The following is a 47108-nucleotide window of genomic DNA, read 5'->3' as shown; positions in this document are numbered from 1 at the left end:
TCTCGCCGGACCCGATATGCAGGCTCACGTCGTTCAGGCCGACGTTGCAGCCGGTTTGCGCGAGCACTTCGGCCTTGCCTTTGCCGCTTCTTAGCAGGTCGAGCACGCGCGCGTGACCGCTTTCGTGGCCGAAGAGCTTGTAGACGTGCTTGACTTCGATCGCTGCCATAAGGAACTCCTTTGCTTCCGATTGCTTGCGGCGTAATGACGTAGGGGCCGCTTTTCTGCCTGACTGCTTGCCACCCGCTTATTTCGCGGGTTTCGTCGTGTAGCCGCTCGTCGCTTCCGTATCGGCGCCTTCTTCGCTGCTTGCCGAGGTCTCGGCCGCATCGATGTTCGCGCCGGCCGCCGCGTTGTGATACGGCACGCGCGAGGCCGCTTTCGAGCGCTTCTTCATCGCAAGCAAACGGCGCGTGCGACGGTCCTGGCCGTAGCCCTGGCTGATGCGGTCGATGACGATCGCGAGAATTACGATTGCGATGCCGGCCTGCATGCCCTTGCCGACGTCGAGCGTTTGAATGCCAGCGAGCACGTCTTCACCGAGCCCGCGCGCACCGATCATCGATGCGATCACGACCATCGACAACGCCATCATCGTCGTCTGATTGATACCGGCCATGATGCTTGGCCGCGCCAGCGGCATTTGCACATTGATCAGCAATTGCCAGCGTGTCGTGCCGAACGCGCGAGCCGCCTCGACGACTTCGGCGTCCACGTGCCGGATGCCGAGATCGGTCAAGCGGATCAAAGGCGGCAGGGCATAGATGATCGTCGCGAAGATCGCCGGCACTTTGCCGAGGCCGAACAACATCAGCACCGGAATCAAGTACACGAAGCTCGGCAGCGTCTGCATGATGTCGAGGATCGGCAGCAGGATGCGCCTGAGCCACGCGCTGCGCGACGTCAGAATGCCGAGCGGCACGCCGAGCGCGACCGACAGCACGGTCGCCACCAGCATGATCGCGAGCGTCTGCATCAGCTTTTCCCACAGCCCGAAGCAGCCGATCACGTAGAGCAGCAGCACGAAAAACGCGGCGATGCCGATGCGCCGCGTCGCATTCCATGCGAGCAGCCCGACCGCGATCAGGATCAGCCACGGCGGCACGGAGCGCAGCGCCATTTCGATCGGCACCAGCAGGTAGCGCAGGATCGTGACGCTGAAGTTGTGGAAGCTGTCTCCGTACGCCGAGACGAACGACTGCACTTTGTCGTTCACCCAGTCGGCAATCGACAGGTGAAGAAAGATCGAATTCATGGTGTTACCTCCCGGACACGCAGGCCTGCCCCATCAATGCGATGGACGGCAGGCCCGCGCCGATGCTCAACGGCTGCTCGATGCCAACTCGCTTACGACGAACTGGCGAGCCCAGCCTGCACCTTCTGGGCGACGTCGGCCGGCACCCACTGCTTCCACATCTCAGGGTGATCCTTCAGGAACTGGCGCGCCATCGTCGGGCCGTCGATCTTCTTGCTGGTCATTTCGAGGATGGTCTTGTTGAGGAAGTCCATCGAGAAGCTGACCTTCGAGTAGGCCGTCATCAGTTCCGGCTCGGCTTGATAGAACGGCGTCGACACACCGACCTTCAAGTGCGAGACCAGGTAGGACGACGCGCATTGCGACGCGCTATTGTCCGCGCGCAGCGTTTCCCAGCACTTCTGGTCAAACGGCGGCATCTTCAACTGCACGAACTTGTACTTCGCCATCAGCGCGGCCGGCTCCCAGTAGTAGAAGACGATCGGCTTGCCGCGCTCGTAAGCCGACGCGATCGCCGCGTCGAGCGCCGCGCCCGTGCCGGGGCGGAAGTCGGTGTAGCTGTCGTCGAGCTTGAGCACCTTCAAGAGACGCGTGTTCACGCGCTCGCAATCCCAGCCGGACGGGCAGTTCAGGAAACGGCCCTTGCCCGGTTCTTCGTCATCGGGGAAGACGTCCTTGTATTTCGGCAGATCGGACACCGACGCGAGGTTCGCCGCGACCGGCTTGATGTTGCGCGCAGGGTCACCCTTGATCACGTACTCGGGCACGAACCAGCCTTCGTTCGTGCCGCCGGGCAGCGTATCGCCGAGCAGCTTCACGTTGCCGTCCTTGACGGCCTTCGAGATGATTTCGGAACGGCCGGTCCACTGTTCGGCCCACACTTGGAGATCGTTGCGCGCGAGCGCGGTTTCAGTGGCCGCGGTGCTGCCCGGCACGGTGTCGGTCTTGCAGCCGTAGCCCTTTTCGGTGATGAAGCGCAGCACTTCCGTCGTGAACGAGCCGCTTTCCCACGTGACGCCCGCAAAGCGCACCGGCTTGCCGGCCGAGCACCACGTACCGGCGTGCGCGACGGCGGGCATCAATGCGCCCGCTGCCAGCGCGATGCACGATGCGCGCATCCATTGTTTGATTTGCATGCTTGTCTCCTGGTGGTGTGTTTATACGGGGGGCGCCTTTTCAGGCGTAGGTGCTGCGCTTGGCGAGCGTGGCGTCGAGCGCGGCTTCGTCGATCGCCAGGCCCAATCCTGGTGCATCCGACAAATTCAGCCACCCTTCGCGGTCGATGTCGATAGGGTCTTTCAACATGAAGTCGCGGCGCTCGATCGACCATTCGGGCGGGTCATACGGAAACTCGATGAACGGCGCGGACGCGGCGCCCGCCGTCAGATGCAGGTTGGCGGCAAGGCCGATGCCGTTGCCCCAGGTGTGCGGCGTGAACACCTTGCCGTGCGATTCCACGGCCTGCGCGAGCTTGCGCAGGCCTTCCATGCCGAGCGTGCAGGCGACGTCCGGTTGCACGACGTCGAGACATTCGCGCGCAAGCAGCTGGTCGAACTCGTAACGTTCGCGCGTGAGCTCGCCGCCCGCGATGCGCACCGGCGTTTGCTGGCGCAGCTTCGCGTAGCCGTCGTAGTCGCCGCGGTGCAGCGGCTCCTCCATCCAGTAGACGTTTTGCTTTTCGAGTTCGCGGGCGACGGCGAGCGCTTCGTCGACGGTCCACGGCGCCTTGGTGTCCCACGGCATGCGCCAGCCCTGGTTGCAGTCGACCATCAGCTCGAGCTTGTCGCCGACGGCGTCGCGCACGGCGGCGAGCGTGTCGAGATCGTCGGCAAGGCGCGTGCGGCCGAAGCGGATCTTGAGCGCCGGAAAGCCGCGTTCGATCACGTGGCGCGCCATCTTCGCCATGTCGTCGGGGTGGCGGTGCACGCCGCTCGACGCATACGCGCGCACGCGATTCGCGCGGCCGCCCATCATCTTCCAGCACGGCTCGCCACGAATCTTGCCGGCGAGGTCCCACAGCGCGATATCGAGCGGCCAGGGGCGGCCCGCATGAAAACCGATGTTGTCGAGCACGGCGCTGTGGCGGGGGAGATCGAGCGGATCGGCGCCGATGAACAACTGCTCGTAGTCGGCGAAGCCGTACATCGCGTCGCCGGAGCCGATGCCGACATGGCCAGCGTCGTCGTGGACGCGCACGATCGTGGCGGGAAATTTGCGGCGCGGCTGGCTATCCCAGGACGCCGGGAACGGCGGGTCGAGTTCGAGCTGGTGGTGCGTGATGTCGATCCGGGTGATGCGGGGGGTGTCCGTCATCTCTGCCTGTCTCCAAGGCGGGAAGTCGTCGGGCGACGCTTCAATATGTGTATTGAGTGCATCCTATGAGGGCTAAAGCCGCAACTCAATCGCGTCAATCGAAGTAAATGACTGCATTCATTCCGGCCAGGGGCACGCGCATAATGCGTCAATACATAAGGAGCTGCCCATGGCAATGAACACGTGGCTGCCGAAACTGGAGACAGGAAGCGACCCTAAATATCAGGTGATCGCGCGTGCGTTTGCACAGGCCATCCTCAACGGCCAGTTACCCGCCGGCGAAAAGCTGCCGCCGCACCGGTCGCTCGCGAGCGAGTTGCGCGTGACGACCGGCACGATCAGTCGGGCCTACGCCGAGCTGGAGCGGCAGGGCCTCGCGAATGCGCGCGTCGGCGACGGCACCTATGTCGCGCAGGCCCGCGCGAGAGAGGCGTCGGCTGCCGCGGCGCCGTCTGTGGCGCGCGGCTCGGCGCCTGCGTCGTCGGCGCTGATCGATCTCGGACAAAACGTGCCGCAACCGACTGCAGAAGCGCAGGTGCTCGTTACGGCCTTGCGCGAGATCGCGGGCGACGAGGCGCTCGCCTCCGAATTGCTGCAATACGTGCCCGAGGCCGGACTCATGCGCCATCGCGAGGCGGGCGCAACGCTGCTAGCGCGCGCCGGCATGGCGGCCGCGAACCCCGCGCGCGTGCTGGTCACGCAGGGCGCGCAGCACGCGTTGGCATCGGTGCTGCGTGCGGTGACGCGCCCCGGCGACACCGTGCTCGCCGAGATCGTCAGCTACCCCGGCATCATCGGACTAGCGCGGCAGTTGCGGCTGCATCTCGTCGGCGTCGAGGTCGATCACGAAGGGATCGTGCCCGCCGCGCTCGACCTCGCGTGCAAGTCGCTGCATCCGCGCGCGATCTTCTGCGTGCCGACGATCCACAATCCGACCACCGCGACGATGTCGGCCGAGCGGCGCGATGCGGTCGCGTCGATCCTCAGCCACTACGGCGTGCTGCTGATCGAGGACATCGTCCCGGCCATGCTTCTCGAAGCGCCGCCCGCGCCGATCTCGGCGCGATTGCCCGAACAGTCGTTTCTGATCACGGGGCTCGCGAAATCAGTGGCGCCGGGCTTGCGCGTGGGCTACGTGCAGGCGCCGCAGGCGTGGTGCTCGAAGATCGCCGCCGTGCTGCGCAGCGACTGCTGGATGACGGCGCCGCTGCTCGCCGAGATTGCGGCGCGCTGGATCGGCAACGGCGAGATCGAGCGGCTCGACGGCCTGCAGCGCGCGTACATCGAGACGCAGCAGACGGTCGCGCGCGAGGTGCTCGCGGGTGTTCCCTATCGGTGCGCGGAGACGAGTTCGCATCTGTGGTTGCCGTTGCCCGAGCCGTGGCGCGCGGCCGAATTCGCCGCGGCGTTGCGGCAGGAGGGCGTGCTCGTGAAGACGGCCGACAGCTTCGTCATCGGCCGCAATGCGGCGCCGCATGCGGTGCGGATCTGCATGACGGGGGCGCGTTCGATCGCGGCGCTCACGCGCGGGCTGTCGATCATTCGCGCGACGCTCGAGCATGGGCTCGAAGGCGAAGTGGCAGCGCCTTATACGCCCTGACGGCGCGAGCGGGCGGATGTTTCACTGGCCGCCGGGAATACGAAGCCGGTCAGTTGCGTACTCCACAATAAGCCGGGTGCGATCGCGGCTGATCCGCAACATCCGTCTAGGCCACTTGTGCGGGGCGGGGCGCGTATCACATAATCCGAGCCTCATCGTCGCCCGTCGACATTGACTCCCGTTGTCCCTTAGTTGACCCTTAGCGCTCGCCGCCAGCATGTTCCGCCGCCGTCTGCAGAAGATCGGAAGCCTCCTCGGATTGCTCGCAATCCTGATGAGCACGCTCGCGCCGACGGTGTCGCAGGCGCTGGCTTCGCGCGATCGCGTCGATCTCGCGCTCGCCGCGTATTGCACGGCGCAACCAGCATCGGGTGATACCGGCGACGGCCAGTCGCCCGACTCGCATGCGCTGCTGCATTGGCAAGCCTGCGCATATTGCGGCTTGCTGGCTCACGTGCCGGTGCTGCCGGGCGTGGCCGCCACGTTCTCACCCACGCTCACCGCTACGCGCGCGCCGGTCTTTTCCCAGCGCGAGGAAGTGCGCGCCGCGCCTCTCTTCACGGCCGCCCAGCCGCGCGCGCCGCCCGTGCGTTCCTGATTCGAATCTATCCAATTCACCGATAAATCTCGCAACGCCTGATGGCGTTGCGGTATCGTCGCGCGAGTGAGCGGCGATACGTCATATGGTTCGAAAGGAACATCATGCGCACGTTTCTCAAACGGAGGCCGGCGCGTCTCTCCACGGCCGTCTGCTCGGCCGTCGGCGCGGCGGCCTGCCTCGCGGGTTCGCCCGCGGCCGACGCTCATGCGGTCGTCGGCGACCGGGTCTTTCCCGCGACGATGGCCGTCGACGATCCTGGCGTCGGCGACGAATTCAACCTGCAGTACGGCCATATCAAGGCGCCCGGCGACAGTGGCGACGTCAACGTCAACACCGTTTCGTACGAGTGGGACAAGCTGATCACGAAGAACCTCGCGTTCAGCATCGCGAGCAACTACACGAGCCAGAACTCGCCAGACGGGAGCGCGAAAGGCTGGGATGATTTCACGCTCGGCGCGAAATATCTCGTCTACGCGAATGCACGGCACGAGTTCATGGCGTCGGTCGGGCTCCTCGCAACTCTCGGCGGCACCGGGTCGAAAGCGATCGGAAGTTCGTTTTCGACATTCACCCCGACCGTTTATTTCGGCAAGGGCTTCGGCGACCTGCCGGCGTCGCTTGGCTACCTGCGGCCGCTCGCCATCACCGGCACGATCGGCCCGAACTTGACGACCGCGTCGTCGGACCAGGGACCGAACTCGCTTGGCTGGGGCTTGACGCTGCAATACAGCATCCCGTACCTGCAGCAGCAGGTGAAGGATCTCGGGCTACCGCAGCCGCTCGCCAATCTGATCCCGGTCGTCGAATTTCCGATGAGCACCTGCACGGCAGGCGCGTGCGCCGGACAGACGACGGGCACGATCAACCCAGGGCTGATTTGGCTGAACCGCTATGGCCAATTCGGCGTGGAAGCACAGATTCCCGTCAATAGCAGGACCGGCACGCACACGGGTATCTTGGTGCAAGCCCATATCTATTTCGACGACATCCTCCCCAACTCCGTGGGCAAACCGCTCTTCTGACCATGAAAACGTCTCTGATCTCGCTTTCGATGCGCGGCGCGGCCGCCGCGCTCACATTGACGCTCGCGCAGTTCGCGTTCGCGCATGCCTATCCGACCAAGCAAGTGCCGGGCGCCGGCGCGACCGTCACGACTTCGCAGAAAGACGTCGCGATCGACTTCGACGATGGCCTCGAGCCTGCATTCAGCTCGATCTCGGTGACGGATGCGTCGGGCAAGTCGGTCGCGAACGGCAAGTCCGTGGTCGACGCGTCGAACAAGAAGCACATGTCGGTTGCGCTCAATGCGTTGACGCCGGGCGTCTATACGGTGGCCTGGGTCGCTGTCGCCGACGACGGGCATCGCACGCAAGGGCACTACACGTTCACGGTGAAGTAAAGCTCTGGCGCGGCCTGGCGGTCAGAAACCCGCCAGGCCGCGCCCTCATGGAAATCCCGTACGCAAGGTACCTCTTCGTGAAAGCATGAAGAAGGGTTCGCGTCTCTAGAATCACGCCATCGATATAGATAGCCGGCATTGGGCCGGCTCCCGACAATAACGGAGACAATCGATGCGACCCACCATCCGCGCGTTTCGCCATATCGCTCTCGCTTCCAGCCTGTTGTTCGGCATTGCATCGCAACACGCGATGGCCGACGACGCGGGGAAGATCACGATCATGGTGGGCGGAATCACCAAGCTGATTTATCTGCCGGCACGCTTGACCGAGCAACTCGGCTATTTCAAGGATGAAGGGCTCGACGTCGAACTGCTGTCGCAGCCGGCCGGCGTCGACGCCGAGAACGAACTGCTCGCGGGCGCCGTCCAGGGCGTCGTCGGCTTCTACGATCACACCATCGATCTGCAAACCAAGGGCAAGGAAGTCAAGGCGATCGTCGTGTTCGGGCAGGTGCCGGGCGAAGTCGAGATGGTGTCGACGAAATCGGCCGACGCGATCAAGTCGATGGCCGACGTCAAAGGCAAGACGCTCGGCGTGACGGGCCTCGGCTCGTCGACGAGCTTCCTCACGCAATACCTCGCTGGCCAGCACGGCATCCAGTCGACCGAATACACGATGCTGCCCGTCGGCGCCGACGCGAGCTTCATCGCCGCGATCAAGCAAAACCGCATCGACGCGGGCATGACCACCGAGCCGACCGTTTCCGCACTGCAGAAATCGGGCGACGCGAAGGTGCTCGTCGACATGCGCTCGGTCGAAGGCACGAAGGCCGCGCTCGGCGGCACCTACCCGGCGTCGAGCCTTTACGTGCAAGCGGCGTGGGCCGACTCGCACAAGGCGGAAGCCGCCAAGCTCGCGCACGCGTTCGTGCGCACGATGCAGTTCATCCACACGCACAGCGCGGAAGAAATCGCGGCGAAGATGCCCGACGACTACCAGAAGGACAAAACGCTCTACGTGAGCGCGCTGAAGGCGTCGCTGCCGATGTACACGGCGGACGGCAAGATGCCGGCCGACGGCCCGGCCACGGTGTTGAAGGTGCTGTCCGCGTTCAACCCGTCGGTCAAGGGCAAGCACGTGGACCTGTCGAAGACCTACACGAACGAATTCGTCAGCGCCAAATAAATCGGCTGCAGCCGATCGCGTTGATGCGTCAGGCACTGCCTGAATTCATTGCGCCTCCGGAGCCGCTTCGCGCGGCCCCGGTTTAATCCAGGAATGTCTCCGATGAGCCCAGTTCTATCCAAAGACGCACCGGTTATCGAATTCCGGTCCGTGTCGTGCCGTTTCATCTCTCCCGACGGCAAGGCCACCGTCGCACTGCGCGATTTCAGCATGTCGGTTGCGCAGGGCGAATTCATCGCAATCGTCGGCCCCACGGGTTGCGGCAAGTCCACCACGCTCAGCATGATCACGGGGCTCTTGAAGCCTACGGCCGGCGAGGTGCGCGTGATGGGCGCGCCGGTCAACGGCATCGATCCGCGCATCGGCTTCGTGTTTCAGGCGGACGCGGTGTTCCCGTGGCGCTCGGTGCTCGACAACGTCGCGGCGGGCCCGTTGTTTCGGGGCCGCTCGAAATCGGCGGCCTACGACGAGGCGAACCAGTGGCTGCGCCGCGTCGGTCTCGAGAAGTTCGGCAAGCACTATCCGCATCAGCTGTCGGGCGGCATGAGAAAGCGTGTCGCGCTCGCGCAGACCTTCATCAACAAGCCGGAAATCCTGCTGATGGACGAGCCGTTCTCCGCGCTCGACATGCAGACCCGCACGCTCATGCAGGACGAGCTGCTGCAGTTGTGGTCGGCGAACGCGGGCTCGGTGGTGTTCGTCACGCACGATCTCGAAGAAGCGATCGCGCTCGCCGATCGCGTGTTCGTGCTGACCGCGCGCCCGGCGACGCTCAAGAAGGTGTACGAGATCGACTTGCCGCGTCCGCGTGTGACGTCGGAAATTCGCTACGACCCGCGCTTTATCGAAATTTCGCGCGACATCTGGCACGACTTGCGCGAGGAAGTACAAATTGCTTAACACGCCCGCACAACGGAATACACTCATGGCATCTCGTGATAGCTCAATGAAGATGGAGTTCGACGGCGAATCGGCCGCCAAGATCGAACAGGCCGCTCAACGCAAGATTCGGCAGCGCCACGCGTTGATCATCGGTTTGCGGCTCCTCGTGCTCGTGGTCGTGCTCGGCGGCTGGGAACTCTCCGGGCGCCAAAAATGGATCGACCCGTTCTTTTTCTCGATGCCTTCGCTGATCTTCCTGCAGATCGTCGACTGGTTCCAGAACGGCACATCGCAGGGGCCGCTGCTCGTGCAGGTGTGGGTCACGCTCGAAGAAACCTTGCTCGGCTTCTTTATCGGCTCGATCGCCGGCATCGTGTGCGGCGTCGTGCTGGGCCGCAATAAGCTGCTCGCCGATGTGTTCGACATTTACATCAAGATCGCCAACTCGATTCCGCGCGTGGTGCTCGGCTCGGTGTTCGTGATTGCGCTGGGCCTCGGCATGGCCTCCAAGGTCGCGCTCGCAGTGGTCATGGTATTTTTCGTCGTATTCGGCAATGCCTTCCAAGGTGTGCGCGAAGCGGACCGCTATATGATCGCGAACGCGCAGATCCTCGGCGCCTCGAAGCGCCAGTTGACGACCTACGTGGTGATTCCGTCGGCGCTGTCGTGGATTCTCGCGAGCCTGCACGTGAGCTTCGGTTTTGCGCTGGTCGGTGCGGTGGTCGGCGAATTCCTCGGCTCGAAGCAAGGTATCGGCTTGCTGATTTCGACCGCGCAGGGGGCATTCAACGCGAGCGGCGTGTTCGCGGCGATGATCGTGCTCGCAGTGGTCGCGCTCGCTACGGACTATCTGCTCACCACATTGGAAAAGCGCTTGCTGAAGTGGAGGCCCGCCGCATTCTGAGGCTCATCAGTCAAAGACAACCGTCCTTGCCGGCACAGGCAAGGACGGTGTCGTGTTTTGCCGGTCGGCTTATTCGCTGGATTAGTTGCCCGATTAACGCTTCGGCCGGATCACGTTGGAGAGTGTGCGATGTTGCTTAGCTTGCGTGCGCGTCTGCTGTTGTGGCTGCTGCTGCCGCTCGCGCTCTTTGTCTTCGTGACGGGCAGGATGTCGTATGACGCGGCGCGCCAGACCGCCGACCTGCTGCAAGACAACGCATTGCTGTCTTCGGCGCGCACCATCATCGAAGACGTCGATTGGGAGAACGGTGCGCTGACCGCGAATATCCCGCCCGCCGCGCTCGAGATCTTCGAGTCGCCGTATCAGGATCAGGTGTTCTATAAGGTGATCGTGGGGCGCGACCGGCTGCTCGGCGGCAGTCCCGATCTCGCGCTGCCTGCGGGCCACGCCAGGTTTCCGGTGTTCTACAACACCACGCTCGGCGAGTTGCCGATTCGCGCGGTCGCCTACGAGCGGCAACTGTACGACTCGGGCAGGGCCGAGCAGGTCACCGTGATCGTCGGCAAGACGCAGGCGTCGCGGCAGGCGATGATCGAAGATTTGTGGCGTCCTCAGCTGGTTCGGCAGTGGTTGATGCTGGCGTTGGTGGTGGTGCTCGTGCCGTTCGGCCTGACGATGGAATTGCGGCCGCTGATGAAGCTCAAGGACGACGTCGCCGACCGCGAGCCAATGGAGCTCGAACCGATCCGCGTGCATCATTTGCCGTCGGAGCTGCGGCCGATCGTCGATGCGATCAACCAATGCATCGCGCGCCTGAAACTGCATACGACGACGCAGCGCCAATTCATCGCCGACGCGGCACACCAATTGCGCACGCCGTTGACATTGCTCGACACGCAGGTGCAATGCGCGAGCCAATGCGATCTGCGCGATCCGGCGTTGACAGAAGCGTTGACGGGCATTCGCCGCACGAGCCAGAAGATGGCGGATATGACAAGTCAATTGCTGCTGCTTGCGCAGGCCGAGTCGGTGTCGTTGCCGCGCATGCAGGCGAGGGTGGATCTCGCGGCGGTAGTGTCGTCGGTGCTGGAGGAGCTGGTGGTGGCCGCGCAGCAGCGGCAAATCGATCTCGGCGCCGAGCTCGACGACGGCCTCTACGTGGCGGGCAGCGAAAGCCTGCTCGCGGCGCTCGTGTCGAATCTGGTCGACAACGCCATCCGCTATACGCACGAAGGGGGGAGCGTGACCGCGCTGTGCCGGCGTGACGGCGGCGAGGTGGTGCTGCAGGTGGTGGACAACGGCCCCGGCATTCCGGCCGAAGCGCGCGCGCATGTGTTCGAGCGTTTCTACCGTGTGTCGAGCGATGTCGAAGGTTCGGGGCTGGGGCTTGCGATCGTGCATCAGATTGCGCTCTCGCACGGCGGCACGGTTACCATGACGCCTGGAGCGGGGCGGATCGGGCTCGTCATGACGGTCCGCTTGCCTGCATGGAGGACTGAGGAAAAGGTATGAAGCTGTTGCTCGTCGAAGACAACGTCGAACTTTCGCATTGGATCGTCAACCTGCTGCGCGCGGAGAATTTCGCCGTCGATTGTGTTCCCGACGGCGAATCCGCGGACTCGGTGCTGACGACCCAACGCTATGACGTCGTGCTGCTCGACATGCGTTTGCCGCGCATGAGCGGCAAGGACGTGCTCGCGCGGCTGCGCCGCCGGCGCGACAACGTGCCGGTGCTGATGCTGACCGCGCACGGCTCGATCGACGACAAGGTCGATTGCTTCAGCGCGGGCGCGGACGACTACGTCGTCAAGCCCTTCGACGGCCGCGAGCTGGTGGCGCGCATCAAGGCGCTGATCCGCCGGCAGTTGAGCGACCGATCGGGCTGGCTCATGTGCGGCGATCTGCAATACATCTCCGACACGCGCGAGTTCCGCCACAACGACGTGCCGCTGAATCTGCGCCGCCGCGAGCACGCGATCCTGGAGACGCTGATGCTGCGGCAGGGCAAGACCGTTTCGAAGACGACGCTGATGGATAGCGTCTACGGCCTCGACGACGAGCCGAGCGCGGACGCCATCGACATCTACATCCATCGATTGCGCAAGCATCTCGCGAGCTCGAGCGCGCAGATCATGACGCTGCGGGGCCTTGGCTACATCCTTCGAACGAAGGATGCGTCTTAAGCGTATGCAGGATTTCATATCCTGTATCAGTGATATCACTAAGTTGTGCGAATCAGACGCGAAAGGAGCGTGAAGGATTGAGGTAACTAGGATTCGTCTCATCCGTTGTTCGTCGTGGCGACCGGGCAACCGGCAGGCAGTAACCGGCAGCGGACAAATCAGAAATTCAACGCAGCAATCTGAGGAGACAATCTTGAAGCAAAAGTACCTCGCGTTCGCCGTCGCAGCCGGCGCCGTGGCAGCGTCCAGCGCGCACGCGCAATCCAGCGTCCAGCTTTACGGCCTCATCGACCTGAGCGTGCCCACGTATCAATCCCACGCCGACGCGAACGGCAATCACGTGATCGGCATGGGCCTTGGCGGCGAGCCGTGGTTCAGCGGCAGCCGCTGGGGCTTGAAGGGCGCCGAAGACATCGGTGCCGGCACGAAGATCATCTTCCGCTTGGAAAGCGAATACCGCGTGAGCGACGGCAACATGGAAGACCCGAACCAGATCTTCGACCGTGACGCCTGGGTAGGCATCCAGAACGACACGATCGGCAAGTTCACGGCGGGCTTCCAGAACACGATCGCGCGCGATGCAGCCGCGATCTACGGCGACCCGTACGGCACTGCGCAGCTCACGACCGAAGAAGGCGGCTGGACCAACGCCAACAACTTCAAGCAGATGATCTTCTACGCAGCGAGCGCCACGGGCACCCGCTACGAGAACGGCCTCGCGTGGAAGAAGCTGTTCAACAACGGCCTCTTCGCGAGCGCGGGCTACGCGTTCGGCAACTCGACGAGCTTCGGCAACAACGCCAACTACCAGTTCGCCCTTGGCTACGACGGCGGCCCGTTCAACGCGTCGACGTTCTACAACCACGTGAACCGCGACGGCTTCACGAACCAGACGTACTCGGTCGGCGGCAACTATACGTTCGGCATCTTGCGCGCGAACGCGGGCTACTTCCGCTATTGGGGCAACCAGGGCGCGCTCGGCCAGCGTCAGGACAACTCGTGGACGGTGTCGTTCAAGCTCTCGCCGAAGGGCGCGCTCGACTACGAGCTCGGCTATCAGCAGATGCGCGTGCATAACGCTGCCTACAACAGCAGCGGCGATATCGCGAACGCGAACATCGGCGCGTTCGATCCGACGCAAGGCACGCACAACGGCTACAAGGAAACGCTGTACGGCTCGATCTTCTATCACCTGTCGAAGCGCACGGAAGTCTATCTGGCTGCCGACTATATGAAGCTGCACGGCGGCTACACGGTGGGCAGCACGTTCGGTGCGACCAACCAGCTCGAGGCGACCACGGGCATCCGTACGCGCTTCTGATCCGAGGCTCATCTCCTCGCAGTACCCCCTCCTCATCAAAGGGGCTCCGAATTGCGGCGGCGGACTTGTCCGCTCGCCGCTTTTTTCTGGTCGACGCAACTCGTGTCCTAGAGGGCAACCATGTTCAGGAACGCTACCGTCCGCGTGGCGCTGACGATGACGATCGCCGGCTTCACGGCGGCGCTGATGCTCGTGATCGCGGCATCGATTGCCGGCTTGCAAAGCGCCAATCACGCGCTCGAAAGGATGTACACCGAAGAGACCGCCGCGCTGCGCCATCTCGCGGCAAGCAGCGAAGCGCTGCAGCAAGTGCGGGTTGATCTAGGCGCGTACGAAATGCTGGTCGCGCAGGGTAAGCCGACGGCGCCCGTGCTCGCGCGCGTGCATGCCGAATTGACCGACAGCAATCGTGAGCTTGCCGGCTACACGGCGCAGCAACGGTCGAGCGAGACGGAGAAGGCGCTCGCCGATACGCTGCGAGCGAAGCGCGACCGTCTATTGAAAGAGGTGCTGACGCCTGAGATCGCGGCACTCGACCAAGACGACTTCATGACCTTCCGCACGACGGAGCGGCAAGCGCCGGACGCCGTGTTCGCCGATTTCAAGCAGGCGTCGCTCGCGCTCGAAGACTTTCAGGTGCAGCATCAAAAGGCGCGCTTCGAAGCGGCGCAGCAGAATTTCACGCGGCTGCTTTGGCTTTTTGCGGCCATCGGCTGCGCGGCCATCGCGCTGGGTCTCTTTGCGCGTTACGTGTTGACGGCGTCGATCGTTCAGCCGATCAATGCGGCGATTCATCACTTCGAGCGCATCGCCGCGGGCGATCTCACGGCTTCCATCGATGCACAGCGTTCGAACGAAATGGGCCGGCTCTTGGCCGCGCTTGCACGCATGCAGGCCGGCCTCGCCGCCGCGGTGGCGCAGGTGCGTCATGGCACGGCGGCGATCACGCACGGCGTGCGGGAAATCGCGAGCGGCAATGCCGATTTGTCGACGCGCACCGAACAGCAGGCGGCGACGCTCGAGGAAACCGCCTCCAGCATGGAAGAGCTGACCGCGACGGTCAGGCAGAACGCCGATAACGCCCGGCACGCGAGCGCGCTGGCCGAGAACGCCGCGCAGATCGCAGCGCGCGGCGGCGACGTGGTCGGCCAGGTCGTCGAGGTGATCGCGGATATGTCGTCCGGTTCGAGCCGCATCGTCGACATCATCGGCGCGATCGAAGGCATCGCGTTCCAAACCAACATCCTCGCGCTGAACGCGGCCGTCGAGGCGGCGCGCGCGGGCGAGGAGGGGCGCGGTTTCGCCGTGGTCGCGGGCGAGGTGCGTGCGCTCGCGCAGCGTTCGGCCGCGGCGGCGAAGGAAATCCGCGAGCTGATCGGGGATTCCGTCGCGAAGGTGCGAAACGGCACCGAACTCGCGGCGCGCGCTGGCGCGACGATGGCGGAAATCGTCAGCGCCGCGCGCAGCGTGACGGGCATCGTCAGCGAAATCAGCGTCGCGTCCGAGGAGCAGTCGCGCGGCATCGACCAGATCAACCGCGCGGTCTCGCAGATGGATAACGCGACTCAGCAGAACGCGGCGCTCGTCGAAGAGGCGGCTGCGGCGGCCGCGTCGCTCGACGAACAGGCGCGTGCGCTCGACGATGCGGTGGCGGTGTTCCGGCTGCACGAGCCAGATGGTGCTTTGGCGACCGCCGACGCACTCGTGAACGGGCACGGCGCAACGCTGGACCCATCGGCCGCCTACGCATGACGCAAGCCCACGACAGCGTCGAGTCGTTCTTGATCAAGGGCATCACGCATCACGGCAAGACGTTTCGTCCCGGCGATTGGGGCGAGCGTCTGATGGGCGTGATCACGCTTTACGTCGGCGAGCGGCGGCCTGGGACGCACGTGGCGTCGACGCGCCTTGCAATGCCGGTCGTCGAGGGCGGCGTCAAATGTCTGATCGTTTCGGGCGAGCTGCGGCGCGCCTGCCCCGATGCGTTCGATTTCGTCATCCGCTTTGCGCGCGATAACGAGCTGCCGGTCGAGGTGCGTATCGAGTCGCGTGGCGACGCCGGGCAGAGCGGGAAGGCGCAGAGCACCTGACGCGGCGAGCCGTCCGCGCGCAACCGATGCCCGTTCTCGGCTGTCAAAACCAGTAGCCTGGCTTTGCGACGAGGAGGCGTGCAATGGACAAGCTAACAGTCCTCTGCTGGCTATGCACCGTCCTGTGCCTTTGCGCACTGACGAGCGTCGCGGGATGCGACGCGTTGAGCGGACCGCCCGCCCTCGAGTGGCCGGGGCCGCACGCGCCGTATCCGTTCCCGGACGACGTTCCGCATCGCACCTCGTAAGCCGCCGCGAGCGCTGGACGGCGCGAAGCGGTTAGCTTCAGCCGACGTCCGCACAGGTGATGTTCGGCGCCGTGTAGGGCGTCGGATAGTCGGATGTCGGGCCGCTCAGGAGGCGCAGGCGCTGCGTCGCGAGGACGTCGGCTTTCGTTTGCTGGCGGCGGGTGAGGGCCGCGGGGGTGTCGCCGCTCGGCAGCGGCTCGTTGACGGCGCATTGCAGCGTCTTGCCGGCAAGCTGAACGGTCGTCTGATAGGCGTAGGCGGGTTGCGCGGCCATCGTGTCGGCTGCCCAGAAAGCGGCGACGCCCAGCAGTGCGCAAGTGAGGTTTCGAATCTTCATGACGTGCTCCTTATGAATCGTCTCCGCTATTTGACAGCGGCGGACGGGTTAGAGATATGGCGCATCCTGAAACTCTCTTTTTCCGGAAATGCGCTGTTTCGTGGGTAAACACAGATTCATGAGGGCGTATTCCCGGGGCGTGTGCTGAGGGAAATTGAATGACGTCGATCGGAGGGAATCGACCGCGCTGAAGCGTTTTGGGGCCGAGAAAGGCGGAAAGGGGGCGGAACGCAGAGTCGAAAAGCAAAAACCCGCGAAGCTTTGCGCTATCGCGGGTCGGTGGGTGTTGATGTGTTTGGTGCGAGGGCGTTTGCCTCGGCCTGGTAGTCGGGGCTCCGGGGTGCCCGAATCGACAGTTCAGAGCCAGCAAGGGAGCCTATCTTGACTGCCGGGAACGATACTTGCACGATCTTCAAGTTACGCCCCCGCTTGGCCACAGATGTGGAAACGATCCTGCTGGTTGATGATGACGCGAGAATCCTTGCACCCCTGCAGTTGCTGCTGGAAGCGGAAGGCTACCGTGTCCTTCTTGCCCTGGATGGGGAGGCGGCTGTCAACGTGACGGATATTGAACATCCCGATCTGATCGTTACCGACTGGATGATGCCGGTGCTCGACGGCGTCGCCTTCTGCCGACGTCTTAAGGAAAACACGGCCACTGCTCGCATTCCCGTCGTAATGCTCACGGCTGCGGTGCCGCCAGCGTCGGCGGAAGCCCTCTGGAACGCGCTGCTGAGCAAGCCGGCACCGATAACGCACCTTGTCGATGTGATCCGTGACTTGCTGAGACTCACAGGCGGAGGGGAACCCCTTTGAACGCACCGCTGTCCGTGCTCCAAAAGCCTGCGAATGGATCGAGATGGTGGCGCAGATCGGGCGGATCCGGGAAGTGATCGATGCGTCTCAGGAGGCGTTCGCGAGGGGCGTAACCATAGAGGTTGATTTGCCGCTCAGGATGAGGCTGCCATAGCCATGCCCGCGTAGTTGATCCTTCGAAGAGGTACGTACCTCCAGCCACGCCGCCATCGACGATTTGTCTGACTGCACGCCTTCGCACACAGACCTCGTTTCGAATAGGCCGCTGGCCTCGGCTGTGGCGATCACTGAGGAATAGAGTTCTATTTCCTGAAGTATGAATGCGAGCAAATGCGCTAATTCGCGAAGCACGTCATCCTCGGGCGGGTCTTCCAGGCGTTGGCTCGTCGAAAAATCGCTTCGCTGCGGTTCCTGCACTTCGGAATTTTCCTCGATCCGCCCAAGACACTCGGCGAGCAGACGTTGATGTTCAAGCGTCTGCTCCAGAAAAGCTTCTATCGCGGCAGATATTTGTCCGCACTGGGGGTGACGTTCGAGAAACGCTATGAGTAACGCCGCTGCGCCTTGTTCGCCCGTATAGGCGTTGCGCAACAGACAAAGCAACTCCTGTCGTTCTGTGCTCACGATGAATCGCCGTATCGTAAATGCGATGAGAAGAAAAAATCATCGTCATGGTGATAAAGAAGGATAACGAAGGAATTCATATAACTTCCTTAACGAGGCTGATCGTTTTCTGTTCGGGCAATGGGTAAGAGGATCGAAATTCGAAGTCAGCCAATGCTGCGGTAATAGCGCCGGACCGACTGGCGGCAATCCAAGAACTTTGCCCACAGAATTCACGGTAGGCACCGCGCAGGGCACGGTCAAGGCAATTCTCGTAACACTTTTTCAGCCGGGGACTCCAGCTTGCCGCATCGACTGCGGTGATGCACCGTATCGTTCACCGTCCGCAAGGAACACGCACGTTGGTGCAGTCAGAGAGCGGCTAGTAACCGGAGTTGATGTTCGCTTTCGGCCCCGCGAACCAGTGCGTAGGCCCGAATCTCCATGCGCTCAAGGAGCGAAATGGATTCCGATCCGGAAAAGTCGTTCCACGCGTCGTCCGCGATCGAGGTCGGCGCGCCCCGGGCTCTCGCGAACGTTCGAAGGAGAAGGCTTGCCTCTCGACGCAGGACATAACGGTCAGCGTTCAGAACATACGGCGGACAGCCATTGCGTAAAACGAGGTAGTACGGAAGCACATTGCGATCACTTTGCATGTAGGCGAGACCAGTTCGGAAGAATGCGTGCGTTCGGTTTCTCGCATCGCCGTGGCCGACCGATGCGTTTGACCGATCGAAGAATTGCGCCGAAGGATGCTCTCCGCCAGCAGTCTTTTCACATGTCGATGACCGAAGCGCCGCTCACCTTTCCATCGATGATGTCCATTCCTTGCTGCCGGGCGGCACGCCTTGCCATACCGAAGTCGGAAAATGTATGCGCTTGGTTCAGCCTGAAAACGCGGCTTGCGGCGGAGGTTGCTATCGCGCCCGGACGACATATCCGTACCGCAATGTCATATCCTTCGGCATAACGGGAATGTCCGTCAAAGCGATTGAATTTGCGGGCGAAGACGAGGGGATGAAGTTCGTACCCCTTGTAGAGAAGAAGCGGGTGTGTCGACATGATTTTCACTCCACAGGGGACGACTCACTATACCCGGGAACGAGCAACGTAGGGCGGCGCCGAGACTGTTACCAGAATTAAATTGACCGTAGGTGCCCTCGCGCGTATGTTGAATTGCGAGGTCTGCAGAGCGGATCGCTGTCCGCACATGACGACGGTTATCAGCCTCGTTCCTTCTCCACTGTACGTGGCGACCTCTTCAAGAACATCCACCGACAACCACGCCTGCTTGCCGCGCTATGAGGCGGCTCCAAGATGCCGGCTTCGTCGCACAAGCGACCGATGCGGCCCTTATGATGACGCGAACGTAAGGCGAGGCTCGCGATTCCATCGGACATCGAGATCACGGTCACATCAGGAGTGTCTATGAATTCTTACGTGACCGAGCCAGATCACGGAACTGGAATGAGCGAGGATGCACTTGAATTCCATCGCAGTTCTAACGGTGATAGATGGCTTCTGTGCCACGGCGCGCACAAAGCTACTGTCGTGCGCCACGTGCCGAACGCGGCGTCGGCGGGCATCGTATCGGAACTTGCGGTCGCGGCGTTTCTCTCGTCCGAGAGGTGCGGACCCGAGCACAATGCCTTGGTTGACCTGCTCTCTGAACTAATTTCGCCTAGCGGGGACCCTGTGCGGCCACACGGCGCGCCTGAGGAGTCTCGGCTACGCACTGCGCGGCTTCTGGAGTCCCATCCCCCAGAGGCAGCGGACGCGCTGCTTCTCGCCGTGACGCGCGTATGTACGTTTGTGCAGGGACGTCGGTTGACCAATGCGAGCGGCTTTTTTTTCCAGCAGGGGGAGCGCCTGTTTCTCGTCACCAGCCGGCACGTCATGATTGACGAGTCGGGTGAGCATTTCCCCGATCGGCTGGAGATCGAGTTTCATGTCGACGCGGAGAACCTGGCCGCCGCCACGTGGATGGCCGTTCCGTTATACGCCGCAGGGAGGGCTCTCTGGCGTCAGGGAATGGATGATGGTGGCGAGGTCGATGTCGCCGTAGTGGAGCTCGATAGGGCTGCGTTGCCGCCGGGCGCGATATTTCACGCATTCGGCCCCGGTCATCTGCCGCGTCCGGGGGATGCGATGCCGATTGGGGCGTCCCTGCTGATCGTCGGTTTTCCGCTTGGATTCCACGATTCGCTGCACCATTTGCCCGTCGTTCGGCAAGGCGTGCTGGCGTCGGCATTTGGCCTGCGTTTTCAGGGGAAGGGCTGTTTCGTCACGGACGCACGAACCCACCGCGGCACCAGCGGAGCGCCGGTTGTTCTGAGAGCACCATCTGAAGGTAGGATGCCTGATGAACTGCCGTGGCTGCTTTTGGGTGTCCATTCTTCGAGCATCGATATGAGCGGCAGGGATGTGCATCTGGATGAGTCGCTCGGACTGAACAGCGCATGGTATGCGGATATTCTGATGGTCTTGACGGCTCACTAGCTGCACATCTTGCGTCTCCGATTGCATCGGATGATGAGCGAAATTTGATTGGGCATTCGACAGGCGCGTCGGTGTGCCCGCGCGACAGCTTCCGGTCAGTACTGCTTTTTCGGCGGCAACGAGCGTCTAATCTGTTTTCGCAATCGAGACACAGCTGCTGCTTTTTTCCGCTTGCGCTTCGCAGTCGGTGTTTCATAAGCCATCCTGGCCCGTAGTTCCTTTATCAGGCCAGTGTTCTCGATCGAACGTCGGAAGCGGCGCAATGCAACTTCCAACGGTTCGTTCAGCTTGGGGGTTACGGTAGTCAATTCTTTTCCTGGTTGTGAGTTTGCGAATTCCCGATCGAAGAGCCTGAAACACAGCGGTCTGCGAGCGGCCACTATACGCGTGATGCCCCGCTGGGTAACGACATTTCTCCATCAACAATGGACGAGAGGCGGTGGAGTACCGCATCCATTTCAATTCCACTGGTAACCACGCAAATTCCTCTCGCCAGTCAATATCGCGGTTATGCGGTTCGGCCGTCTGCTCACCGTCTGGTCAACCAAAGCGCGTGTCCAGCCACTCCTGCCCCCAGTTTTTCGCATAGGCTATTGCGTCCTCGCGGACGTCAAAACCCTCCAGATCCCCACTCAGATGAATGTCGTACTCGCTGCCATCCGCACGGCTGGTGCTGATGCGGGCATGGGCGATGTACTCGTCGTCGGCCCTGCGTGGCGTGGGGTCGATGACGAATCGGGTTGAATTGAATTGCATTTTCTTTCCTTGCTGGGTTGCCGCGCGGCCATGATCGTTGCGGAGCGTCTTGTGGATGGGAAGAGCCGCGTCACGCGTTCAGAAGGGCCATGATTTGGCCGGCCTGACGGTCCGACTCACAGCTCGCCATGCCGTCCTTGCGTAGCAGTGCGCGAATTGACACGAACATCAGATAGGCATCCGAATCGACCTCGTGACGACCGTCGCGGATGACGTCCTCCAGCTCGGCAGGTGCCCCCAAGGGCAGAAACCTGTCGACAATGCCGGAACCATCGCGTCGAATCCACTTCAACAGGTCGCTCGTATCCATATCAAACCTCCAATGTTGCCTGCGTGCCCGATCGCAAACGCGTGCCGATCGGGTCCGGCGTGGAGCGAGCCGCGAATCACAACTCCAGATCGAGAACGTTTGTGTCCTGAGAGCAGGTGTCGATGAGGTGTTCCGCATAAGCAGTCGATGCGCGCCGCGCGTCGCCGGCGTTTTGGAAGGGCTTGGCCATCGCAAGCCTGAATACTCGGCTGCGCGGCATCTCCTCCGAGCTTCCGGGCTGCTGTATGCGCACGGCAGCGTCGAACCCTTCGTCGTAGTTACGCCCGCGCCCTGGCTCGGTGGCACGATGCGGATAGACCAGTGGATACACTTCCAGTCCACGGTAGAGACGGAAACCTGTTGTCATGGGAAACCTTTAAGACCGCATCACTACGCGGCGGAACGGAGAAGGAGCGCGAGCGACTGAAATTAGTCGCCACACGATCGGCCGAGTTGTTCGGCCTGCGATGAAAGTGAGCGGCCCGATTCCGTTGGGAAGGGCGACGGGGGAGGCGCCGGGAGCGGTCGTGGGACTGTCAACGATTTGATGCTACGCCCATTGCCGGATTTGTACAGAGAAAGTTTTCTGACTCCAGCATCGGTCGCGAAGCGGCGAAGTGAATCGACCGCGGGCATGCGCATCGTGTCATGACGCAGGCGGGGCCGCAGCCGACGTTCGCATGCCGCCGCGTAAAGACGCAAAATTAACGACGGCGAAACGCGGCTCTTTGCGTTGCGCCACTGGCCCGTTCGTCCTTGTGTCGAAAGTTGATTCTTCCTTTCGTCAAGTCATACACCGAGAGTTCCAGCGTTACCCGATCACCGGCGAGGATACGAATGTGATTCTTGCGTATGCGGCCGGATGCGTATGCCCCTACCACCACGCCATTGTCGAGCGTGACGCGGTAGCGGCTGTCCGGCAGCACTTCGTCAACGATACCGTCGAGTTCCAGCAGTTCTTCCTTTGCCATTCAAGGTTCCTAATTAATTGGCGGGGCATCGGCGCGCGATGCATCGCTGAGGGAGAAGCCGCGAGCGTCGATTGGCTCACGCCCGCTCGATCGTGGGAAGCACGGGGTTTGGTGGGTAGCCCCGCGTCTTGGAAGTCATGGGCCACACCCTGTCCGGGCGGCGAGTCATGCACGCGAGGGGACTGGGTAAGACACGGCGGTCCGCAATCCTGGTCCGATGGGCGTCGGGGCGTGCAGTGCAACGGGAGCTTCTATCGCCGGCCTTACTGGGCGATCAGTCAAAGGATGATTCGCGGTGAACCAGCGCGCGTCTTGCCGGCGCCGTGCGAAGAGGAGTAGACCCTGTATTGTAACCGAAGGCTGGCATCTTCACAGGAACTGCCGACGGGGCCAGAACGATGGGCTGTTGTCGGTCAGTTCTCGCGCGTAGGGGGCTGCGGATTGTTTGCTGGGTTCGTGTCGTATTTCGATATCCCTTTGATGCGCAGTTCGTCCACGAGAATTGAGAGGCCAGCCTCCAGAGCGTCTGCAACTTCTTTCGAGTACACCTCCTGGCCGCGCACGTACACCGTGTAGACCTGAAGGTGTTTTGCCTTCTTCAAGGGGTCCTCGATCGTCGTTTTTGTCCACTGATAGAGCGGATAAAGGTGGACGCCCTTTTCTTCCGCCTCAGTCACGTAGTCGAAAAACGCGTCGAACTGACACGTCAGCGTCGCCCCAAATTTCGCGAGAACATTGTTGAGGGATTTCAGCGCCTCATTTGATGGCTCTCGCCGCACCATCATTGCGAAGTCGTCACTGAACCGGATTCGCACCTGCCATTGCCATAAAGCGTTCATGAGTCTCCATCACTGCGCTAGGTTCGCCGTATCAGGTTGAGTGCCGGGTCGAGTGTTGCCCGCGAATCTCACGGGACCTTGGTGCGCTTCGTCATATTGTCCGCCGGCAGCATGCCCGGCAATGCCTCTACAAAGAAGTCCGCCTGTAGTGCGGCCCCAGCCTGCACGTCATACTGAGCGAAGTCCCGAACGCCTGCCGCCAACAGCACTTCGTCGTCTAGAAAGAAATTTCCCGAACACTCCCTGGATGGGCGCGTCAAGATATAGCGGGCCGCGTCGGCGACTATCTCCGGCGTGCGGCACGCAGCAATCATGGCCGCGCCGCCAATTTCGTTTTTCACGGCAGCCGTCGCAATCGCGGTTCTTGGCCACAGCGAATTCACAGCGACGCCACGGTCCTTGAATTCGCCAGCCAGCGCCAAAGTGAACAGGCTCATCGTATATTTAGCGATGGTGTATGCCGGAAAATCCTTGAACCACTTCGGGTCCGTGACCAGCGGTGGCGACAGCGTGAGGATGTGTGGATTCGGCGCATTGAGAAGGTGAGGCAGGCAGGCCTGTGCGCAGACAAACGTGCCTCTGCCGTTGACCCCGTGCATGAGGTCGTATCGCTTAACGGGCGTATCCAGCGTTCCGGTCAATCGAATGGCGCTGGCATTGTTCACAAGGATGTCGATACCGCCAAACGCCTCTACAGTTTTGGCAACTGCGTCCTTTACGCGTTCCTCGTCGCGTATGTCGACGACAAGTGGAAGCGCCTTGCCGCCAGCAGCTTCCACGGCAGCGGCTGCCGTATGAATCGTACCTTCAAGCCTCGGGTCCGGGTCCGCCGTCTTCGCTGCAATCACGACGTTCGCGCCGTCACGTGCCGCTCTTAACGCGATGGCAAGTCCGATACCGCGACTGCCCCCTGACATGAATAGGGTCTTGCCGGCAAGGCTCATGGTCGTCTCCTGGTAACACGCGTCAGCATACGCGTTTGCGACAAAGGGGCGGCTTCGGTTGTCTCTCTTGAATCATCAGCTTTCGTGCGCGTGTCGCTGCGCAGATAGATGAGCAGATTGCAGTTGCAGCTCTCAACAGCGCCCTTTTATGTGGCGGGTAAAAGCGACTGGGCCTGCTGAAGAAGCGCGTGCGACGCGGCAAACTCGCTACGTCCAGCCATAGTCAGTGCGGCTTCACCGGTGCGCGCGAAAAGCTCGTCGTCGGACGTCTCGACTGCATTCAAACCGAGCCCAAGTTGGTCGAATCGGCGGAAGAACGCGAGCATTTGGAACGCATCGAACCGCCAGTCTTGGGGACCGCTTTTAGCTAGTATCTCGGCGGCTGCTGACAATTGCCGGGTGGCTGCGAGGAATTCGGAGCGCTCCACGATGATCTCCTCATAAGCCGGTCGTTGGAACCGACATTAGCCTTTACGGCCGTTCGTCGGTCTCGGGCATTTAGGACAGGACCTCATGCTCGAGCTGGTCCATCGTCACATGGCGAACATCGGTTCCTTTGACAATATAGACGACGAACTCAGCAATATTGGTTGCGTGGTCCCCGATGCGCTCGATGGCTTTCGCGATGAACATGTACTCCAGGCCATTCGAAATGACCCGGGGGTCATCCGTCATCTTCGTGACGAGCTTGCGCGTGAACGCTCGAAACTCGTTATCGATGGCTGCGTCATCTCGGACAATCTGCGCAGCGGCGATGGTATCCATACGCGCGAAGGCATCGAGCGCTCTGCGCAGAATGTTCAAGGCCATCTCTCCAGAAGACCTGATTTCGGCAATACCGATGGCCGGCGCCCCGCCGTTCTCGTGAATGCGCCGTAAGCGCTTTGCAACTTTCCGCGCTTCATCACCGGCACGTTCGAGGTTGGTGATGCACTTCGAGATGGCCAAGAGGAGTCGAAGATCGCGAGCCGCAGGCTGTCGGCGTGCGATGACGTTACTCACCTCCTCGTCGATTTCGAGCTCCATCCGATTGACGCGCTGCTCGCTCGCACGGACCGCGCTGACGGTTGCCGAATCAAACGCGTTGAGCAACTCGAGCGCGAGTGCAATCTGTGATTCCACAAGTCCGCCCATCTCGAGCAGCCTCGTCGATACGAGACTGAGGTCGGCATCAAAACCGCTGGAAAGATGTTTTTCTGACATGGATCCCGCTCCCCGTAACTTCGCGGTCAGGCAGCCACCCTTTAGGGTCAATTCGGCGCCTTGCTCCCATGATTGTCGAGCCTTGTTTTTCTCGTATGGGAGTCAACCGTATATACGGTTTTATCGTACGCCCGCCATTAAACACTTGCAACGAGGCGGTTCGCGCATTCCTTACCGGGGATCGGCGAGCGGCATCGAGGTCTCTCCGAGCGGAGGGGGGCGAAGCAGACCAGCGACCACCATAAATGTCGCCCGATACCAACGGCTGTCCACGAATCGAGCAAGATCGCCAAGAAAAGAAAAACCCCGTAAGACCTTGGTCTTACGGGGTTTCCTGGAATACTTCGGCTCATGCCGGAACAACTGTTGGTGCCCAGGGCCGGAATCGAACCGGCACGCCTTGCGGCGGGGGATTTTGAGTCCCCTGCGTCTACCAATTTCACCACCTGGGCTTATCTCGATCGTCACGCGTACGGTCGCGCATGACGGAAGACAGCGATTATGGCGGAAAACAGCGAAACGAGCAAGTTTACCGGTTTCACCCCCTCCAGCACGGGGCCGAAGGGCGTTCTGGCTTACTGGCTCAAGTAGACAAACTTCCCGTTCTTGATGACGCCCATCACGCTAGAGCGCTGATCGAGCCCGACGTGGTCCTTCGCGCTCGTATTGACGACGCCGTTCGGCACCACGAGCTCATGTGCGTTCTCGAGTTCCCGGCGCAACGCGACGCGAAACTCGGGCGTGCCGGGCTGCGCGGTTTTCAGCGCCCGGGCGACGGCGTCCTGAAGCCGCGGATAGACGCCCGCGGCATCCCCGGCGAACTGCGTCACGGTGCCCGGCCCGTACTTCGCCTCGTAGGCATCGACGAATGCGAGCGCCGCCTTCTTCGCCGGATGATCGGCCGGCAGCGTGCGCGCGACCACGACCGGCTGCGTCGGAAACAGCGTCCCTTCGACATCCTTGCCGCCCAGCTTGATGAACTCGGGCGTCGCGATGCCGTGCGTCTGATATATCGGCCCCTTGAAGCCGCGCTCGACGAGCGTGCGCTGCGGCAGCACAGTCGGCGTGCCCGCGCCCGCGATCAGGATTGCGTCGGGCTTCGCCGCCATCAGCTTGAGCACCTGGCCGGTCACGCTCGTATCGGTGCGATTGAAGCGCTCGGTCCCGACGATCTTGATGTGCCGCAACTCTGCGAACTTCGAAAACTCGTTGAGCCAGCTATCGCCATAGCTGTCGGCAAAACCGATGAAGCCCACCGTCTTCACGTTGTGGTTCGACATGTAGCGCGTCATCACATCGGCCATCGCGCTGTCGGTCTGCGCCATCTTGAACGCCCACACGCGCTTGCCTTCCTGCGGCTCCACCACCGACGCCGAGCCGATCAGCGTGATCATCGGCGTCTGGTATTCGGAGACCGGATCGAGCGCCGCGAGTGCCGCCGGCGTGACGTTGGGCCCGACGATCACGTCGACCTTGTCCTCAGCCACGAACTTGCGGATGTTGCGCACGGCGGCGCCCGGGTCCGAGCCGTCGTCGAGGATGAGGTACTGCGCGTTCTGGCCGGCGATCGTCTTCGGCCACATCAGCATCGCGTTCTTGCTCGTGATGCCGATCGTGGCGGCGGGGCCGGTGGTGGACAGGTCGATGCCGACTTTGATATCGGCGTGGGCGGCAGCGCTCAGTGCGAGCGCGGCCAGCGCGAGCGCACAGCGCATTTTCTTGGACAACGTCATCTGGGTCCCCGGTGTGGAATTAAAGCTCGTAACTTTCGTGCTCGCCCTTCAACGCTTGCTCGATCAACTTGCGATTGAGCGTCGGCGACAGCAGCTCGACGAGCGTATACACATAGCTGCGCAAATACGCACCCTGTTTGAGGGCGACGCGCGTCACGTTGCTGCCGAACAGGTGGCCGACCGGCATCGCCCGCAGGTGCCGGTCGCGCTCGGCGTTGAACGCGATGTCGGCCATGATGCCGACGCCGAGCCCGAGCTCGACGTAAGTCTTGATGACGTCGGCATCGATCGCTTCGAGCACGATGTCCGGCACGAGGCCGCGCAGTTGAAACGCGTGATTGATCTTCGTGCGGCCGGCAAACGCGTTGTCGTACGTAATCAGCGGATATTGCGCGAGATCGTTCAGCGACAGTGTCTTGCGCTCGAGCAGCGGGTGGTCGGCGGGCATGACCGCCACGTGGTGCCATTGGAAGCAGGGCAGCGACACCAACTCTTTGTAGCCCGCAATCGCCTCGGTCGCGATCGCGAGGTCGGCCTGGTCGTGCATCACCATTTCGGCGACCTGGGTCGGGCTGCCTTGCAGAATTGAAAGGTGGACCTTTGGGAAGCGCTTCTTGAACTCGGCGATCGCGGCAGGCAGCGAGTAGCGAGCCTGCGTGTGGGTTGCGGCGATCACGAGATTGCCCTGGTCCTGCGCGGCGAAATCCTTGCCGACGCGTTTCAGGCTCTCAACCTCCTGAAGAATGCGCTCGACCGACGCCAGGATGATCCGCCCCGGCTCCGTCAGCGAGCGCACGCGCTTGCCGTGCCGCGTGAAGATTTCGACGCCCAGCTCGTCCTCCAGCTCGATGATCGCCTTTGAAACCCCCGGCTGCGACGTATACAGGGCCTTGGCCGCTTCAGTCAGATTGAAGTTCTGGCGGACGGCCTCGCGGACGAAGCGAAACTGGTGCAGGTTCATTTATAACCCTTCCGCATATGCAAACAAGTTTTTAGTCGTTTGAAATATAAGGCCAGTTTATTACGATCACCGCAGGTTTTTCAATATCGATATCTGTATTTGTCATTAGCAAATGAGCAGACGGTCTAAACGACCGGCGCTTTTGCGAATCGACAAGCTGTTTCGGACGCTGCGTGGCTAGGACGCAGCGTGGCACATAGACACTGGGGTCCCCGAATGTACCAATACGATCAGTACGACCAGACACTCGTCGACGAGCGCGTCGCGCAGTACCGCGACCAGGTTCGACGCCGCCTGTCGGGCGAATTGAGCGAGGAAGAGTTCCGTCCGCTGCGCCTGCAAAACGGCTTGTACATGCAGCGCCACGCGTACATGCACCGCATCGCGATTCCTTACGGCAACCTGCGCAGCGACCAGTTGCGCATGCTGGCCCGCATCGCACGTGAGCATGACCGCGGCTACGGCCATTTCTCGACGCGCACGAACATCCAGTACAACTGGATCAAGCTCGAGGAAACGCCGGAACTGCTCGCGAAGCTGGCGTCGGTGCAGATGCACGGCATCCAGACGTCGGGCAACGACATCCGCAACATCACGGCCGACCAGTTCGCCGGCGTCGCACCCGACGAAATCGTCGATCCGCGCCCGTGGGCCGAGATTCTGCGCCAATGGTCGACGTTCCACCCCGAATTCAACTGGCTGCCGCGCAAGTTCAAGATCGCGGTGTCGGGCACGAAGGAAGACCGCGTCGCGGTGCAGATCCACGATTTGGGCGTCTATCTGTCGAAGAACGAAGCGGGCGAAGTCGTCTGCGCGATTCTCGCGGGCGGCGGCCTGGGTCGTACGCCGGTCATCGGCTCGGTGATCCGCGAAAACCTGCCGTGGCAGCACCTGCTCACGTATTGCGAAGCCGTGCTGCGCGTGTATAACCGCTTCGGCCGCCGCGACAACATGTACAAGGCGCGCATCAAGATTCTCGTGAAGGCGCTTGGGGCCGAGAAGTTCGCGCAGCAAGTCGAAGAGGAGTGGCAGCACCTGAAGGACGGCCCGTCGACGCTCACGCAGGAAGAGTACGACCGCGTCGCGCAATACTTCCAGCCGCCGCAATACGAGAAGCTGTCGGATACCGACGCCTCGTTCGAGAAGCATCTGCTCGAAAGCAAGCCGTTCGCGCGCTGGATCGAGCGCAACCTGCATCCGCACAAGGTGCCGGGCTACGCGGCGGTGACGCTGTCGCTGAAGCCGGCCGTGGGCGCGCCTGGCGACGCCACCGACGTCCAAATGGAAGCCGTGGCCGACTGGGCGGACCAGTACTCGCTTGGCGAAATCCGCGTGTCGCACGAGCAGAACCTGATTCTCGCGAACGTGAAGAAGCGCGACCTGTTCGCCTTGTGGGAAGAAGCGAAGAAGCAAGGGTTCGCGACGCCGAACATCGGCCTTCTGACGGACATCATCGCGTGCCCGGGCGGTGACTTCTGCTCGCTGGCGAATGCGAAGTCGCTGCCGATCGCGCAGGCGATCCAGGACCGCTTCAGCGATCTCGACTACGTGTACGACCTCGGCGACCTGTCGCTGAACATCTCGGGTTGCATCAACTCGTGCGGCCACCACCACGTCGGCAACATCGGCATTCTCGGTGTCGACAAGGACGGCTCCGAGTGGTACCAGGTGACGCTCGGCGGCGAGCAGGGCACGGGCGCCACGGGCGCGCATCTCGGCCGCGTGATCGGCCCGTCGTTCTCGGCTGAGGAAATGCCGGACGTGCTGTCGAAGGTGATCGATACCTTCGTCGAGAACCGCATCGACAGCGAGCGCTTCATCGACACGTACAACCGCATCGGCGTCGCACCGTTCAAGGAACGCGTGTACGCATCGCGTCAACCGGCGCACGCTTGACGCGCGACTGAGCTAAGGATTTTGCAGATGACTTCGATTATCAAGAACCGCTCGGTTGTCAGCGACGACTGGACCGTTGTGCGTGCAGCCGAAGATGGCGCGCTGCCCGGCGTGGACGCGCTGCCGGCCGGCAAGGTGCTCGTGCCGCTCGCCTTGTGGCAAGCCGCGCGCGACACGCTGGTCGCGACCAAGAGCAAGGCTGAGCTTGGCGTCTGGCTCGCCCCGGACAGCGAACCGGCCGACATCGTCGCCGATTTCGACAAAATCACGTTGATCGGCGTCGATTTCCCGGTGTTCCGCGACGGCCGCGGCTACAGCACGGCGTACTTGCTGCGCAAGCGCTACGGCTGGACGGGCGAGCTGCGCGCGATCGGCGACGTGGCGCGCGACCACCTGCACCACCTCGCGCGCTGCGGTTTCGACGCGTTCGCCGTGCGCGCCGACAAGGACATCCACGACGCGCTGCGAGCTTTCACGGAGTTTTCGGTGCTCTATCAGGGTGCTGTCGACGATCCGAATCCGCTGTTCCGCCGCCGTGCGGCTGCAGCGGCTGCGCAAAAGGCTTCCGCATGAGCACTGCGAATACGTCCGTCGTGATCGACGACGCACTCGCCGCGAAGATCGAGCGCTTGAACGCCCTGATCGATGCGATCGGCGCGCGTCACGCCAAGGTCAAGCTGGCGAGCAGCCTCGCGGCGGAAGACATGCTGCTCACGCATGCGATCCTGTCGCGCGGCGCCAAGATCGGCATCTTTTCGCTCAACACAGGACGTTTGCATGCCGATACCCTAGGCATGATCGATCGCGTGCGCGAGCGCTATGGCTACGAGATCGAACAATTCCACCCGCAGGCGGATGCAGTCGATCAATACGTCGCGGAGCACGGTCTGAACGCGTTCTACGAGAGCGTCGATCTGCGCAAGCGCTGCTGCGAGATCCGCAAGGTGGAGCCGCTCAACCGCGCGCTCGCTGACGTGGAAGCCTGGGTGACGGGCCAGCGCCGCGAACAATCGGTAACGCGAGCCGAGCTGCACGAGGAGGAAAAGGACGCTGCCCGTGAAATCGCCAAATACAATCCTTTGGCGGATTGGACCGAGGCGGACGTGTGGGCGTACTTGAAGGCGTTCGACGTGCCGGTCAATCCGCTGCATGCGCGCGGCTATCCGAGCATCGGCTGCGAGCCTTGTACGCGTGCAATCCGCCCCGGCGAAGACAGCCGGGCCGGCCGCTGGTGGTGGGAGTCGCGTGACACGAAGGAATGCGGCTTGCACATCACGACGATTCCGATCGTCCCAGCCGCCGAGAACGCAACCGCCCGATAAGCATCATCCGACGAATACTGCCGCAGCGCCGAGCCCGCCGGGCGACGCCGTTTGCGACGTGACGCTGAGAAGGACCCAGAACATGAGCACCACGCTCGAACCCACTACCGCCCCGCAACCGCTCTCCATCACGGGCAATCGGATGGATCACCTCGACTGGCTCGAAGCGGAATCGATCTACATCCTGCGCGAACTGGTCGCCGAATGCAGCAAGCCTGCGCTGCTGTTCTCGGGCGGCAAGGATTCGGTTGTCGTGCTGCATCTCGCGTTGAAGGCGTTCGGCCTCGGCGCGAACCGCAAGACTTCGCTGCCGTTCCCGCTCGTGCACATCGACACGGGCCACAACTACGGCGAAGTGATCGACTTTCGCGATCGCCGCGCGGCCGAGATCGGCGCTGAGCTGGTGGTCGGCCACGTCGAAGATTCGATCAAGCGCGGCACGGTGCGCCTGCGCCGCGAGACCGATTCGCGCAACGCCGCGCAAGCGGTCACGCTGCTCGAAACGATCGAAGCGCACGGCTACACCGCGATGATCGGCGGCGCGCGCCGCGACGAAGAAAAGGCCCGCGCGAAGGAGCGCATCTTCTCGTTCCGCGACGAATTCGGCCAATGGGACCCGAAGGCGCAGCGGCCCGAACTGTGGAGCCTCTATAACGCGCGTCTGCACAACGGCGAGCACCTGCGCGTGTTCCCGATCTCGAACTGGACCGAACTCGACGTGTGGCAGTACATCGCGCGCGAAGGGCTCGAATTGCCGTCGATCTACTACGCGCACCACCGCGAGATCGTGCGCCGCAATGGGCTGCTGGTGCCGGTGACGCCGCTCACGCCGATGCGCGAAGGCGAGACGAGCGAAACGGCGCTGGTGCGTTTCCGCACCGTCGGCGACATCAGCTGCACGTGCCCGGTCGAAAGCGACGCGGACGACGTCGAGAAGATCATCGCCGAGACGGCCGTGACCGAAATCACGGAGCGCGGCGCGACGCGGATGGACGATCAGACCTCCGAAGCCGCGATGGAACAGCGCAAGAAGCAAGGGTATTTCTAAGCACACGAACGAGGGCAGGACAATCATGAGCATTCATCAAACGGAAGACCTCGGCGTGTTGCGCTTCATCACCGCAGGCAGCGTCGACGACGGCAAGAGCACGCTGATCGGGCGCTTGCTGTACGACAGCAAGGCTGTGTTGTCGGATCAGTTGTCGGCGCTCTCGCGCGCCAAGAACAAGCGCACGGCCGGCGACGAAATCGACCTGTCGCTCTTGACCGACGGCCTCGAAGCCGAGCGCGAGCAAGGCATCACGATCGACGTCGCGTACCGCTACTTCGCCACCGCCAAGCGCAAGTTCATCATCGCCGATACGCCGGGCCACGAGCAGTACACGCGCAACATGGTGACGGGCGCGTCGACGGCGCACGCGGCGATCATCCTGGTCGACGCCACGCGCGTCACGTTCGAGAACGGCGCCGCCGTGCTGCTGCCGCAGACCAAGCGCCACAGCGCGATCGTCAAGCTGCTCGGCTTGCAGCACGTGATCGTCGCGATCAACAAGATGGACCTCGTCGAGTTCAGCGAAACGCGCTTCAACGAGATCCGCGATGCGTACGTCGAATTGGCGCGCCAGCTGGGTCTCACGGGCGTGCGCTTCGTGCCGGTGTCGGCATTGAAGGGCGACAACATCGTGGCGGCGAGCGAGCGCATGCCGTGGTACGCGGGCGAGCCGCTGCTCGACGTGCTCGAGGCGCTGCCGGTCGAGCCGGCCGCAAGCCACACGCTGCGCTTCCCGGTGCAGTGGGTCGCGCGCCAGGACGGCAGCCAGGCCGACGACTTCCGTGGCTACATGGGCCGCGTCGAAGCGGGTGAAGTGAAGGTGGGCGACACCATTGTCGTGCTGCCGGCCAACCGCGAAGCGACGGTCGAGGAAATCATCGCGCCGGTGCCGGGCGGCACTGCGCAAGTCGATCGCGCGTTCGCGGGCCAGACGGTGACGATTCGCCTGACGCAAGACGTCGACGTCTCGCGCGGCGATACCTTCGTGCTGCCCGAGCACGCGCCGCAACCGGCGAAGAAGCTCGACGCGGACCTCTGCTGGTTCGACGAGGAGCCGCTCTCGACGCAGCGCAAGTACCTGCTCAAGCAAACGACGACCACCGTGTTCGCGCGGATCGGCGCGATCAAGGAAGTGCTCGACGTGCATACGCTCTCGCACACGGGCGACGCGCACAACCTCAAGATGAACGACATCGGCCGCGTCGCGCTGACGCTGCAAAAGCCGATCGTCTGCGATGCGTACGACGCGCATCCGGGAACGGGCGCGTTCGTGCTGATCGACGAGGCGACGCACCATACCGTGGCGGCAGGCATGATTCGCGCGTATTCCGCGTGAAGCGAAGCGATCGATCGATTTGGCACACATTGGCAAACGTCGGCACAATTCGGGTTTAGACCGTAGACCAACGGGACGAATGCAAATGGGCAAGGTGTATCTGATCGGAGCGGGGCCGGGCGCGGCGGATCTCATTACCGTGCGCGGCGCGCGCCTTCTGGCGCAGGCGGAGGTGGTGCTGCACGACGCGCTGGTCGAGCCCGAGATGCTCGGCTACGCGCCGCACGCGCGCAAGATCGCGGTCGGCAAGCGCTGCGGCCAGCGTTCGACCGCGCAGCAATTCATCAACAAGCAGATCGTCGATGCCGCGCGCGAGCACGCGGTGGTGGTGCGCCTGAAGGGCGGCGACCCGATGCTGTTCGGCCGCGCGGACGAAGAGATGCGGGCGCTCGAAGAGGCCGGCATCGAATACGAAATCGTGCCGGGCATCACGGCGGCGCTCGCGAGCGCGGCGGCGCTCAAGCGGTCGCTCACGCTGCGCGGCGTGTCTCGCAGCGTGGCGCTCGCCACGCATAGTCGTGCGGCCGACTCCGAAGCGATTCGCGAGCAGGTGAACGCCGATTCGCTGGTCTTCTACATGGGCCGCGACAGTGCGCCCGATATCGCGCAGCAGCTGATCGACGCGGGCCGCGCGGGCTCGACGCCGGTCGCGATCGTCGAGGCGTGCAGCACGCCGCGCGAACGCACGCTGACGCTCACGCTCGAAGCGCTTGCGATGGGCGAGGCGCAGTTGTGGCTCGATCCGGCGCAGCCGAGCTTGCTGATGATAGGCGAGGCATTTGCCGAGCGCGCTAGTGCAAGTGCCGGCAAGAAGGAAGATGAGGGGCGTGCGGGGATGCTGCACGCGGCCTGAGCGAACGCTGTCATGAAGATCGGGTGATGTCTGCCGCAGCGCAACGGGCGGCAGACGCGCCTAGCCTGCGTTCCCCGCTTCCCGCAGGCAATACAGGACGATAGCGTCGAGTACGGCGTCGTCTTCACCCACCGCCACTGCGCAACGAATCTCCACCCCCGGATGTGCCGCCCGGCACACGTCGATCACGCTCGGCAGATCGCGCCGGACATGCCCTCCTTGACCGAAGAACACCGGCACGACCGTAATCTCGACGCAGCCGCCTGCAACCTGTTCGGCAATCGCCGTGGGCAAGTCCGGCGTCATCAGTTCGAGAAACGCAAGCGACACCGGCCCGGCCGTGGCTCCGCGCGCCGCGCGCAGCTTGCCAGCGAGTCGCTCGAACGGCTCGGCCCAGCGCGCATCGCGCGCGCCGTGGCCAAAGAGGATGATGCCGTGCGTATCGGTCATGCGAGCCTCACATCGTCGCCGGAGGAAGGCGCTAGTGCCGGTCCACCCACTTCAGGCCGACGAGTCCCAGCACGAGATAAATGAGTCCTGGCGTCGCCGCCGTAATCGGCGCGGGCCAGGTATTCAACGTGCCGATGTGCGAGAAGAGCGTGTTGAACAACTGGAAGCTCATGCCGAGCATGATGCCGCCGAACACCTTCACGCCGACCACGCCCGCGCGCGTATGGAGATACGCGAACGGCAGCGACAGCACCAGCATCACGAGCACCGCGAACGGGTAGAGAAGCTTCTTCCAGAGTGCGATGTCATAGCGCTGCGTATCCTGATGGTTCTCCGTCAAGTGCTGGATGTAGCGGAACAGATTGAACATCGACATCCGATCCGGCGACACCAGCAGCACCGACAGAATCTGCGGCGTCAGCTCGGAGCGCAGCGAGTACTCAGGCACGACGATCTGATTCGCGCGATAGACGGGATTGAGCGCATCGGCTGGCTTGCCGTTCGCCGGCGCGATATCGGTCAACTGCGTATCGGTCACGCCGGTGAGCAGCCAATGCCCCGGCGACTGATAGCGGCCCGTTTCTGCGATCCGCACGTTCGACAGCCGGAACTTCGAATCGAACTCGTAGATGCGCACATTACTGATCGTCGAATCGGGCATCAGCTTGCCGACGTTGACGAAGCGCGTGACCTGCTCGCCGTCCTCGCGCTTGGTGAGCGTGTCTTTCACCCAGACGCCCGATTCGAAGTTGGTCGACACCGCCGAGCCGAGCGCTTCGAGCCGCACGCGCTCGGAAAGCTGATCGGTGTAAGGGCCGACCACTTCACCGATGAAGTAGGTGACCGCGACGAGCGGAATGCCGATCTTCAAGAGCGAGCGCAGCGCCTGACCCGTCGAGAGCCCCGAGACGCGGAAGATCGTGTATTCCGAGTTCGCGGCCATCTGCGCGAATACGTAGATCGAGCTGATCAGCGCCGCGACCGGGATGATTTCGTAGAAGCGCGACGGCGTCTGCAAGCCGACGCGCAGCACCGCGTAACCGAACTTGTAGTTGCCCTGGCCGACCGTGTTCAGCTCGTTGATCAGGTCGAAGAAGAAGAACAGGCCCGAGAACGCGAACAGAATGAAGACGAACGCGAGATAGACCTGGCGCGCGAAGTACTTTTCGTAGATACGCATGCGTCAGGCCCCCTGCGAGCGCGTGAACATCGCACGCGAGATCAGCGGCCGGTTGCGCACGCGCAGCCAGAACAGGAACACGACGAGCAAGGCGATGACGATGTGCAGGCCGACGAGGCCGACGCCGAACGACATCCGGCCCTGCTCGATATACGACTGGACGATGTTGAGCAGGTTCGAGTACGTGAAGAAGATCAGGACGGCCATCACGAGGTTGATCGTGCGCCCGCGGCGCGGGTTCTGGTAGGCGAGCGGAATGCCCAGCAGCATCAGGTTGATCGCCATCAGCGGCAGACCCGTGCGCCACGAGAATTCGGCGAGCTTGTCGGGGTTCGGATGGTGGAACAGGGCGGGCGTGGACATGCCGCGCGTCGTCTGCTGATTCACGACGGGCGTGCTCGTGATCTTCACGCCGTAGCGCTCGAACTCCATGATCCGGAAATCGGGCTTGCCGGGCTCGCCGTCGTAGCGGCGGCCGTTGTCGAGCACGACGAAGCGGTCGCCGTTCTTCATCGTTTCCGTGTGGCCGCGGTTCGAGACGACCACGTTGACCTTGCCGTTCTCGGTGCTCGTCACGAAGACGTTCTCGACGCGGCTCTGGTCGGGCGACATCTTCTCGACGAAGAACACGCGATGGCTGGCGGGCGATTCGCGGAACTGGCCCGCCGCCAGCAGCGAGACTTCGTCGCGTTGCTGGAAGCGCTCGCGGATCAGCTTGCTCTGCGCGTTCGACCACGGCCAGCCGACGTAGGCGAAGAACGCGACGAGCAGGATGATCGGCGCGGAAAACGTCGCGATCGGCTTGATGAAGCGCGTGAGGCTGACGCCAGAGGCGAGCCAGACGACCATTTCGGAGTCGCGGTACCAGCGCGTGAGCACGAACAGGATCGAGACGAACAGCGTGACGACGAGCATCACGGCGAGATAGCCGATGATCTGCAGGCCGATCAGCACGACGACGTCCTTCGGATCGACCTCGCCGGACGCGGCGAAGCCGACGATGCGGATCATCAGCGTCGTCAGGAAGATGGTGAGCAGCACCATGAATACGGCGCCGGCCGTATACGCGAGTTCGCGCTGCAGGGAACGTTCGAAAATCATTCTTGAAGCAGAGAGGGCGGGGTGCCAGAGGTTGCAATAAAGGCGATTGGAACGCCTCGCCAACTTCCGTCGCGGGAAAAATAGCGGATAATTGCGGCTTTCATCCTAAGCCTAGATATTTTATCCGAGGACAAGCGCGATGGACTTTAGCATAAAAGCCTGTGATTGGACCAAGGGCACAACCAACGTGTTCCTGACCGGCAAATCCGACTGTATCGTGCTCGGCATCTTCGAGTCGCAGACCCTTTCGGGCGCGGCGCTCGAGATCGATACGGCGACCAAGGGCCTCGTCACGCGCATCATCAAGGCCGGCGACATGGACGGCAAGAGCGGTACCACGCTGTTTTTGCATGAGGTTTCCGGCATTGGCGCCTCGCGCGTCCTGCTGGTGGGCTTGGGCAAGCAGGATGCTTTCGGGCAGAAGGCTTACGGCGAGGCCGTGCGCGCCGCGTGGCGCGCGCTGCTCGGCACGAAGGTCGTCCAGGTCACGTTCACGCTCGCGCAACTGCCGGTGCAGGAGCGTTCGGCCGACTGGGCCGTGCGCACCGCGATCCTTGCGCTGCGCGGCGAGACCTATAAGTTCACCCAGATGAAGAGCAAGCCCGAGACGACGTCGCGGGCCTTGAAACGCATCATCTTCAGCATCGACACCGCCGACGAGAAGGCCGCCAAGGTCGCCGCGAAGCAAGGCACGGCGCTCGCGAACGGCATGGACCTGACGCGCGACCTCGGCAACCTGCCGGGCAACGTCTGCACGCCGACCTACCTCGCGAACACCGCGAAGAAGCTCGCGAAGGACTGGAAGCTCAAGGTCGAGGTGCTCGGCGAGAAGCAGCTCGAAGCGCTCAAGATGGGCTCGTTCCTGTCGGTGACGAAAGGCTCGGTCGAGCCGGCGCAGTTCATCGTGCTGCAGTACCAGGGCGGCGCGGCGAAGGCGGCTCCGGTGGTGTTGGTCGGCAAGGGCATCACGTTCGACACCGGCGGCATTTCGCTCAAGCCCGGCGAGGGCATGGACGAGATGAAGTACGACATGTGCGGCGCGGGCTCGGTGCTCGGCACCATGCGCGCGGTCGCGGAAATGGGCCTGAAGATCAACGTCGTCGCGCTCATTCCGACCTGCGAAAACATGCCCAACGGCAACGCGACCAAGCCGGGCGATATCGTCACGAGCATGGCCGGTCTCACGATCGAAGTGCTCAACACCGACGCCGAAGGCCGCCTGATCCTGTGCGACGCGCTGACCTACGCCGAGCGATTCAAGCCGGCCGCCGTGATCGACATCGCCACGCTGACGGGCGCCTGCATCATTGCGCTCGGCCACCACAACAGCGCGTTGTACTCGAAGGACGACGCGCTCGCGGGCGAATTGCTCGACGCGTCGCGCGAGGCTTCCGACCCGGCATGGCGCATGCCGCTCGACGAGGAATACCACGAGCAGCTGAAGTCGAATTTCGCGGATCTCGCGAACATCGGCGGCCGTCCGGCGGGCAGCGTGACGGCGGCGTGCTTCCTGTCGCGCTTCACCGAAGCGTACCCGTGGGCGCACCTCGACATCGCCGGCACGGCGTGGAAGAGCGGCGCAGCGAAGGGCGCGACGGGGCGTCCGGTGCCGCTGCTCGCGCAGTTCCTGATCGACCGCGCCGCGCAATGATCGACCGCAGTACTGTATGACGCGGATCGACTTTCATACGAATGTCGGCGACTCGCTGCTGTACGCGTGCCGGCTGGCCCGCAAGGCTTACCAGGCCGGCCAGCCGCTCGTGGTGCTCGCCGAGCCCGCGCGCCTGCGCGCGTTCGACGAGCGTCTGTGGACTTTCTCGCCGCTCGACTTCATCCCTCACTGCATGGCGGACAACGCGCTCGCTAAAGAGACGCCCGTCGTGCTGACGAGCGACCTCGAGCGCGCGCCGCATCATCAGATCCTGCTGAACCTCGGCGCGACGGTGCCCGCGCAGTTCGCGCGTTTCGAACGCTTGATCGAAGTGATCGGCAACGCACAAGACGAACTCGTTGCCGGCCGCGAGCGCTATCGTTTCTATCGCGACCGCGGGTATGCTTTGAACAACTATAAGCAAGGCGCTTGACGCGCGAATCGTCTGCTTTTTCGTTCGCTTCGCTTAGGACGAGACGCGGCACAACGATTGCTGCATCTCCCGTCAGCGCAATCATCGACGGAGTTCACCCGTGCCCGATCCCAACGACGACAACGCGTTTCCCGTGCTGACCGACGTGCTCGTGCCCGGTAAGCCGGAGCCGAAGCCGGCTGAAGAGAAAAAAGTACCGGCGCAGAGCGGGGAGCCGCTTCCTGACGACGCATCGATTCCGACGCTCAGCGAGGTGCTGACGCCAGGTCTCGGGGGACATGTTCGTAGCGGGGCGCCGCGGCCGAAGGAGCCTGCTGCCGAGTCGGGCGCGAGCGCGCCGGCGGCCGTGGAGAAACCGGCGCCGGCCGCTACGCCGGAGGTTGATGACTCGTTTCCCGTCTTGACCGACGTGGTCGCGTCCGGCATTGCCGACTGGGCCGCAAGCGTGGCGCAATCCGATTCGGACGAAGTGGCGGGCAGACACGCTGCGGCGACGCACGAAAGCGCGCCATCGGCTTCGACCGAGCCCGCTCAGCACGAGACGGCAGCGCACGAGGCTGCAGCAGCGCACGCGAGCGCCGCTGAGCACGACGCCGACAAGCCGCGCATAGAACCGGACGCGAGCGCATCGCATGTCGCGCCCGAAGTCCCCGCAAATCCGCCGACGGTGCCCGCTACCGCCGATGAGAAAGAGAAACTAGCGCCTTCGGACGAAGCCCACTCGCATCACCACACGCGACGCAGCAGCCATCACGCCAAGTCGCAGACGCAGCCCGAGGAGGCGCAGGGCGAGCACGGGCAGACCGAAACGCATCGCGCGAATTCGCACGCGCAACACGCTTCTACGGATGAGCAACATGCGGAAACGCCTGCTCACCATCGCGCCAAGCCACACCGCGCGGCGGCTCATTCGAAGGCCCGTCATCCAGACGATGCGCATGACGGCGCCGTCGCGGCGTTGGACGCCGATCTGATCGCGGCGCGCCTGCGCGGACGTTTTGCGAGCTATCTGATGGGCGAGGGGCGCGGCTTCATCGAAGCGCGCTGCCGTGATGCGCTGCAGGACCACACCAATTGGCTCGTGAACCAGGTCACGCGCGAAGTGGCGTTGGCGCTCGAAGTGGAAGTGGCCGGCTGGGTCCGCGAAGCGGTGCAGGAAGCGCTCGCGAAGCACGCCGATAACGCTTCTTGAGCTTAATTCGGCGCGTTTATTTCAGCGTTCTTATTTCAGTGTCAGTACCCAGGCGGCGAGCGCGTGCGCGTCATCCGGGGTCAGTTGTGTGTTCGCGGGCATCGGCACGCGTCCCCAGACGCCTGAGCTGCCCTCGCTGATCTTGCGGACGAGATAGGCGACGGCATCGGGGCGCGACGCGTATTTCGCCGCGACGTCGTGGAAGGCCGGACCCATCAGCGGCCGCTTTTCCGCGTGGCAGCTCATGCAATTGCTCTGCTGAGCGAGTGCCAGCCCCGGCGCGGAATCGGCATGCGCGGGGCCGCCGAGCGCCAGGGAGGCAGCCGCGGCGAATGCCACGGCACAACACTTCAATCGTTTCATTCTGGTCTCCGTCGGCTGCTTGGCTCGACTTGTGGTCCGACGCATTATAGACAGAGCGCGTCGTTCGCTTATTGCGCTATCGCAGCCGATCAGAGACCTCTTCAGACACCCTCAACCCGTCACCGCACCCTTGTTCGCCGGGCGCGCCAGTGCCGCGTATTTCGCCAGCACGCCGGTCGTGTATCGCGGCGCCGGCTGCTTCCAGGCGGCGCGGCGGCGCTCGAGCTCGGCATCGTCGATATTCAATTGCAGCAGCAGCTTGTGCGCGTCGATGGTGATCGAGTCGCCTTCCTGCACGAGACCGATCATGCCGCCGACGAACGCCTCCGGCGCGACGTGCCCGACCACCATGCCCCAGGTGCCGCCCGAAAAACGCCCGTCGGTGATGAGGCCGACCGATTCGCCGAGCCCCTTGCCGATCAGCGCCGACGTGGGCGCGAGCATTTCCGGCATACCGGGGCCGCCTTGCGGGCCGAGGTAGCGCAGCACGAGCACGTCGCCTGCGTTGATCTTGTCGTCGAGGATCGCCTGCAGCGCGCTTTGCTCGTCGTCGAACACGCGCGCCGGGCCGGTGATCGCCGGGTTCTTGAGTCCCGTGATCTTCGCGACCGCGCCTTCCGGCGCGAGATTGCCCTTGAGGATCGCGAGGTGGCCTTCCTTGTAGAGCGCCTTGTCGATCGGGAAAATCACTTGCTGGTCCGCGCGCGGCTTGCTCGGCACGTCCTTGAGCTCTTCCGCGAGCGTCTTGCCGGTGATCGTGACGCAGTCGCCGTGCAGGAGGCCCGCGTCGAGCAGGATCTTCATCACTTGCGGGATGCCGCCGGCCTTGTGCAGATCGGTCGCGACGTAGTCGCCCGAAGGCTTCAGGTTGCAGATCACCGGCACTTTCTTGCGCATGCGCTCGAAATCGTCGATCGACCATTCGACTTCGGCAGCGTGCGCGATCGCGAGGTAGTGCAGCACGGCATTGGTCGAGCCGCCCGTCGCCATGATGACGGCCACGGCGTTCTCGATCGATTGCTTCGTGATGATGTCGCGCGGCTTCAAGTCCTTCTTCACCGCTTCGACCAGAACGCGCGCCGATTCGGCGGCCGAGCCGACTTTCTCGTCGTCCGGGTTCGCCATCGTCGACGAATACAGGAGCGACATGCCGAGCGCCTCGAACGACGAGCTCATCGTGTTCGCGGTGTACATGCCGCCGCACGAGCCCGTGGTCGGGCACGCGTTCTTCTCGACCCCTTCGAAATCCTCTTGCGTCATGCGCCCGGCCGTGAATTCGCCGACGGCCTCGAATGACGACACGATCGTCAGATCCTTGCCCTTCCAATTGCCCGGCTTGATCGTGCCGCCGTACACGTAGATGCCCGGCACGTTGATGCGCGCGAGCGCGATCATGCCGCCCGGCATGTTCTTGTCGCAGCCGCCGATCACGACCACGCCGTCCATCCACTGGCCTTGCACGCACGTCTCGATGCAGTCGGCGATCACTTCGCGTGACACGAGCGAGTACTTCATGCCTTCGGTGCCCATCGACATGCCGTCCGAGATCGTCGGCGTGCCGAAGATCTGCGGATTCGCATCGGCGCCTTTGACCGCGGCGACCGCCGCGTCGGCCAGGCGCTGCAGACCGGCGTTGCAGGGCGTGATGGTCGAGTGGCCGTTGGCGATGCCGATCATCGGCTTGTCGAAGTCTTCCTTCTGGTAGCCGAGCGCGTAGAACATCGAGCGGTTGGGCGAGCGCGCGACGCCCTGTGTGACGTTTTTCGAGCGACGGTTGTAAGGCATGGGGGACTCCGGTGGGTGTTGGTCCGGTGTTTCTGGGGTGGCGCTCGAACGAGCGCTCAAGGTGTGCCGGCAAAGAATGCGATTTCTCTTGGCGAGTGTCCAATATATTATTGATCGCCTATTAGGTCGAAATGCATATCAGAGGATGGGCTACTCGTGACACCGGATCTGCGCCAGTTGCGCTACTTCGTGGCGGTCGCCGAGGAACGGCACTTCGGGCGGGCTGCGGCGCGGCTCTCAATGACGCAGCCGCCTCTTTCGCAAGCGATTCGCGCGCTCGAGGAGACGCTCGGCGTCGAGCTTTTCGCGCGCACGAAGCGCTCGGTCGAGCTGACCGCGGTCGGCGCCGATTTGCTGCCCGAGGTCCGCCGGCTGCTCGCGAGCGCCGACGGCTTGAGGCCGCTCGCGCAAAGTCTCGCGCGCGGCGAAGCGGGCGTGCTGTCGCTCGCGTTCGTTTCCACGGCCGATTACGGGCTGCTGCCCAACCTCTTGCGCGATTTCGGCACGCGCTATTCGCGCGTGCGGCTGCAACTCGCCGAGGCGACGAGCGACGTGCAGATCGAGGAGTTGGTGGCGGGCCGCATCGATGCCGGCCTCGTGATTTCGCCGCTGCCGCCGCGCCACGCGGCGCAGCTCTCCTATCTGCCGATCGCGCGCGAACCGCTCGTGATCGCGATGTCGACCGAAGCCGCCGAGCAGGCAGGCTGCCGCCGCGATCGCGGACAGCTCGCCGATTGGGCCGACGAGCCGGTGAGCCTCGCCGCGCTCGCCGACGCACCGCTCGTGATTTTCCCGCGCCGTCTCGCGCCGGGCTTCTACGACATCATCATGGATTGCTACGACGCGGCCAAACTCACGCCGCGCATCGGGCAGGAGGCCATCCAGATGCAGACGATCGTCAGTTTGGTCTCGGCGGGGATGGGTGTCGCGCTGGTGCCGCAATCGTTGCGTAACCTGCGTCGCACCGGGGTGGTGTACCGGCCGCTCGTGGGCGCGGTGCCGGTCGTCGAGACGGGGCTCGCGTGGCGCACAGCCGAGGTGAGCCCCGTATTGGCCGGCTTCATCGACATCGTGCGCGCCCAGGCGGCGGCCGTCGTCGACGAGGCGGGCGAGCGGGGCGGGGCAAAGCGGCGCGCCCGCTCGCGCTAGCGGGCCAGTGCAGGGCTAGTGCGGGGCCTGCGACTTAGTTGGTGCGACTGCTGAATCCCGCTTCCAATTCGCCCGGAGCCTTCGAGATCACGGTCTCGTCGTCGGCGCCGACATGTTCGAACAGCGTGATGCACGCGAACTCGGGCACGACCGCGATCGGATAGGTCGGACCTTCGTCGCGGAACGTGTGCATCTGATCGATGAAGTCGTTCTGAAACAGAATGGTCTTCTCCGGCGTTTTGGTGATCCACTGCGGGAAGAAGATCGTGCCATGCAGACGACGCTTGCCCGGCATGATGTCGACGCACACGGTCGTGCCGGTCGGCTCGGCCCACGAGACTTTGTACGCGTCGTCATCGAGCTGAACGATATCGGCCTTCTGGCCCTTGACCCAGCGGCCGCCGACCATGCCGCTGTGAATGCGGTAGTCGATCGTGGTCGCGTTTTTCACGTACATCTCGTACTGCCAGCCGTTCGCATACGTATAGATGAAGCGATGCCCGACGATGCCGGAGAGGTCTTGCGGCGGAACCGGATGGTCCACGGTGGTTTTGAAGCTGCTGTTTTTCGTGTTGTTGGTCATTTTGATTTCTCCCATCCACAAATCAGTTGTGGCGAATTGAGTATGTCATATAACTATTTTTCGTGACGCGAACTGCGCATGGCTCCGCTGTGTCTGGCTGTGCCGGTGATGTAAGCCTTTTATGACATCATTACGGGCGTCCTAGCTCGATATCTCTCTGATCCACACCGATTCATGTTCATCCACCCCAATTTCGATCCCATTGCGATTCATCTCGGTCCGCTCGCCGTGCGTTGGTACGGCCTCATGTATCTGGTGGCGTTCATCATGGCGATCGTCGTCGGCCGCCTGCGGTTGCGTCTGCCGCATGTCGCCGCGCAAGGCTGGACCCCGAAGGACATCGACGACATGCTGTTCTACGGCGTGCTCGGCACCATTCTCGGCGGCCGTCTCGGCTACGTCCTGTTCTACAAGGCGAGCTATTACTTCGCGAATCCGCTCGACATCTTCAAAGTCTGGGAAGGGGGCATGTCGTTTCACGGCGGTTTTCTCGGCGTGACGTTCGCGATGATCCTGTTCGCGTATCAGCGCAAGCGCACGTGGCTGCAGGTGACCGACTTCGTCGCGCCGATGGTGCCGACGGGGCTCGCCGCAGGGCGTCTTGGCAACTTCATCAACGGCGAGTTGTGGGGGCGAGTGACCTCGCCGGATGCGCCCTGGGCGATGATGTTCCCCACTGCGGCGAACGAAGACGCCGGGTGGCTCGCGACGCATCCGCAACTCGCGGCGAAATGGAATCTGGCCGATGTGTACGCGCACTATCACATGCTGCCGCGCCATCCGTCGGAGCTGTATGAGATCGCGCTCGAAGGCGTCGCACTCTTTCTCGTGCTGTGGTTCTTCACCCGCAGGCCGCGCCCGGTCGGAGCGGCGTCGGCGGTATTCCTGATCGGCTATGGTCTCGCGCGCTTTACGGTCGAATTCGCGCGCGAGCCGGACGATTTCCTCGGTCTGCTGGCGATGGGCTTGTCGATGGGGCAGTGGCTGTCGCTGCCGATGATCATCGCGGGCGTGGGCTTGCTCGTGTGGTCGTATCGGCGTGCGCGGCGCGTGCAGTCGCAGACGGTCAACGCGAATTGATGCGCGCAATGAGGTGTGGAGCGATCCGCGTCTGAATGCGAAAACGCCGGCATATGCCGGCGTTTTTCTTTGGCTACGAGCGCGGACTGTTTCGCGTGCGCTTAGCGCGTCATCTGCACGGAGCCCGAGACGTTGACGGTGACCGTCGTCGTGCCGCCTTCGATCGGAACCGGCGCGGACGACTTCGCGTTGGCGCCCATCGGCGCCGCCATGGCCATCATCACCGGCCGCGGCGAGATGCCGTTGCGGCCGACGTTGACGTCGCGAATCGTATAGCCGGTGTAGCCGAACGCTTGCGCGGCCGCGGTCGCTTGCTGACGGAACGACGCGATCGCCTGGCCGCTCAACTTTTCTTCCGCCGCGCGCTGGGCTTCCGGCGACAGCGAGAATGAGACGTTGCCCACTTGCATGTTCGCGCTCATCTGACCCGCGAGCTTCGAGGCTGCGGCGAAATCGCGCGATTCGAGCACGACCTCGGTGCGGCCGCGCCATGCGGAGATGCGGCCGTCACGGTCGGTCGACGGATAGATCGAGAACGAGCCGGTGCGCGCCGTCACGCCGGACACGCCTTTTGCTTGCTTCAACGCGGCGTCGGCGCGCTGGTTCAGTGCGTCGGTGAGCGAGGCCGGGTCTTTCGCTTCCTGCTCGTAGAAGAGCGTGATGTTGACGACGTCCTGGGGTACCTCGGCACTGGCTTGCGCCGAGAGCGACAGCACGCCGGACGGCTGGTTTTGCATGACGACCGTGTCGGCCTGCGCGGCAGGCGCGAGCGAGAGCGCGACTGGCAATGCAAAAGCGGCAGCGGCGAGCGCGACGGCGGTTTTCCTTTTCATGGTGTGACTCCTTCAATATGGCACAACGCTTGCGAGCCCATTAGTCGGGCCCATCGCTGCCTTAGTTCCCTAATTGGAATGTGCGCTCGACGCGGCCGCCGCGCATTACGCGAGCCGCTTCGTGATGAAGCGCCATTCGGCGTCAGTCACCGGCGTGATCGACAGACGATTGCCTTTGGCGAGCACGCGCATGTCGGCGAGTTCGGCATGTTCGCGCAGGGCCGCGAGCGAAATCAACGGGGTCTTCTTGACGAACCGCACATCGACGAGCATCCAGCGCGGGGTTTCCTGCGTCGACTTCGGATCGAAGTAGTCGCTCTTCTTGTCGAATTGCGTCGGGTCGGGGTAGGCGGTGGAGACGACTTCGGCGAGGCCGGCGATACCGGGCTCCGGGCAGCTCGAGTGATAGAACAGCACGCCGTCGCCGATTTGCATCGTGTCGCGCATGAAGTTGCGTGCCTGATAGTTGCGCACGCCGGTCCACGGCAGCGTTTGATTGGGGGCGTTGGCGAGATCGTCGATGCTTGCTTCGTCCGGTTCGGACTTCATCAGCCAGTAGCGCATGGTATCGCCCTTGTTTTTACGGCCCCAAATGAAAACGGCATCGGAGGATATCCGATGCCGTTGAATAGGTCCCCGCCTTAGCCGCTAGGCCGGCATCCTGAACCTGAGGTTCAGAATTGGTCGCAGTTAGCAGCACTTCGGGTACATCAGACAGAGTGACGCGCACACCCGTGCTACAAATTTCCGCAACCGTGCACATGGCATTGGTTCAAGGAATATATGACCTTGGCGAACCAGGCAGGGAAGCTGCTAAAACTATTTGCTATTCAGCGCTGCTTTAACGACAACTCGCGAAAGGTCTTCGCACAATCATTAAAACGTTTGCCGAATGG

Annotated in this window: 52 protein-coding genes, 1 tRNA gene and 1 other RNA gene; 26 read left to right on the top strand and 28 right to left on the bottom strand. The window is 63.0% G+C overall.

What is annotated here, in order from left to right:
* Nucleotides 1-247: 247 nt before the first annotated feature.
* The 3 genes from AAHK20_RS13425 to AAHK20_RS13415 form a co-directional block, all read right to left on the bottom strand.
* Nucleotides 248-1255 carry an ABC transporter permease gene (locus AAHK20_RS13425; RefSeq protein ID WP_449181939.1) on the bottom strand — a complete coding sequence of 336 codons (1008 nt, stop codon included), beginning with the start codon at nt 1253-1255 and terminating at the stop codon, nt 248-250.
* Between the two features lie 92 nt (nt 1256-1347).
* On the bottom strand, nt 1348-2391 hold the full coding sequence (locus tag AAHK20_RS13420) for an ABC transporter substrate-binding protein (protein WP_449181938.1): 1044 nt from the start codon (nt 2389-2391) through the stop codon (nt 1348-1350).
* Between the two features lie 40 nt (nt 2392-2431).
* The gene (locus AAHK20_RS13415; protein WP_449181937.1) at nt 2432-3568 is read right to left on the bottom strand and encodes a mandelate racemase/muconate lactonizing enzyme family protein; all 1137 of its coding nucleotides are present in this window, start codon (nt 3566-3568) and stop codon (nt 2432-2434) included.
* Between the two features lie 169 nt (nt 3569-3737).
* Here AAHK20_RS13415 and AAHK20_RS13410 point away from each other — a divergent pair, with 169 nt between their 5' ends.
* From AAHK20_RS13410 to AAHK20_RS13350, 13 genes are all read left to right on the top strand, one after another.
* Nucleotides 3738-5168 carry an aminotransferase-like domain-containing protein gene (locus AAHK20_RS13410; protein WP_449181936.1) on the top strand — a complete coding sequence of 477 codons (1431 nt, stop codon included), beginning with the start codon at nt 3738-3740 and terminating at the stop codon, nt 5166-5168.
* A gap of 217 nt (nt 5169-5385) precedes the next feature.
* The gene (locus tag AAHK20_RS13405; protein ID WP_449181935.1) at nt 5386-5766 is read left to right on the top strand and encodes a DUF2946 domain-containing protein; all 381 of its coding nucleotides are present in this window, start codon (nt 5386-5388) and stop codon (nt 5764-5766) included.
* A 104-nt stretch (nt 5767-5870) separates the two neighbouring features.
* A complete protein-coding gene (locus AAHK20_RS13400; protein WP_449181934.1) occupies nt 5871-6791 on the top strand; it encodes a hypothetical protein in 921 nt (306 codons plus the stop codon).
* A gap of 2 nt (nt 6792-6793) precedes the next feature.
* The gene (locus tag AAHK20_RS13395; protein WP_449181933.1) at nt 6794-7168 is read left to right on the top strand and encodes a copper resistance CopC family protein; all 375 of its coding nucleotides are present in this window, start codon (nt 6794-6796) and stop codon (nt 7166-7168) included.
* Between the two features lie 172 nt (nt 7169-7340).
* Nucleotides 7341-8354, top strand: coding sequence for an ABC transporter substrate-binding protein (locus tag AAHK20_RS13390; protein ID WP_449181932.1), 1014 nt, complete (start codon nt 7341-7343; stop codon nt 8352-8354).
* A 102-nt stretch (nt 8355-8456) separates the two neighbouring features.
* Entirely contained in the window at nt 8457-9254 is a 798-nt protein-coding gene (locus AAHK20_RS13385) for an ABC transporter ATP-binding protein (protein WP_449181931.1), read from the top strand.
* Nucleotides 9255-9300: 46 nt separating this feature from the next.
* Complete coding sequence (locus tag AAHK20_RS13380) at nt 9301-10140, top strand: ABC transporter permease (protein ID WP_449181952.1); 840 nt, start codon at nt 9301-9303, stop codon at nt 10138-10140.
* A 129-nt stretch (nt 10141-10269) separates the two neighbouring features.
* Nucleotides 10270-11652 carry a sensor histidine kinase N-terminal domain-containing protein gene (locus tag AAHK20_RS13375; protein ID WP_449181930.1) on the top strand — a complete coding sequence of 461 codons (1383 nt, stop codon included), beginning with the start codon at nt 10270-10272 and terminating at the stop codon, nt 11650-11652.
* Nucleotides 11649-12323 (top strand): response regulator, encoded by a 675-nt coding sequence (locus AAHK20_RS13370; RefSeq protein WP_449181929.1) that lies wholly within the window; start codon nt 11649-11651, stop codon nt 12321-12323. The genes AAHK20_RS13375 and AAHK20_RS13370 overlap by 4 nt, the downstream gene beginning before the upstream one ends.
* A 157-nt stretch (nt 12324-12480) precedes the next feature.
* A complete protein-coding gene (locus AAHK20_RS13365; RefSeq protein WP_498063345.1) occupies nt 12481-13644 on the top strand; it encodes a porin in 1164 nt (387 codons plus the stop codon).
* Nucleotides 13645-13764: 120 nt separating this feature from the next.
* Nucleotides 13765-15396 carry a methyl-accepting chemotaxis protein gene (locus tag AAHK20_RS13360; protein ID WP_449181927.1) on the top strand — a complete coding sequence of 544 codons (1632 nt, stop codon included), beginning with the start codon at nt 13765-13767 and terminating at the stop codon, nt 15394-15396.
* Nucleotides 15393-15734 (top strand): DUF3579 domain-containing protein, encoded by a 342-nt coding sequence (locus AAHK20_RS13355; RefSeq protein ID WP_449181926.1) that lies wholly within the window; start codon nt 15393-15395, stop codon nt 15732-15734. The genes AAHK20_RS13360 and AAHK20_RS13355 overlap by 4 nt, the downstream gene beginning before the upstream one ends.
* An 83-nt stretch (nt 15735-15817) precedes the next feature.
* A complete protein-coding gene (locus tag AAHK20_RS13350) occupies nt 15818-15982 on the top strand; it encodes a hypothetical protein (RefSeq protein WP_449181925.1) in 165 nt (54 codons plus the stop codon).
* 37 nt (nt 15983-16019) lie between these two features.
* Here the strand turns inward: AAHK20_RS13350 and AAHK20_RS13345 are convergent, their stop codons facing one another.
* Nucleotides 16020-16319, bottom strand: a complete 300-nt coding sequence (locus AAHK20_RS13345; protein WP_449181924.1) for a hypothetical protein — start codon at nt 16317-16319, stop codon at nt 16020-16022.
* A 441-nt stretch (nt 16320-16760) separates the two neighbouring features.
* Here AAHK20_RS13345 and AAHK20_RS13340 point away from each other — a divergent pair, with 441 nt between their 5' ends.
* Nucleotides 16761-17135 (top strand): response regulator, encoded by a 375-nt coding sequence (locus tag AAHK20_RS13340; RefSeq protein ID WP_449181923.1) that lies wholly within the window; start codon nt 16761-16763, stop codon nt 17133-17135.
* Nucleotides 17136-17222: 87 nt separating this feature from the next.
* Here AAHK20_RS13340 and AAHK20_RS13335 read toward each other — a convergent pair whose 3' ends face one another.
* The 3 genes from AAHK20_RS13335 to AAHK20_RS13325 all read right to left on the bottom strand — a co-directional run bounded on the left by AAHK20_RS13335 (nt 17223) and on the right by AAHK20_RS13325 (nt 18800).
* Entirely contained in the window at nt 17223-17759 is a 537-nt protein-coding gene (locus tag AAHK20_RS13335; protein ID WP_449181922.1) for a DUF892 family protein, read from the bottom strand.
* A gap of 350 nt (nt 17760-18109) precedes the next feature.
* Complete coding sequence (locus AAHK20_RS13330) at nt 18110-18394, bottom strand: hypothetical protein (protein ID WP_449181921.1); 285 nt, start codon at nt 18392-18394, stop codon at nt 18110-18112.
* Nucleotides 18395-18512: 118 nt separating this feature from the next.
* Nucleotides 18513-18800 (bottom strand): hypothetical protein, encoded by a 288-nt coding sequence (locus AAHK20_RS13325; RefSeq protein WP_449181920.1) that lies wholly within the window; start codon nt 18798-18800, stop codon nt 18513-18515.
* A gap of 366 nt (nt 18801-19166) precedes the next feature.
* Here AAHK20_RS13325 and AAHK20_RS13320 point away from each other — a divergent pair, with 366 nt between their 5' ends.
* Nucleotides 19167-20237 (top strand): S1 family peptidase, encoded by a 1071-nt coding sequence (locus AAHK20_RS13320; protein ID WP_449181919.1) that lies wholly within the window; start codon nt 19167-19169, stop codon nt 20235-20237.
* Between the two features lie 95 nt (nt 20238-20332).
* Here AAHK20_RS13320 and rpsU read toward each other — a convergent pair whose 3' ends face one another.
* The 12 genes from rpsU to AAHK20_RS13260 form a co-directional block, all read right to left on the bottom strand.
* Complete coding sequence (rpsU, locus tag AAHK20_RS13315; protein WP_449181918.1) at nt 20333-20545, bottom strand: 30S ribosomal protein S21; 213 nt, start codon at nt 20543-20545, stop codon at nt 20333-20335.
* 232 nt (nt 20546-20777) lie between these two features.
* Entirely contained in the window at nt 20778-20993 is a 216-nt protein-coding gene (locus AAHK20_RS13310; RefSeq protein ID WP_449181917.1) for a hypothetical protein, read from the bottom strand.
* 70 nt (nt 20994-21063) lie between these two features.
* Complete coding sequence (locus AAHK20_RS13305) at nt 21064-21303, bottom strand: hypothetical protein (RefSeq protein ID WP_449181916.1); 240 nt, start codon at nt 21301-21303, stop codon at nt 21064-21066.
* A 76-nt stretch (nt 21304-21379) separates the two neighbouring features.
* Nucleotides 21380-21670 carry a hypothetical protein gene (locus AAHK20_RS13300; RefSeq protein ID WP_449181915.1) on the bottom strand — a complete coding sequence of 97 codons (291 nt, stop codon included), beginning with the start codon at nt 21668-21670 and terminating at the stop codon, nt 21380-21382.
* A gap of 337 nt (nt 21671-22007) precedes the next feature.
* Nucleotides 22008-22274: a translation initiation factor IF-1 gene (gene infA / locus AAHK20_RS13295; protein ID WP_449181914.1), complete on the bottom strand. Its 267-nt coding sequence runs from the start codon at nt 22272-22274 to the stop codon at nt 22008-22010.
* Between the two features lie 413 nt (nt 22275-22687).
* Nucleotides 22688-23113, bottom strand: coding sequence for a hypothetical protein (locus AAHK20_RS13290; RefSeq protein ID WP_449181913.1), 426 nt, complete (start codon nt 23111-23113; stop codon nt 22688-22690).
* 68 nt (nt 23114-23181) lie between these two features.
* Nucleotides 23182-24057: an SDR family oxidoreductase gene (locus AAHK20_RS13285; protein ID WP_449181912.1), complete on the bottom strand. Its 876-nt coding sequence runs from the start codon at nt 24055-24057 to the stop codon at nt 23182-23184.
* Nucleotides 24058-24203: 146 nt separating this feature from the next.
* Nucleotides 24204-24485: a hypothetical protein gene (locus AAHK20_RS13280; RefSeq protein WP_449181911.1), complete on the bottom strand. Its 282-nt coding sequence runs from the start codon at nt 24483-24485 to the stop codon at nt 24204-24206.
* Nucleotides 24486-24555: 70 nt separating this feature from the next.
* A complete protein-coding gene (gene phoU, locus AAHK20_RS13275; RefSeq protein ID WP_449181910.1) occupies nt 24556-25260 on the bottom strand; it encodes a phosphate signaling complex protein PhoU in 705 nt (234 codons plus the stop codon).
* 367 nt (nt 25261-25627) lie between these two features.
* Nucleotides 25628-25712, bottom strand: a tRNA-Leu gene (locus tag AAHK20_RS13270).
* Nucleotides 25713-25835: 123 nt separating this feature from the next.
* Complete coding sequence (locus AAHK20_RS13265; protein WP_449181909.1) at nt 25836-26993, bottom strand: ABC transporter substrate-binding protein; 1158 nt, start codon at nt 26991-26993, stop codon at nt 25836-25838.
* Between the two features lie 19 nt (nt 26994-27012).
* Nucleotides 27013-27954: a CysB family HTH-type transcriptional regulator gene (locus AAHK20_RS13260; RefSeq protein WP_449181908.1), complete on the bottom strand. Its 942-nt coding sequence runs from the start codon at nt 27952-27954 to the stop codon at nt 27013-27015.
* A 216-nt stretch (nt 27955-28170) separates the two neighbouring features.
* On the opposite strand from AAHK20_RS13260, the gene AAHK20_RS13255 reads away from it, so the two are divergent.
* From AAHK20_RS13255 to cobA, 6 genes are all read left to right on the top strand, one after another.
* Nucleotides 28171-29850 carry a nitrite/sulfite reductase gene (locus tag AAHK20_RS13255; protein WP_449181907.1) on the top strand — a complete coding sequence of 560 codons (1680 nt, stop codon included), beginning with the start codon at nt 28171-28173 and terminating at the stop codon, nt 29848-29850.
* 27 nt (nt 29851-29877) lie between these two features.
* Nucleotides 29878-30423, top strand: a complete 546-nt coding sequence (locus AAHK20_RS13250) for a DUF934 domain-containing protein (protein WP_449181906.1) — start codon at nt 29878-29880, stop codon at nt 30421-30423.
* A complete protein-coding gene (locus AAHK20_RS13245; protein ID WP_449181905.1) occupies nt 30420-31172 on the top strand; it encodes a phosphoadenylyl-sulfate reductase in 753 nt (250 codons plus the stop codon). Before AAHK20_RS13250 ends, AAHK20_RS13245 begins: the two co-directional genes overlap by 4 nt.
* An 82-nt stretch (nt 31173-31254) precedes the next feature.
* Nucleotides 31255-32220: a sulfate adenylyltransferase subunit CysD gene (gene cysD, locus AAHK20_RS13240; protein ID WP_449181904.1), complete on the top strand. Its 966-nt coding sequence runs from the start codon at nt 31255-31257 to the stop codon at nt 32218-32220.
* Nucleotides 32221-32242: 22 nt separating this feature from the next.
* A complete protein-coding gene (locus tag AAHK20_RS13235) occupies nt 32243-33559 on the top strand; it encodes a sulfate adenylyltransferase subunit 1 (protein ID WP_449181951.1) in 1317 nt (438 codons plus the stop codon).
* A gap of 85 nt (nt 33560-33644) precedes the next feature.
* Nucleotides 33645-34412 (top strand): uroporphyrinogen-III C-methyltransferase, encoded by a 768-nt coding sequence (gene cobA / locus AAHK20_RS13230; RefSeq protein ID WP_449181903.1) that lies wholly within the window; start codon nt 33645-33647, stop codon nt 34410-34412.
* 60 nt (nt 34413-34472) lie between these two features.
* On the opposite strand, the gene AAHK20_RS13225 is transcribed toward cobA, so the two are convergent.
* Genes AAHK20_RS13225 through lptF form a run of 3 tightly spaced genes read right to left on the bottom strand, consistent with a single transcriptional unit; the run spans nt 34473 to nt 37143 of the window.
* Nucleotides 34473-34862, bottom strand: a complete 390-nt coding sequence (locus tag AAHK20_RS13225) for a sirohydrochlorin chelatase (RefSeq protein ID WP_449181902.1) — start codon at nt 34860-34862, stop codon at nt 34473-34475.
* A gap of 31 nt (nt 34863-34893) precedes the next feature.
* Nucleotides 34894-36042 (bottom strand): LPS export ABC transporter permease LptG, encoded by a 1149-nt coding sequence (gene lptG / locus AAHK20_RS13220; protein WP_449181901.1) that lies wholly within the window; start codon nt 36040-36042, stop codon nt 34894-34896.
* Nucleotides 36043-36045: 3 nt separating this feature from the next.
* Complete coding sequence (gene lptF / locus AAHK20_RS13215) at nt 36046-37143, bottom strand: LPS export ABC transporter permease LptF (protein ID WP_449181900.1); 1098 nt, start codon at nt 37141-37143, stop codon at nt 36046-36048.
* Nucleotides 37144-37282: 139 nt separating this feature from the next.
* On the opposite strand from lptF, the gene AAHK20_RS13210 reads away from it, so the two are divergent.
* The 3 genes from AAHK20_RS13210 (at nt 37283) to AAHK20_RS13200 (ending at nt 40419) form a co-directional block, all read left to right on the top strand.
* A complete protein-coding gene (locus AAHK20_RS13210) occupies nt 37283-38794 on the top strand; it encodes a leucyl aminopeptidase (RefSeq protein ID WP_449181899.1) in 1512 nt (503 codons plus the stop codon).
* 16 nt (nt 38795-38810) lie between these two features.
* The gene (locus AAHK20_RS13205) at nt 38811-39227 is read left to right on the top strand and encodes a DNA polymerase III subunit chi (protein ID WP_449181898.1); all 417 of its coding nucleotides are present in this window, start codon (nt 38811-38813) and stop codon (nt 39225-39227) included.
* 100 nt (nt 39228-39327) lie between these two features.
* On the top strand, nt 39328-40419 hold the full coding sequence (locus AAHK20_RS13200) for a DUF2486 family protein (protein ID WP_449181897.1): 1092 nt from the start codon (nt 39328-39330) through the stop codon (nt 40417-40419).
* 30 nt (nt 40420-40449) lie between these two features.
* On the opposite strand, the gene AAHK20_RS13195 is transcribed toward AAHK20_RS13200, so the two are convergent.
* Both AAHK20_RS13195 and ilvD read right to left on the bottom strand, forming a co-directional pair.
* A complete protein-coding gene (locus tag AAHK20_RS13195; protein ID WP_449181896.1) occupies nt 40450-40782 on the bottom strand; it encodes a c-type cytochrome in 333 nt (110 codons plus the stop codon).
* 111 nt (nt 40783-40893) lie between these two features.
* Nucleotides 40894-42567, bottom strand: a complete 1674-nt coding sequence (gene ilvD, locus AAHK20_RS13190; RefSeq protein WP_449181895.1) for a dihydroxy-acid dehydratase — start codon at nt 42565-42567, stop codon at nt 40894-40896.
* A gap of 156 nt (nt 42568-42723) precedes the next feature.
* On the opposite strand from ilvD, the gene AAHK20_RS13185 reads away from it, so the two are divergent.
* Entirely contained in the window at nt 42724-43716 is a 993-nt protein-coding gene (locus AAHK20_RS13185) for a LysR family transcriptional regulator (protein ID WP_449181894.1), read from the top strand.
* 34 nt (nt 43717-43750) lie between these two features.
* Here the strand turns inward: AAHK20_RS13185 and AAHK20_RS13180 are convergent, their stop codons facing one another.
* Entirely contained in the window at nt 43751-44299 is a 549-nt protein-coding gene (locus AAHK20_RS13180; protein ID WP_449181893.1) for a phenolic acid decarboxylase, read from the bottom strand.
* 174 nt (nt 44300-44473) lie between these two features.
* On the opposite strand from AAHK20_RS13180, the gene lgt reads away from it, so the two are divergent.
* Nucleotides 44474-45379 (top strand): prolipoprotein diacylglyceryl transferase, encoded by a 906-nt coding sequence (gene lgt, locus AAHK20_RS13175; RefSeq protein ID WP_449181892.1) that lies wholly within the window; start codon nt 44474-44476, stop codon nt 45377-45379.
* A 101-nt stretch (nt 45380-45480) separates the two neighbouring features.
* Here the strand turns inward: lgt and AAHK20_RS13170 are convergent, their stop codons facing one another.
* The 3 genes from AAHK20_RS13170 to ssrS all read right to left on the bottom strand — a co-directional run bounded on the left by AAHK20_RS13170 (nt 45481) and on the right by ssrS (nt 47023).
* Complete coding sequence (locus AAHK20_RS13170; protein ID WP_449181891.1) at nt 45481-46212, bottom strand: SIMPL domain-containing protein; 732 nt, start codon at nt 46210-46212, stop codon at nt 45481-45483.
* A gap of 105 nt (nt 46213-46317) precedes the next feature.
* The gene (locus AAHK20_RS13165) at nt 46318-46776 is read right to left on the bottom strand and encodes an EVE domain-containing protein (protein WP_449181890.1); all 459 of its coding nucleotides are present in this window, start codon (nt 46774-46776) and stop codon (nt 46318-46320) included.
* 65 nt (nt 46777-46841) lie between these two features.
* Nucleotides 46842-47023: non-coding RNA, 6S RNA (gene ssrS / locus AAHK20_RS13160), on the bottom strand.
* Nucleotides 47024-47108 lie beyond the last annotated feature (85 nt).

The sequence above is a fragment of the Trinickia camelliae genome, assembly GCF_053525655.1.
The sequence above is the reverse complement of the archived record's forward strand: the minus strand, read 5'-3'. Positions and strand labels throughout refer to the sequence as shown.

Excerpts from the sequence above, each read along its gene's own strand:
- AAHK20_RS13305 (WP_449181916.1), bottom strand. The coding sequence starts at position 21,303 with ATGGATACGAGCGACCTGTTGAAGTGGATTCGACGCGATGGTTCCGGC.
- lptF (WP_449181900.1), bottom strand. The coding sequence starts at position 37,143 with ATGATTTTCGAACGTTCCCTGCAGCGCGAACTCGCGTATACGGCCGGC.
- AAHK20_RS13370 (WP_449181929.1), top strand. The coding sequence starts at position 11,649 with ATGAAGCTGTTGCTCGTCGAAGACAACGTCGAACTTTCGCATTGGATC.
- cobA (WP_449181903.1), top strand. The coding sequence starts at position 33,645 with ATGGGCAAGGTGTATCTGATCGGAGCGGGGCCGGGCGCGGCGGATCTC.
- AAHK20_RS13375 (WP_449181930.1), top strand. The coding sequence starts at position 10,270 with ATGTTGCTTAGCTTGCGTGCGCGTCTGCTGTTGTGGCTGCTGCTGCCG.
- AAHK20_RS13360 (WP_449181927.1), top strand. The coding sequence starts at position 13,765 with ATGTTCAGGAACGCTACCGTCCGCGTGGCGCTGACGATGACGATCGCC.
- AAHK20_RS13310 (WP_449181917.1), bottom strand. The coding sequence starts at position 20,993 with ATGCAATTCAATTCAACCCGATTCGTCATCGACCCCACGCCACGCAGG.
- AAHK20_RS13325 (WP_449181920.1), bottom strand. The coding sequence starts at position 18,800 with ATGTCGACACACCCGCTTCTTCTCTACAAGGGGTACGAACTTCATCCC.
- lgt (WP_449181892.1), top strand. The coding sequence starts at position 44,474 with ATGTTCATCCACCCCAATTTCGATCCCATTGCGATTCATCTCGGTCCG.
- AAHK20_RS13385 (WP_449181931.1), top strand. The coding sequence starts at position 8,457 with ATGAGCCCAGTTCTATCCAAAGACGCACCGGTTATCGAATTCCGGTCC.
- AAHK20_RS13330 (WP_449181921.1), bottom strand. The coding sequence starts at position 18,394 with ATGCAAAGTGATCGCAATGTGCTTCCGTACTACCTCGTTTTACGCAAT.
- AAHK20_RS13300 (WP_449181915.1), bottom strand. The coding sequence starts at position 21,670 with ATGACAACAGGTTTCCGTCTCTACCGTGGACTGGAAGTGTATCCACTG.
- AAHK20_RS13390 (WP_449181932.1), top strand. The coding sequence starts at position 7,341 with ATGCGACCCACCATCCGCGCGTTTCGCCATATCGCTCTCGCTTCCAGC.
- ilvD (WP_449181895.1), bottom strand. The coding sequence starts at position 42,567 with ATGCCTTACAACCGTCGCTCGAAAAACGTCACACAGGGCGTCGCGCGC.
- AAHK20_RS13260 (WP_449181908.1), bottom strand. The coding sequence starts at position 27,954 with ATGAACCTGCACCAGTTTCGCTTCGTCCGCGAGGCCGTCCGCCAGAAC.
- AAHK20_RS13225 (WP_449181902.1), bottom strand. The coding sequence starts at position 34,862 with ATGACCGATACGCACGGCATCATCCTCTTTGGCCACGGCGCGCGCGAT.
- cysD (WP_449181904.1), top strand. The coding sequence starts at position 31,255 with ATGAGCACCACGCTCGAACCCACTACCGCCCCGCAACCGCTCTCCATC.
- AAHK20_RS13290 (WP_449181913.1), bottom strand. The coding sequence starts at position 23,113 with ATGAACGCTTTATGGCAATGGCAGGTGCGAATCCGGTTCAGTGACGAC.
- AAHK20_RS13195 (WP_449181896.1), bottom strand. The coding sequence starts at position 40,782 with ATGAAACGATTGAAGTGTTGTGCCGTGGCATTCGCCGCGGCTGCCTCC.
- AAHK20_RS13405 (WP_449181935.1), top strand. The coding sequence starts at position 5,386 with ATGTTCCGCCGCCGTCTGCAGAAGATCGGAAGCCTCCTCGGATTGCTC.
- AAHK20_RS13250 (WP_449181906.1), top strand. The coding sequence starts at position 29,878 with ATGACTTCGATTATCAAGAACCGCTCGGTTGTCAGCGACGACTGGACC.
- AAHK20_RS13420 (WP_449181938.1), bottom strand. The coding sequence starts at position 2,391 with ATGCAAATCAAACAATGGATGCGCGCATCGTGCATCGCGCTGGCAGCG.
- AAHK20_RS13425 (WP_449181939.1), bottom strand. The coding sequence starts at position 1,255 with ATGAATTCGATCTTTCTTCACCTGTCGATTGCCGACTGGGTGAACGAC.
- AAHK20_RS13165 (WP_449181890.1), bottom strand. The coding sequence starts at position 46,776 with ATGCGCTACTGGCTGATGAAGTCCGAACCGGACGAAGCAAGCATCGAC.
- AAHK20_RS13205 (WP_449181898.1), top strand. The coding sequence starts at position 38,811 with ATGACGCGGATCGACTTTCATACGAATGTCGGCGACTCGCTGCTGTAC.
- AAHK20_RS13255 (WP_449181907.1), top strand. The coding sequence starts at position 28,171 with ATGTACCAATACGATCAGTACGACCAGACACTCGTCGACGAGCGCGTC.
- AAHK20_RS13415 (WP_449181937.1), bottom strand. The coding sequence starts at position 3,568 with ATGACGGACACCCCCCGCATCACCCGGATCGACATCACGCACCACCAG.
- AAHK20_RS13170 (WP_449181891.1), bottom strand. The coding sequence starts at position 46,212 with ATGAAAAGGAAAACCGCCGTCGCGCTCGCCGCTGCCGCTTTTGCATTG.
- AAHK20_RS13400 (WP_449181934.1), top strand. The coding sequence starts at position 5,871 with ATGCGCACGTTTCTCAAACGGAGGCCGGCGCGTCTCTCCACGGCCGTC.
- AAHK20_RS13395 (WP_449181933.1), top strand. The coding sequence starts at position 6,794 with ATGAAAACGTCTCTGATCTCGCTTTCGATGCGCGGCGCGGCCGCCGCG.
- AAHK20_RS13245 (WP_449181905.1), top strand. The coding sequence starts at position 30,420 with ATGAGCACTGCGAATACGTCCGTCGTGATCGACGACGCACTCGCCGCG.
- AAHK20_RS13210 (WP_449181899.1), top strand. The coding sequence starts at position 37,283 with ATGGACTTTAGCATAAAAGCCTGTGATTGGACCAAGGGCACAACCAAC.
- AAHK20_RS13180 (WP_449181893.1), bottom strand. The coding sequence starts at position 44,299 with ATGACCAACAACACGAAAAACAGCAGCTTCAAAACCACCGTGGACCAT.
- AAHK20_RS13410 (WP_449181936.1), top strand. The coding sequence starts at position 3,738 with ATGGCAATGAACACGTGGCTGCCGAAACTGGAGACAGGAAGCGACCCT.
- AAHK20_RS13285 (WP_449181912.1), bottom strand. The coding sequence starts at position 24,057 with ATGAGCCTTGCCGGCAAGACCCTATTCATGTCAGGGGGCAGTCGCGGT.
- lptG (WP_449181901.1), bottom strand. The coding sequence starts at position 36,042 with ATGCGTATCTACGAAAAGTACTTCGCGCGCCAGGTCTATCTCGCGTTC.
- AAHK20_RS13265 (WP_449181909.1), bottom strand. The coding sequence starts at position 26,993 with ATGACGTTGTCCAAGAAAATGCGCTGTGCGCTCGCGCTGGCCGCGCTC.
- phoU (WP_449181910.1), bottom strand. The coding sequence starts at position 25,260 with ATGTCAGAAAAACATCTTTCCAGCGGTTTTGATGCCGACCTCAGTCTC.
- infA (WP_449181914.1), bottom strand. The coding sequence starts at position 22,274 with ATGGCAAAGGAAGAACTGCTGGAACTCGACGGTATCGTTGACGAAGTG.
- AAHK20_RS13350 (WP_449181925.1), top strand. The coding sequence starts at position 15,818 with ATGGACAAGCTAACAGTCCTCTGCTGGCTATGCACCGTCCTGTGCCTT.
- AAHK20_RS13345 (WP_449181924.1), bottom strand. The coding sequence starts at position 16,319 with ATGAAGATTCGAAACCTCACTTGCGCACTGCTGGGCGTCGCCGCTTTC.
- AAHK20_RS13320 (WP_449181919.1), top strand. The coding sequence starts at position 19,167 with ATGAATTCTTACGTGACCGAGCCAGATCACGGAACTGGAATGAGCGAG.
- AAHK20_RS13355 (WP_449181926.1), top strand. The coding sequence starts at position 15,393 with ATGACGCAAGCCCACGACAGCGTCGAGTCGTTCTTGATCAAGGGCATC.
- AAHK20_RS13380 (WP_449181952.1), top strand. The coding sequence starts at position 9,301 with ATGAAGATGGAGTTCGACGGCGAATCGGCCGCCAAGATCGAACAGGCC.